This is a genomic window from Syntrophobacterales bacterium, from assembly GCA_019429105.1.
In the GTDB taxonomy this organism is placed as follows: domain Bacteria; phylum Desulfobacterota; class Syntrophia; order Syntrophales; family UBA5619; genus DYTH01.
The window spans coordinates 1-54,963 of sequence record JAHYJE010000005.1 but is presented as its reverse complement, the minus strand read 5'-3'; the positions used below and the strand labels follow the sequence as shown (position 1 = coordinate 54,963).

Below are 54,963 nucleotides of genomic sequence, written 5' to 3'. Positions count from 1 at the left end.
GTCGATGGCGACGATACGCGTTCGCGGCACCATGACCTCTCTTACGGTGGTGTGGGAAAATTCGAAGACGTTTTCTATGTAGGTATGTTCCGTTTCGGTAAGGGCGCCGGTTTCACTCCCCTCGGACAGCACCTGCTGCACCTCTTCGCGGGTTACAAAGGCCTGTCCGTCTTTAGGCTTGATTCTCAAAAGCCGGAGGGCGGCCCGGTTGGAAAAGGTCAGGAAACGGACAATTATGGTTGCCGCAAGCGAGATGAAATGAATCGGTCGCACGACGTTCAGGGCAATCTTTTCGGGGTACTGCAAACCGATTGTTTTGGGCGCCAATTCCCCGAACACCAGAAAAAGATAGGAAATCAAAACCACAACTATTGCGATCGAGAGGGGTTCCGCGGCATTGCTGATAAAAGGGGCCGGCACGGATTGAAGCAGAGGCCGCAGATACTGGATTGCCGCCGAACCGCCCAGCGCGGAGGCGAGTGAACCGACGACGGTAACGCCGATCTGGATGGTGGCAAGAAAGCTGTGCGGCTCCTTCTGCACCTGCTCTACGAGTTTGGCTTTCTTGTCCCCGGTGGCGGCGATGCTGGAGATTTTACTCCTTCTGCTGGAAAGTACCGCCAGCTCCGCGGCGGCAAAAAAGCCGTTGATTATGATCAGGATAAAAATGACTGCAAGCTCGCTTAAAACCGGTTCCAAGGCTATATCTCTCCCCACAAGATCAAGACCGTATAAAGGTCAGGTTTTTTCCATACTGCAATTAAGGTGTTAACGATATTTTTCCACGATTAATATGCTTTCCTTTAACATTATTAGTATTTCCATCATCTTTGTGATGGCTTGCCGTCATGACTTTTTCTTTCCGCGCAACAGAGACAGAATTTGTTCATGTTTCCAGGAGCCAAGAATGGTAATAACTGCCCCCACTGCGATTACTGTTGCCAGCCGGCCGGTATGGTTGCTTCTCGCGTAGCTGCCGCTTAATGAAAGGAGAATTGTGCCGGTAAGGCGGCCGGTTGCGCAGATAAGTAAAAATGTCGATGCCTTAAGCCTGCTGAGGCCGATTATGTACGACAGGATGTCTTTCGGGAAACCGGGGATAAAAAAGAGGACGAAAATAACCGGTATTCCCTTATGTTCAACAAAATAGTCATATTTCTGGATTGTGGCGGGACTGGTTATTTTCTCGATGAAGGGCTGACCCAACCAGCGGGCCAAAAAAAAGGCGAGCAGGGAGCCAATGGACAGGCCGATGGTCGAGTAAAGCGTTCCCCAAAGAGGTCCGTACAGATATCCCCCGACGAAGCCGCTGAGCTCGCCGGGGATCGGGGCAATCAGAACCTGGAGAATCTGCAACCCGATGAAAATCGCTACCGAAAGCGGACCGAACGAATTTATGAATACCGTTACTCGCTCGCGGTCTTTGAAGAAATTATAAAGATCGAAGTGAATAAAAGAGAAAATACAAAGTAAAATAAATAAGATCAGTAGAAATATTTTTATTAGGATGCCCCTGCTCATGGCGCTTGGCTCAATCTATCCGGCAATTGCGGTTCCTGTCAAATGGAGGTTCTTAAAATTATTCACCTTAACGAAATCAAGAGGCTGCATCTATTGGTGGAAAATAACAAAAGCAGCGCCGATTGTAAAGCCCGATGTTTATAATCAAGATAACATCATTGTAATTAGTGCTTTATGCCTACATTGCGGTTGGCTGTCGCTTAAATTCGAGTTGACGCAGCATCTTTTATATAGTAGCGCACGGCGAGTCCCAAAAGGCGAACCCTCTTGGCAAGCAGGTTGTGCTGTAGTTCTGATGGTTCGCTGCGGGGTTGATAAAGTTTACGGAGGAGTTTTTATGGCGGGTCTATTGGTCGGGCTGGTGGCTGGGTTCATGGGCGGCTTAGTCGGTGTCGGCGGGGGGGTGGTTATGACTCCCCTGATGACGGAGATTCTAAAATTCAGGCAACGTGAGGCACATGGCACCAGTCTTGTAGCCGTTGTTTTTACGGCCCTTGCGGCTTCAATCATTTATTACCTGCATGGCTCGGGGAACATTCCTTTTGCGATCCTGCTTGCCGGGTTGGCTCTTTTGACGGTTCGCCTCGGGGCGAGGTACTGCAATTTGCTCCCGGAATACAAATTGAAGATGTATTACGGTGTGTTGCTGCTGTTTGTCGCGGTGCTGCTCTTTGCCAAGCCATATCTGCCCCTCCTTGTCGATGACTCTTCCCCGGTCTGGATTCGTTGGGGCTTGCTTGTGGCAATTGGTCTGTTGACGGGATTCATCTCGGGGATGATGGGAGTGGGGGGGGAACCTTCATGGTGCCGATGATGGTTCTTTTCGTGGGCATCAGCCAGGTTACGGCCCAGGGGATATCGCTTCTTTCGATGATCCCGGCCTCCACCCTCGGCGCCTGGACCCACTGGAAGATGGGAAATACGAGAACGGAAATCATTCCGGGACTCATTGCCGGGGTGCTTGTCGGCGCATACGTGGGCGGCAACTTTGCGCACCGTCTTCCGGAGGGGGTGCTCCGAGTGGTCTTTGCGCTTTTGCTCATCTATACGGCTCTTCGGTATCTCCGGGCAAAAAAACCGGCGCCGGCGCCAGGCGACAGCCAACTCCCTTGCGTTTAATCAGTGGGCCTCTTCCATCGCCCCGGCTATGTACATCATGGTCAGGATCATAAAGACCACTGTCTGGATGAAAGAGGTGAAGATCATCAACACAAAAACCGGCAGCGGCACCAGAAGTGGAGTAAGCATGAGAATGACGGCAAGCACGATGTCCTCCCCCTTGATATTGCCGAAAAGACGAATGGAAAGGGAGAGTGGACGGGCGATGTGACTGATGATCTCGATCGGCATGATCAGCGGCGTCAGCCACCAGATGGGGCCCATGAACTGTTTTATGTATTTTACGCCATGCACCCTGACCCCGACGATGTGGGTTATGGCGAATACCGAAAGCGCCATGGAGGCGTTCGTGTTGACGCTTGAGGTCGGAGACTCAAAACCGGGGATCAGGCCGATGAGATTGGAAACGAGGATGTAGATGCCGAGCGTTGCCACCAGAGGAAAGAACCTGCGTCCCTGAGGCCCCATCGTGTCAACCAGGAAGGAGTCAATCGTTTCGATGATCACCTCCATGAAATTCTGCAGTTTTCCGGGGATAATGGTCACACGGCGTGTGGCCAGCCAGGACAGGACGGCAAGCATAGCCATGATAAACCAGGTGTAGCAGACAATGACAAGGTGGTGTTCCTCAAGCCAGTGGTTCTCGAAAAACAGAAATGTTTCCATCTTCAAAGCTCCTCAAAAGTGTTTTTTCGAAAAATGGTCAGTACGGCAGTCAGGGTTATATCCAGAACAATTACCGAAAGGCCGATGACAAGGCCGATTACATCGGCGATATTGCCGGAGATAATCAAAAACAACAAAATGGCGGTTATGACCATCCGGATGTAGTAGCGACGGACGACCGCCCCTTTGATACGATTGACGTCCGCAACCAGAAAGTTTTTTAAGCTTCCGTAAAGCATACGAAAATTCATGACGCTGATAATGCCGCCGAGGGCGATGCCCAGGGTAAGGCGATACGACCGGAACGGCAGGCTCCCCGCAATCAGCAGGAGCAGCAGCAGCCAGCCGGCGCGTTCAATCTTTATTGGAAAAGGTGTTGTTCCTTGTGCGTCCACTCTTGCCTTTACCTGCCGAATCATCCGCCTTTTCGTCGTTTAAGGAACGTCTGATCATAACGTATATGTTCCGGAAGCCGGCGGCTACGCCCATCAAGAGAAAAACCATGGTCAGCCAGGGCGCCGTTCCGAATTTTTTGTCGAGCCAGATCCCGAAATAAAGGGCGCCGAAGATCGAAATGACCATCGATATGCCGATGCTGCTGGCATAGGCCAAGCGAAAAGCGGCTCTTTTTGTTTCTTTGTCCACCGTCGCCCCGCTAACATAACCTGTTTTTAAAGTCAACAGGAAAGGCGCAGCCGCTTATCCCGGAAACGGTTTCTTCTCAAGACCTTTCCAATGCTTGACTACTTTCCCGATACCAGGCGATGGTCCTGGTCAGGCCTTCCCGGAAGCCGGTTTTAGCCTGGAAGCCGAATTCCCGGGAGGCTCTGCCCGTATCGAGCATGCGGCGGGGCTGGCCGTCCGGTTTGGATTCGTCCCAGATGATGCGTCCCGTAAAGCCGGTGAGCTCTACTATCAATTCGACCAGATCCTTGATCGAAATCTCAAATCCGGCGCCGATGTTGACCGGGTCTGATTTGTTGTAGCGCTCCGTGGCAAGCAGGATCGCCTCCGCGGCATCCTCCACGTAAAAGAATTCCCGGGTCGCCTTGCCTGAACCCCAGACGACGATCTCGTCGGCGCCGTCGGCAATGGCGTCCACACATTTTTTGATCAGGGCGGGGATGACGTGCGAGGAGCGCGGATCGAAGTTGTCTCCGGGGCCGTACAGATTTACCGGGAGCAGGAAAATGGCGTTGAAGCCGTACTGCCGGCGGTAGGCCTCAGCCTGGACGAGAAGCATCTTCTTGGCGAGCCCGTAGGGGGCATTGGTCTCTTCCGGATAGCCATTCCAGATATCGTCTTCCCGGAAGGGAACCGGGGTGAACTTCGGGTAGGCGCAGATCGTGCCGAGCGCGACGAATTTTTCTATCTTGTGGAGGAAGCCCTGATGGAGCAGCGGCACCCCCATCATGATGTTTTCATAAAACAGCGAACCGGGGTTTTCGAGGTTGTAGCCGATGCCGCCGACCTTTGCGGCCAGATGGACGACGATGTCCGGTTTTTGTTCCTCATAAAGCCTGATTATGTCTTCGCTTCTAATCAGGTCGTACTGGGGGCGATTGGCCTGCTGAATGTGCAGATAGCCCCGCTCGGTCAAGAGGCGGACCAGGTGCTTTCCAAGGAAGCCGTTGGCGCCGGTTACCGTTATTCTCTTTTCGTGCATGTTCTTTTGTCTCCTGTTTGCAATTCTTCGGTTTTCGGCTTCAGCCTTTCCCTACAGCCTATCTGCCTGAACATTCAGACAGCTCCATGATTGCTGCAGGAGTAGCCGGCGCTAACAAGCGTCTTTTCCCGTTGGGCGGCCTCCATGTCGGCAGCAACCATGAGGTCTATCAGCGCCTCAAAGCCGACCTTCGGCTTCCACCCCAGCGCCTTGACCGCCTTGCCCGGCTCCCCCAGCAGGACATCCACCTCTGTGGGACGGAAATAACGGGGGTCGATGGAGACATACTTTTGATAGTCGAGCCCCAGCCTGGCGAAGACCTTTTCTGCAAATTCCCGCACGGAATGGGTTTCTCCGGTCGCGATAACGTAGTCGTCGGGGTTATCCTGCTGCATCATCAGCCACATCGCCTCGACATAATCGCCGGCGAATCCCCAGTCGCGCTTTGCCTCAAGATTGCCGAGAAAGAGTTTTTCCTGGAGCCCCAGCTTGATCCTTGCCGCCGCGATGGTGATCTTCCTGGTGACGAAGGTTTCGCCGCGGCGCGGGGATTCGTGATTGAAGAGGATGCCGTTGCTGGCAAAAATTTTGTAGGCGTCCCGGTAATTGCGAACAATGTAATAGGAGTAAACCTTGGCCGCAGCGTAGGGGCTCTGCGGCTGAAAGGGGGTCAACTCGCTCTGGGGAGGGGGCGCAGCGCCGAACATTTCGCTGGACGATGCCTGATAAAATCTTGTTTTTATACAAGTTTTTCTGATGGCCTCCAGAAGTCGCAGTGTCCCCAAGCCGGTTATGTCGCCGGTGTATTCGGGCATGTCGAAGCTGACGCGGACGTGGCTTTGTGCGCCGAGGTTGTAAATCTCGTCAGGCTGGATATCGTGCAGAAGGTCAGTAAGCTGGCCGGAGACGGACAGATCGCCGTAGTGGAGAAACAATCTTGCCTGAGGGTCGTGGGCATCGCGGTAGAGGTGGTCGATCCGCCCCGTGTTAAAGGTGCTCGCCCGGCGGATCAGTCCATGAACCTCGTAGCCCTTGCAAAGCAGCAACTCGGCCAAGTAGGAGCCGTCTTGTCCGGTTATCCCGGTGATAAGTGCCTTTTTCATCGTTTATTCCTTCCTTTTGTAATATTTCCTCCTGCAAATAGAGGAAAGCAGCTATCCGTAATATTCCCGATACCAGGCTACGAAACGTCTGATTCCTTCAGCAATCGGAGTTGCCGGCCGGAAGCCGACGTCGGCCATCAAATCGTCCACATCGGCGCGGGTCTCCGGCACATCGCCCGGCTGCATCGGCAGATAATTACGGACGGCGGTTTTCCCGAGCTGTTTTTCCAGCGTTTCAATGAAATCAAGCAGTCTTACCGGGTTGTTGTTCCCGATGTTGTAGAGCCGGTAAGGGGCGAAGCTGGACGAGGGGTCGGGCTTGTCCCCGCTCCAGGCCGGATTCGGTTCCGGGGTTTTGTCAATGACCCGGACCAGCCCCTCGACGATGTCGTCTATATAGGTGAAATCGCGCTTCATATTGCCATTGTTGAACACATCGATCGGTCGGTTTTCGAGGATCGCCCGGGTAAAAAGGAAAAGGGCCATGTCCGGTCTGCCCCAGGGGCCGTAAACGGTGAAGAAACGCAGCCCCGTGCAGGGGAGCTTGTAGAGCGCCGCGTAGGTGTGGGCCATCAGCTCGTTGGCCTTCTTCGTTGCCGCGTACAGGCTCAGCGGGTGATCGACGTTGTCGTGAACAGAAAACGGCATTCTTGTATTGGCCCCGTAAACGGAGCTCGAAGAGGCGAAAAGGAGATGCTTTACATGGCTGTGGCGGCACCCCTCGAGGATGTTCATAAAGCCGACGAGGTTGCTCTCCACATAGGCGTGCGGATTGGTCAGCGAGTAGCGAACCCCCGCCTGAGCGGCCAGATTGACGACAATGTCGAAGCTGTTTTCGGCAAACAGTTTTTCGATGGTCGCCCGGTTGGAGAGCTCGCCCCTGACAAAGTTAAAGGCAGCATGCTGTTCAACTATTTTGAGGCGGGCCTCTTTCAGCGTGACGTCGTAATAGGGATTAAGATTGTCAAGGCCGCATACGGCATTTCCCTCTGCCAGGAGGCGCCGGGAAAGGTGAAAACCGATAAAGCCGGCCGCCCCTGTCACCAATATTTTTCTCATATACCTCCAGAATGCTCAACCAATCGGGCGAACGCAACGTCCGCTTCTACTGCTGTTTCAATCAATAAATCGTGGGAGCGGTTTTTAAGCCCGCCCCTGCTCGAATGAAGGCTCCTTCGAAATTACAGGGTATCATTGACCGGAGACTACAGTGTTTTAATTGTCTTTGCGCAAGCGGCGATTGTTCGGTCGATATCGTCGTCTGTATGGGCGAAGGAGACAAAACCCGCCTCAAACTGGGCGGGGGCGAGGTTGATACCCGCCGCCAACATGCCATGAAAAAATTTGCCGAAGAGGGCGGTGTCGCTTTTCAGGGCGCTTTCGTAATCAACCACCGTTTCTTTGGTGAAAAAGATCGTGAAGAGAGAGCCTGTCTGATTGATTTGTACCGGTATTTTGTTTGTTTGAAAGAGCTCGCTAAAGGCGTTGCCCAGCTTCGCGGTTTTTTTCTCGAGCGCGGCATAGTCTTTTCCCCGGAGGATATCGAGCGTCTTGATGCCGGCGCTCATTGCGAGCGGATTTCCCGAAAGGGTTCCCGCCTGATAAACCGGCCCGACCGGGGCAAGATGCTCCATAATCTCCCTTTTTCCCCCCATCGCCCCGACGGGCAGACCACCGCCGATTATTTTGCCGAGGCAGGTCAAATCCGGACGAATCCCGGTCAAGGTCTGCCAGCCGCCAAAGGCGACGCGGAATCCGGTTATGACCTCGTCAAAAATAAGCAGGCTGCCGTTGGCACTTGTTATTTCCCGCAGTCCCTCCAGGAAGCCGGGTTTGGGCATCACAACGCCCATGTTGGCGGCAACCGGTTCGACAATGATGCAGGCAATCTCCCCGCCGAATTTCGCGAAGGTTTTGCGGACGGCCTCAAGATCGTTATAGGGCAGGCTGAGCGTGAGCCCTGCGAGGGCTTTCGGGATCCCGGGACTGCCCGGAATGCCGAGCGTCGCCACCCCGGAGCCGGCCTTTACCAGCAGGGAGTCGGCATGTCCGTGATAGCAGCCGGTAAATTTGACGATTTTGTCTCTTCCTGTCCAGCCGCGCGCCAGGCGGATCGCGGTCATTGTTGCCTCGGTTCCGGAGCTTACCATCCGGACGGCCTCGATAGAGGGAAAAGCGGCGACGATCCTTTCCGCCATTTCTATCTCCAGTTCGGTCGGGGCGCCGAAACTTGTGCCTCTGCCGGCAGCAGCCTGAATGGCGGCGACAACCCCGGCTTCGGCATGGCCCAGGATCATTGGCCCCCAGGAACAGACGTAATCGAGATAGCTGTTGCCTTCCGTGTCCCGGATCGTTGCTCCGGAGGCTTCCCGGATGAAAAGCGGCGTTCCGCCTACGGCCCGGAAGGCGCGCACCGGGCTGTTGACACCCCCGGGGATGACCTTCCCGGCTCTCGAAAAAAGATCGCTATTTCCCATGTTTAAAATGCTCCAAGTTGTATTTTTGCAACGTATCGACCGTCTGCATACCATAAAACGAGGGGTTTATGTCAAATATTTCTTGACAACAAATCGTCATGCCTATAGGAAACGACCGAGATATTACATTTGGGAAAAAATTCATTACCGGAGAGGCAATTGCAAAACTCTCACATTCTGTCATTCCCGCAATGATTTTAAGCGGGAATCTGGTTCTAACTGTTTGAAAAACCGTATTCCCGATAGAAGCATTGTGTACATTAAGCTCCGCTTTCGGGAATGACAAATGGTTTTGCAATTACCTCCGGAGTTTGCCGGTAATTTGCCGCAGAACTGCGGAGGCAATCAAGAAGGGGAGGGAGGGACGCACGGCTGATTGAAGATTTGCAGTTTTTAAAAAATAACATAAAAAGGAGAATGAGATGAAAAAAGTTTTTAAAATTAGTTCGTTGACAACATTTATGGTTATGGGTTACGCCGCCTTTGCGGCGGCTGCCGAGACAGCCGCTCCCGCCGTGGCGGCCGCCGCAGGTGGCGCTGCCGACAGCTCAAAGGCTCTTGTAGTTGTGGCGAGCATAGTGGTTGCCGGCATGACAATGGCTATCGGAACGATAACCACCGCCCTTGGCATGGGAAATGGTTTGGCCGCTGCCGCCAATGCCGTTGGCCGCAACCCCGAGGCGCAGGGCAAGGTTTTGATCACGATGATGGTTGGTTTGGCCATGATCGAGTCCCTCGCGATTTATACGCTTGTTATCGCTTTGGTATTGATTTACGCAAACCCGCTGGTTAAGCTGCTTGGCTTGTAACAGCATGTTTTCATAGGAAATAAGGGGTCGGGAAACAAGCTCGCAAGGCTCCCGCCCCTTTTTTTATTCAGTATCCGGCCTGATTCCCGCCCGCAGTTCCTTCTTTTTCGATATGATATGTTTTTCCGTGAGCATCTTTTCCTGAGCCCGGCGCGAGCGGCGGCGTTTCTGACGGCGGATTTTTTCAGTTTTCATCTTCCGGGCGGCGACAAGGCCGGTGCGGAGCCGTTCGATTCGATCAAGAAGAAGGCGGCGGGCGAAAAGACGATTCAGGGTCTGGGAGCGCTCCTGCTGGCATTTTACGGAAAGCCCGGTCGGCAGATGAACCAGATAGACGCAGGACGATGTCTTATTGACCTTTTGTCCTCCGGGCCCGGAGGAGCGGACGAAGGTTTCGCGAAATTCCTCCTCCGTGACTGCGAGGCTTTCCATCCTTTCGCGCAACTCCTCGAACTTATCCATAAAAGCGTCCCTTATTTCTTCTATGGGTTCCAAACGGCAAGTTCAGAGGTTGTATATCTCGTCCTCGACTATGTGAACCCAGTTGCGCTGCAAGACATCCCGCGCCTCTTCGGGCTTGTCAACCCCGAGGATGACGATCGTTTCCGTGCCGATCCGGTTGATGGTGGTATAAAGGTAGTGAATGTTGATGTCGGCGCCGGAGAGCGGTTTCAAGATGGCGTTCATTCCCCCGTGATGGAGGGGCACCTCGGCGGCCAGAACAGGGGTCAGCTCGCAGTTGAGATTGAAGCTTTCCAGGATGGCAACGGCGCGTTCGGGGTTGTTCACCACCAGGCGCACCGTGCTGCTTTCCGTGGTGCTTGCGGCGAGCATGGCCTTGGGGGTTATGTCGGATTTGTCCAGGATATTGGTAAGCCGGGAGAGGGAACCGGGGATATTGTCTAAAAGAACGGAGATCTGTTTCACTGCCATCGTTGCTGCTCCTTGACCATTATTGCTTGTAAAGCCGCTTTGCCTCTATTGCAAAAAATCGTACCCGACCTCAAAGGCCCGGCGATTCATCGCGACGACCTCTTTTCTTTTGCTTCCCATAACCTTTTCGAGGCTTTTCAGAAAGATGTCGGGAGGAACGAGGCCGGTTGCCTTCATCAGGGCCCCCATCATTACCGTGTTTGCCATGCGCTTGTCTCCCAGCTTGTCGGCAAGCTCGGCGGTCGGAATCTTATAGACCCGGACATCCCGGCGGGACGGCTCGACGGCGATGATCGACGAATTCAAAAAGATAGAGCCTCCGGAGGCGGCGCGATTCTGAAAGGCGTAAAGGGAAGGGGTATTCAGGACGACAATGTTTTCGGGGTTGGAGGCGATCGGGGAGGCGATCTCTTCATCCGAGACGACGACCGTGCAATTGGCCGTGCCGCCGCGAACCTCGGCGCCGTAGGAGGGGAGGTATGTAACGTTGAAGCCGGCGTCCATTCCTCCATAGGTCAGTGAATATCCCATCATGAGCACTCCCTGACCGCCGAAACCGCAAAAAATGGTTTTGACCAACATGACTCTACTTTCCCTTCTGCTGTTTTTTCATCTCTTCCGCCGGCAGGTCCTTGATCGCGCCCAGCGGGAACTCCTTGCTCATGGTCTGCTCAATCCAGCGGCACGCCTCTGGCGGGCTCATCTTCCAGTTGGTAGGGCAGGGAGAGAGGATTTCGACAAGCGAAAACCCCTGGCCGTCTATTTGATATTGAAAGGCCTTGCGGATCGCCTTTTTGGTTTTTACGATGCTGGCCGGTGACGTTACCGTACAGCGTTCAATGTAGGTTGTGCCGGGAAGAATAGCAAATATTTCGCTTATTTTTATCGGGTATCCGTCCAGGATGTTGTTTCTGCCGACCGGCGAGGTGGTTGTTTTCTGGCCAAGAATGGAGGTCGGCGCCATTTGCCCGCCGGTCATGCCGTAAACGGCGTTATTGATAAAGATAACGGTAATGTTTTCACCCCGATTGGCTGCATGAAAGCTTTCCGCCGTGCCAATTGCCGCCAGATCGCCATCCCCCTGATAAGAGAAAACGATCCGGTCAGGCAGCACCCGCTTCAGGCCGGTGGCCGTCGCGGGACCTCGGCCATGCTGGGCCTCGATCATATCAACATCGAAATAATTGTAGGCGAGAACGGCGCAGCCGGCGGGAGGAACACCGATTGTCCGGTCGCGAATGCCCAACTCGTCGATGACCTCGGCAATCAGCCGATGGGCGATACTGTGTCCGCAACCCGCGCAGTAATGAAAGGGGTTGCTCTTCATGCTTTTTGGTCTTCCAAAAACTTTTTTCATTGTTTACCGACCTGCAATTTTTGTATTTATCCGGCGACCTACAGCTCTGTGTCGATCAGCCCCTCTTTGCCATTATATTTGCGCAAAATCACATTTGCCAGTTCAATCGGGGTCGGAACAACGCCGCCCGGGCGGCCATGGAAGCCGACGCGGGCCTTTCCCTGCAAGGCAAGCAGAACATCCTCGAGCATTTGCCCGGCGCTCATCTCAAAAACCATGAAGTTACCAACTTTTTTTGCAAGATCCCGAAGCTGCTGGGAGGGGAACGGCCAAAGGGTGATGGGGCGGAAAAGCCCTACCCGCAGTCCCTGTTTGCGCAGACGTTTAATGGCGCCTTTGGCAATCCGGGAGGCGGTGCCGTAGGCGACAATGACCAACTCTGCGTCATCGGTCTGGTAGAGCTCCGAACGCGCCTCCCTCTCGGTGATCATCCTGTATTTGCGTTGCAGTTTCCAGATGTGTTCTTCCAAATCGAGCGGGTCGAGGATCAGGCCTCTGATGATCTTGCTTTTGCCGCCGCCCGCGCCCTTCATTACAAGGCTCTCCGGATAGTTACGGGGTTTCGGTTTTTTAAAGACAACCGGCTCCATCATCTGCCCCAGCATGCCGTCGGCGAGGATCATGACGGGGATTCGGTACTCGTCGGCAATGTCGAAGGCGTCCATTGTCAGGTCGGCAATCTCCTGCAGGGACGCGGGGCCGAGGACAACCATCCGGTAGTCGCCATGACCGCCGCCTTTGGTGGCCTGGAAGTAATCCCCCTGGGAGGGGCTGATATTTCCCAGCCCCGGGCCGCCTCTCATCATGTTGACGATGACCGCGGGCAGTTCGCAGGCTGCAAGCGACGAGATGCCCTCCTGTTTCAGGGATATTCCGGGGCTCGAGGAAGAGGTCAGGGAGCGAGCGCCGCCGGCGCTGGCGCCGATTACCATATGGATCGCGGCGATCTCGCTTTCCGACTGGATGAAAACGCCGCCTTCAACCTTGCGGAGGTTCTCCGCCATGTACTCAGGCAATTCATTCTGAGGGGTTATCGGATAGCCGGCGTAAAATCTGCAACCGGCGCGAATGGCGGCTTCGCCGATGATTTTGTTTCCCTGCATCAGTACTTTATTCACGGTAAACCTCGATGGCAATATCCGGGCAAGTGATTGCGCACAAGGCGCAACCGCTACACTTTTTCTCCTCATCCTGGAAGCGGACGGGGCGATATCCCTTGGAATTGAATTCATGGGAAGAGACGATCAGCCCATTGTTGCAAGCCTGAATGCAGAGATGGCATTCCTTGCAAAGTTCCTTGTCTATTACGATGTACCCCTTCAAAGCTTTGTCTCCCGATGATCATGTTGTTTCGTTGCAATGTTTATTGCGAACGCCTTCGGGTGTTATGCGAAGGCGCTCACCCTGTTTCTGCCCATCCCCGGCTCTTTTTGTGAAAGATATTCTGAACAGCGCCGCACGAAAGTGGACTTTTTGCCTATTTGAAAAAAGATGTCAAGATAAAATATTTTGCCTTCCTCAAATGCACCGGGGGCTTGTTGTTTTCAAGCCGCCTGTTTCGACAACTTGCCGTTAATGGGTTTCCCCGTAAGGCCTCTGAATTCATGGTTCAGTACAAATTTGGTCCTTGCCGTTTTTCTTTCCCCGATACATGAGCTGGTCAACCCGCTGCACGAAGCCTTTTATGTCTTCCTGCGGCCGGTACTGCCCAAGCCCGACGCTTACCGTCAAATGCACTTCTTGACCTGGCGCCGGTGAAAAAATCGCTTTTTTGAATTCCTGCCGGATCCTTTCCGCCGACAAAATGCCATCTTTGCTTTCAGTCATCGGCATGATGATTGTAAATTCCTCGCCGCCGTAGCGATAGGCGGAATCGGTCTTTCTCAGGCATTGTTTCATCACCTGACCGAGCCGCTTCAGGGCCTGATCTCCCTCGATATGTCCATAGGCGTCGTTGAATCCCTTGAAGTCGTCAATGTCCAGGAGCAAAAGAGTCAGCGGCTGCCGATAGCGCTTGGCTCGCTCGATTTCGATTTTAAGCTGGCGATAAAAATACCGGGAATTGTAAAGCTGTGTGAGGTCGTCGATGATGCTGAGTTCCCGGTACTTTTGTTCGCTTTCCCTCAAAGCCTTCTCGGCCTGTCTACGTTCGGTTATGTCAATGGAAAAGCCGATGACGCCGGTAATGCTGCCGCCTGGTTCCCTGTAAGGTATCTTGTCGGTTTGCAGCCATCGCTGGCCGCTGATGGTTTCAATCGTTTCGCTGATGCCGTTTTTGGGTTCGCCTGAGGCGATTACCTCCTTGTCGTCTTCCCAGTACCTGGCAGACTGGGAGGGATAAACTTCCGAGGCATTCCTTCCTTCAATTTTTCCCTTGGGCAGACCGGTTGCGTCGGCGAGCGCCTTGTTGACGCGGATCAATCTGTTTTCGCAGTCCTTGTAAAAAATCAGGATGGGCGCAGAGTCGATGATGGTTTGCAGCTCTTCTCGGTTTTTCTGCAGGTCGTAGAAAAGCAGGCGGTGAGGATTTTCCAGACCGGTCACGATAATCGCCCGATAAACGAGGAAGAACGCAAATATCTTGAAGTAGTGGCCGACAAGGTTGGAAAGGCCGTAAACGCTGATGTAAAAGGTAAAGGCCAGCTCCGAGACGATCGTGAAGAGGAGCGACCAGATCATCAATTTGAGGATCAACGGATCGAGCTGTTTGCTGCGGCGCAGCAGCAAAATCAGCGCAAAAAACAGAATTGTGCAGATTGCGTATTCGCTGACTATTTTAAAGGGTGTCAGACCCAGACCTTCGACAAAGCAGACGGGAAAGAACCTGCCGGAGAAGGCCATTGCCAGAAGCAGGATGGTTATGAAAAGATAAAAGCCGAAAACGGCGTTTATCTTGAGTTTTTTGTCGATAAACCAGGGCGCCGCCAGCAGGGATATGCTCTGCATATAACGGGCGATGAGCCAGAGCTGCGTGGGCAGATTGGCATCAAAACCCGGGAAAATTCCCATGCCCCTGTAGGTCAGGGTATGAATCAGATCGATCGAACCCGCAAACAGAAAGGCGATGCTGAGAAAGAGCACATAGTGGTTATTCGCCAAACGACGGGTGTTCCAGGCCATCAAGAAAAGGGAGAAGGCAATGACGAAGGAAAACCCTTCCGCGACGACATGAAAGAGCAGATAGCTGTACAGACTCGTCAGGTAAAGCCCGCTGCCCAGCAAGAGCCAAATGATGAAACTTTTTGAATGTTTGGTGATGATCTCTCGCAACGACATCGCCCAGGTCTCCGGCTTTTCAGTTATCAATCAGGTTAAGTTGAGCAATCATGGACAATTTACCCCTCCGCCTATAAACGGGCGACTGCAAATCCCTCCAGCTTGACGGCTATCGATCTTTGGAGAAGATCGATGGTGACAACAAACAGTTCCTTATTGTAGTCCGTTTCCACGACCAGACCTTCGATTCCCTTGAATGGACCGGCGACGATGCGGGCGCGCTCCCCGACGTGAGGATACTGCAATTGCTGCACCTCGATCTTCGAATCGACAATTCGGTGAATCGCGTCGATTGTTGCGTCCGGCACCGGAATGGCCACCGACCCGTACGGTTTTCCCAGGATGCGGACAACTCCGAAGGTTTTCAGAATATCAACCTTTATTTCATTATTGAGTATTGGTGTTTCCACGAAGATGTATCCCGGAAACATCGGGAGCATGATCCTTTTGCGCCGGTCTTTTCGCTTGCTCCACGTCTCCATTTTGGGTAGAAAGGCATTAAATGATTTCAGGAGCAGCAGGGCGTTAACACGGTCTTCATGTCGGCTTCTTGTATGAACGGCGTACCAGGGCATCTGTTTTCCTTTTTCCATTTTTGTGCGCAAGCGCCCAAGTCGTTTATAGCAAAGGATAATATTTTTCAATGGTCTTTTTTGTTTATCCGGAAATTCATGGTTTTCGGGTGATGTTTTTTTAAGGATATTTCGAGAAGGCAAATAATTAATGTTATTACAGATTAGTGGTTTATCTATTGATGTGGGGGAGTGGGAAGGAAGTCTCGCGAGTCGCGTTGCCTTGCTGCTGAACATTCCGGAAGGGGCGATTTCTTCAGTAGAGGTGCTGCGGCGGTCGCTCGACGCGAGGCGCTCCCGACCGCCCCGTTTTGTTTATCTTCTGAAGGTCCGGCTGGCTGAGGGTGTGGCTTGGCGTTTGGATAAAGAACGGGAAACTTTCGGGGCAACTGTTTCCGAAGAGTTTGAAGACGTTGCCTCGCAGGAATCACCTCCCGAGACCCTCCCGGTTTTCAAGCAGAGACCGGTTGTTGTCGGCAGCGGGCCGGCAGGGCTTTTTGCCGCTCTTGCCCTTGCCGAAAGGGGGGTGCCCGTTATTTTGCTGGAGCGGGGCAGGCCAGTGCCGAAGCGCCTCCTGGATGTCGAAGAGTTCTGGGAAAAGGGGAGGCTCAATCCCGAAAGCAACGTCTGTTTCGGAGAGGGAGGAGCGGGGACGTTTTCCGACGGCAAACTGACCAGCCGCGTCAAAAATCCCCTGGCGGCAAGGGTAAAAAAAATCTTAGTCGAGTGCGGCGCGCCTGCGGAAATTCTCGTTGACGCCCATCCCCATATCGGGACTGATCGTCTGCGAGCTGTTGTTGTAAATATGCGTAAACGTTTGATAGAACTGGGGTGCGAGGTTCGCTTTGATTCGCGCCTGACCGATCTGCTGCTGCAGAAAGGTCAGGTAGCCGGAGTTGTCGTTAATGATTCCGAAGAGATAATGACAAGTCATCTGATACTTGCCATCGGCCAATCGGCGGACGAAACCTATTGCCAGTTGGCAACCAGGGGCGCGGCGATGGCGTCGAAGGCTTTTGCCGTGGGGCTGCGCGTCGAACATCCGCAGGCACTGATCAACTCCATCCAGTATGGACGCTGGGCGGGGCAAGCCGGCTTGCCGCCGGCGGAGTATTTTCTGACGGCAAAGCTTGCCGAGCAAAACCGCTCAGTCTATTCCTTTTGCATGTGCCCCGGCGGGTCGGTGATCGGGAGCAGCGTTGCAGCTGGGGGGGTTGTGACAAACGGGATGAGTTTACTGAAGCGCAACGGTCCTCTTGCCAACGGCGCGGCTGTCGTCAATATCCGAACGGAAGACTTGGGAAGCAACGGGCCGCTTGCCGGGCTGGCCTTTCGCCGTCATTGGGAGGAGGAGGCTTTTGTTGCCGGCGGGTCGGATTATCACGCCCCCGCCCAGCGTCTGACCGATTTTCTGACAGCGGCAACAACGTCGCCGGTCGGGAGCTGTTCTTATCGGCCGGGGGTGAGGGATGCGGATCTCGCCCAAGTTTTACCTCTGTTTGTCGTTGCTGCTCTCAAACAAGGGTTCGCTGATTTCGAACGAAAAATGCCGGGCTTTGTAACCGCGGAGGCCGTGCTGGTGGGAGTCGAGACGAGAACGTCGTCTCCCGTCCGCATTCTCCGCGGAGATGATGGGCAAAGTATCAGCATTAAGGGGCTTTTCCCGTGCGGGGAGGGCGCCGGATACGCCGGCGGCATCGTCAGCTCCGCCCTCGACGGCATGAAGGCGGCGGCGCATCTGCTGGAGTCGGACAAGCACAAGGCGCGCCCCTGCTTATTTTTGTGAGGGCGGTTCGGCTGTTCCAGGTGGTTTCCGCAACTTGTGCGCCTGTTTAAGGGTTTTTCTGCCGGGGATTGAGGCGGATGTCGATAAGCAGGTCGTCGCCCCGGCGGGAGATTTTCCGAAACGAAAAACTCAGCGCGTCCGCCATTCTCTCTATGCCAAGCCCGCCGATCGCGTCCGTTCCCGTTCCGACAAGCTTGGGCGCGACGATAATCAGGAGCTGGTCAACGAGATTTTCCCGCAGAAACGCAGTGGCCATGCCGGCGCCGCCTTCGACCAGAACGGAGGATATTCCCCGCTTTCCCAGATTCTTCAGCAGCTCAAAGAGGGATATATGCCCGTTGCGCTCGCCGTCGCTTTCCAGAATTTCAACGCCCCCCTGCTGCAGGAGGCTTTTCTTTTCCCGGGAGGCCAAATCCGTGCAGACCGCAAGCGTCTTTTTTCCGTCGCTGAAGATCTCCCGGTCGAGAGGAAGCGACAAGCGGGAATCGAGGACGATTCTCAGCGGATCGCGTCCTTTGGCGAGGCGGCAGGTAAGTTTCGGGTTGTCCGTCCTGACTGTGCCGGCGCCGACCAGGATCGCGTCGTGAATTCCCCGGAGCTGATGGGCGAAGCGCAAGGAAGCAGGGGAGCTGATCCAGCGGGAATCTCCGGAGGATGTCGCGATGCGGCCATCGAGGGTCTGGGCGAACTTGAGGGTTACATAGGGAAGGCCGGTGCGGATGTATTTGAAGAAAAACCGGTTGAGTTCCAGGCACTCCTTCTCGAGAACGCCGTTTGCGGTCTTGATGCCGCCTTTTTGCAGAATTTCCACACCCCGGCCCGAAATCAGCGGATTGGGGTCGGTAGTCCCGATGACGACGCGGGCGGGATGACAGGCGACGAGCGCCTCGGCACAGGGAGGAGTCCTGCCGTGATGACTGCACGGCTCCAGCGTCACATAGAAGGTTGAACCCGCGAGCGGTTCTTTTGCCCTCTGAATGGCATTTATCTCCGCATGGTTTTCACCGCAGCGCTGATGCCAGCCCTCGGCGATTATCCGTCCATTCCTGACGATTACCGCGCCGACCAGCGGATTGGGGCTGACGCAGCCAGCCCCTTTTTGTGCCAGCCGCAAGGCCCGGCGCATGAAATTTTCATCAATAATGAGTTGTTTTTGGGCATCCATAAATTGCAGTCCTGGCGGTTTAGTTACCTTAATATTACAATTGCCCCTCCATCAGAAATCTTGAACGAATTGCGGAAAGCGGTATTTTTTTAACTTTTTTCACAGCGGATACGAGAATTGCCCGTTCCTCGCCGGATAGGGTGTCCAGGTCTCTCCCCTCGAAATAGACCAGGGCCTTGAGGCTTTCGCTCGGCTGAAACGTTTTTCAAAGAGCGCGCCCGCGCCGGCCAGGGCTTCGTCAAGCAGCATTCCATGTTTGAGCATGACGGCAATGTCTCGATAATCCTTTGCATAATGACTTTCAACTTGTGCGCCATCATGTCGGCAAGCGGGGCAACGACCATTACCCCATCCGCCGTAACCTCCGGTTTGCCGATTCTGCCAATAGCTATGTTCCCGAAAAAAGAAAGCTTTACATATTGTAAGATAGCCGAAACATTGACCGGAACAAGAACGCTGAATGAATCAGGCGTATCCTGGATGACCGTGGAATCCGCCAGGATGGGAAGGCTTTTGTAAAGCCTGGACCTATCAAGCGGCTGGTCGGAAAAAAAATCAAAATCAATGGATTGACGGTGACCAAGGCGCAGCGCAATGGCAGTGCCTCCATAAAGCACGAATCCGGACTTGGATGCGAATGCCAGAGAGGTCCAGATTGTTTGCCGGGAAGGGGGAAGTATCCGCATTTGTGGTACAAATGAATCCATCAGCATACCTTGCGTTTCGGCAGCGGCGGTACGTCGCCTGTTTCGGCAAGCCCCAGGCGGTAATGCCAGTAGTGCCACGAGCGAGGAGAGAACTGACCCGCCTCAGCGTGGATGAGCAATTTACGGGCTTTATCTTCTCCGATAGCATCCAGAACCTCGTTTGCGTCCGCAAAATCTCCAAGGTTCATGACTTGAACAACAATTCGTTCCGGATGCCTGAGCGCCTCGTCTTGATCCAGCCACCAGAGATATTTGGCGGCGAAAGTTTTGAAAAGAACGATTTCAGAATTCATAATGCCGGGATCCCTTCCAACTTGATAGTTCGGTAATGACAAATGTTTTGCAATTGCCTCCCTTGATTTAGGATATATTTTGCTAAGCATCTATTTTTACATGATGTGTATAAGAAAAACGGCCTTGAGTGTCAAGAAAATAATTCCAGCAGGGGATGAATGAGTCCGTTGATTTGACCTTTTTAATACGCTTGATAATGTGCTATTGACGGACAAAAATAAATATACACAAAAAGAGGCGGCAGGCGAGTTCTGGACGCTCCCCGGGAGGTGGTAGATTATGAATTTTTTCTGGACGTTGTGGGTTGCTGTTTTTGTTGCACTTGCCGGCGCGGCGATCGGCAGCTTTCTCAATGTCTGCATCAGCCGCATCCCGGAGGGCGTCTCGATCGTTCATCCCCGTTCCCGCTGTCCCCAATGCGGCCACCCGATCCGCCTTTACGACAACATCCCCGTGCTCAGCTTTCTTTTGCTTGGGGGGAAGTGCCGGGACTGCGGCAAGCGGATATCGTTTATTTATCCTGTCGTTGAGATATTGACTGCGTTTTTGGCGTTGATAACCTTGCAGAAGTTCGGGCTTACCCCTCTTTGGGGCGTGGCCTTCCTGTTCGTCTGCGTTCTTGTCGTGATCAGCTTTATTGACCTCGAACATCAGATAATCCCCCATGTTTTGACCCTGACCGGCATCCCTGTTTTTGCGATTCTGGCGGTTTTTTTCAGGGGGATGGAGATAAGCGAGGTCTTTTTCGGGATTATGGTCGGTGCCGGCAGCCTCTACTTTGTCGCCGTTTATTACGAAGCGCTGACCGGCCGCGAGGGGATGGGCGGCGGGGATGTCAACCTGCTGGCAATGCTGGGGGCGTTTTTCGGATGGAAGGCGCTTTTACCGCTGCTTTTGGTTGCTTCCTTCTCTGGCGCGGTTGTGGGGATTGCGGTAATGCTGATAAAGGGGCAGGATATGAAGTATGCCGTCCCCTTCGGACCTTTTCTTTCATTTTCCGCGGTAGTTTATCTGTTCTGGGGAGAAGAATTGAGCCGACTGTTGTTTAACATTGGCAAGTGAAGTGAAGATTATCACCGAAAATGTGTGATAATCTTCACACTTTAAGCGAGTTTCTTATTGACAAAAATATATTTTCATTACTATTCTATAGCCAGAATCCGGTTTTTCACAAAAGGCAAAATGAGGTTATCGGAGAAAGGAAAATAGTATTCTGATGATCAACCGATCCGATAGAAAGGGTTTCACCCTTTTGGAACTGATGATTGTTGTGGCGGTCATGGGAATCATGGCGGCCGTTGCCGCTCCGAATTATATGGAGTATATGGCTATAAGGCGCCTCAATGGCGCGGCGCGGATGGTGATGGCGGACATGATGTTTGCCAGGGAGAGTTCTGTAAATCAAAACAACAACTTCCGTGTGATTTTTAGCGGGGCTCATCAATACGTCGTTCTTGATGATGATAATGGCAATGGTTCACCCGACGCCGGTGAGGTGGCCCAAAGCAGGGACATTCAGGCAGACTATCACGATGTGACCTTCGTTGCCTCTGCGAATCCCCTTTTTTATCCGAGGGGCACGGCCTTCGGTACAACCGTGACGCTTACCAGCTCAAAGACGGCGGGAAAAAGATGCGTCAAGGTGGCCTCCACCGGCCGCGTGAAGATTGATGATTGTCCGTAGCGTAAAAGGGGAGATCAGGAGGCGCGTGTATGAGCGCAAATTGGAATGCAAACATGAATATTAGAAAAGATGAGATGAATTCGGCATACAAACCCGTCGGACAGCGGGGGTTTACCATGATTGAAAACATAATTGCCATATTCATTCTTGTTGTGGCCCTCCTGGGGCTTCTTTCCACATCCGTCATTGTCGTGAAGGCGGATTCTCTTGGAAGAACGATGACAACTGCGACCACGCTTGCCCAGGATAAAATGGAAGCGCTCAAAAACACCGGCTATGCGGATCTGGTTTCCGGGGCGGATACGATTCAATCCATGTATGCCAGGACGTGGACCGTGACAGACGATTCGCCTGCCGCCGGTATGAAGACGCTTGTGGTCAGCGTCGGATGGTCCTTGCAGGGAAGTCCCCACGATGTCACGGTGAATTGCATTGTAAGCGGCGGGGCATGAGTGGACGGAGGGGCAGTTAATGGACAGGCTGCGTTCTGAAAAAAACAGGGTCGGGAAAGACGTCTTTTGCGATGACCGGCGGTCCGGGTTTACGCTGATCGAACTGATTATCGCTATGGCCATTGGACTGCTCATTTTGAGCGCTTCTTATCGAGTTTTTGAGGTTCAGAACAAAATTCTGAAAAACCAGGAGCAAATTGTCGAGCTGCAGCAGAATGTAAGAGCTGCAATGGAGATGGTGACCCGCGAGGTCAGAATGGCCGGTTACAACCCCGCGAATGTCGCTTTCACCGGGGTTGCCGTTAGCAGTTCGCAACTGGAGATCAGGGCTGATCTGGACGGAAACGCGGGCATTGCCGGGCAGGAATATATAACCTACGCCTTTGATTCCACAAACATGCGGATTACAAGGAACATCGGCGCCAGCCCCCAGCCGTTTGCAGAAAACATCGAGATATTTACCTATCAGGCCCTGCTGGATGCTGACGGAAATGTGGCGGCGCTCAGGATAACAATCAGAGGGAGGACCGCCCTGCCCGATCCGTCCTATAGTGCCAATGGCGGTTACCGCACCTATGAGCTGACGTCTGATGTAAGGCTGAGAAACATCGCCCTCTGATAGGGAGGATACAGGAAATGATGAAGCAGAATTCGCAGATGATGATCGGAAACGAAAGGGGTATGGTTCTGGTCGTTACCCTGATGATGGTGGTAATCCTCGTGCTGCTGGGCAGTGTCGCCGTCCAGAACTCGACTACGGATTTGAAGATCGCCGGCAATCAAAAGACGGGGGTGCAGGCCTTTTATGCGGCGGAAGCCGGGATCGCCGAGGCTATAGAGCGATTGCGGGGGATATCCACGGCTGACAGTTATGCAGGGGACCCGGCCACGACGCCTGCTTCGCTTTGGTCCTCCTACATCTTTACATCAAGTTCCTGGCAGTTCTCCGATGATGCAGACTACAGCGCCAGCTATCAGAACTACATACCCACCTCCGCTTCGCACACCAATACCGCCATTACGGCGAACAGTCTCCAGTCAGCCATTTCCTACCTTGTGAAAATCAGGCACAAGACGGAATATGATGCCGAGCTGGCAGGCCACAAGCCGGTGTATTCGTCTCATTATTACGATAACGACGGCAATACGGGCATGCACTCCACCGCGGCAGCGCCGGGCAATATAATTTATTGGGGATATGGCAATGCGGCCACGCCGACCGCGGCGCTCCAGTTTACGTCGGCAGCCGCGACGGGGCACAGGCCGGTGGAAATTATCACCGGATACGGGAAAAATGGGACTTCCCTGAAAAGAATCAGGGCGGAAGTCGTCCATAACCCCGGTCCCGTGGTGGCGGCCGCCATCTATGCCAAGGGCGATATTACCGGGAACGGATCGTCTATGGTTGTCAGCGGAACCGATAACTGCGGGGCTGCCGCCGCCAAGCCGCCCACCTACACGAGGGTGCCCTCCGTGACAAACCCCAACGGCAGCCCCCCCCTGATTCCCGATCCGCCCGGGCCTCAGCAGGGGACGCTCGACATTGATATCGCAGGCTATGTGAGCGAACTGAAAGGTTCAGCCAGCACTTTTATCACCTCCGATACCAACGGAGCGACTTATGGGAGCTCTGCTAATTATGTAACCGTTTATTCGAATACTGCCAATCCTTACAATGTTCAGGGTTTGAAACTGCAGAACGTGGTTGGCTACGGGGTTCTTCTTGTGGATGGGGACCTGGAACTGGGTGGGGGGTTTGTCTGGTATGGGCTCGTTTTATCTACGGGCGTCATGACCTTCAATGGCGGCGGTTCGGGCGTCAATATCCGGGGGGCGGTGCTGGCCAACCAGACGGTGGCGATCAACGGCGGGCTGGACATTCAATACGACAGTTGCATGGTGGACAATGCCTTGAAGAACCAGTCACTCCGGATTATCAGCTGGAAAGAATACTATTGAGCTTTGGCCTTCAAAAGTTCTTCCACCTTGCCTCCCATATTCGCCGTTTCGAGAAGCTGGTCCGAGTAGAGATGCCCCAGGCGCGCGGCAAGAATCTTGTTTCGGAAGGCGGTCAACTCCTTTTCAAAGGCGTAAAGTTCTTCAGTCGTCATCGTCGCCGCAGCCGCCATACGCTCCTTGAGCAGGTTGAATTCCCTCATGACTGCGCTTTCTTCCGGATTCCTTTGTCGAGCGAGGGGAGGCGTCGGCGCTTTTGATCCCATTGCGGGTGTTTTTTGCGACGTTTCAGGGAGGGAAACGGGGGGGGCGGCGACTATAGCCGAGCCTGTCTCTCGCCGGGGCGCTAACGTATCTATTTTCATGACTGTTCTTTTTTCTATCCCCATCAATCCTCCGGGGACGTAGAAGAAGATGATATTGCCGCCCTCCTCCCAGTAATGCGGAGTTGTAAATTGCCCCCCGTTTTCGAGGTGGAGCAAATAGGTCGAATGAACGGCGGATGGAAACAGTGAAGAAAGCAGAAGGACAGCAAATAGTGCGATCAGTTTTTTCATTGTAAATACCCCTTTTTTCTTGTCTAATCCAAACCTGAGCCGGTTGTCAAGACTTAAAGAACGCTGCTCCGGAACCCTTTTATGGAACTGGGATAGGGATGAAATAATCCGGATGAGGCAGGGTATAATCATTGTGAAAAGCTGTTTGCGAATAACCTTGGAAATTCCCCCCGCATCTCCTTCGGCAAGTTGGTCCGGGACGTCAATTTTCTTGACTTCGAAGGCGTGCCAAGATAAACAAGCGCAAACTGTTACAGCAGAAGCGGTTTGCGGGGGAGGGGCAATATGTCAACAGCCAAGAAGTACTGCTCAATATGTGCATGGAGAAGAGACTGTCAGAAGAAATTCAGCATTTTTACCGATTCCACCGGCAACGTCCGCTGTCCCGATTTCACACGGGACGTTTCAATAAGGGATAAGGATGTTGAGTCTGCGGAAAAGAACTGGCAGGAGGGATAGAAAGACAAAACCGCTATACCTCGCTTTCGGGATTCTTCAGGTTGGCCTTGCGGACGACCTTTTTCTAATTGTAGAATATTAATCGGCATTTTTAAGGAGCTGTTTTGCATGAAAAATAAAATAGTCGTCCTGCTGGAAAGAGCGGTTCATAAGGCCGCGGCGGCGGGGCTTATGCCTGATTTGGAAGCGGGCGGTATCGAACTGGAACATGCCAAAGATCCAAAGCATGGGGATTACGCCTCCAACGTAGCGATGATAATGGCAGCGCAGGCACGAAAAAATCCCCGCGAGATCGCCCGGATAATTGTTGACGGAATTGCCGATGACGAAAACATCCTGAAGAAGGTGGAAATCGCCGGCCCGGGATTTCTCAATTTCACCATCCGGGAAGGCGTCTGGGCATCCCTGCTTGCCGATGTGGAGCGCTCGGGCGATGCCTATGGGCAATCAACCGTCGGAGGCGGGAAGAAGGTGCAGGTGGAGTTTGTCAGCGCCAATCCGACCGGGCCCCTGCATATCGGCCATGCCCGGGGCGCCGTCGTCGGCGATGTCGTTGCCAATATTCTGGCCGCCGCCGGATTTGACGTCTTTCGTGAGTATTACGTCAATGACGCGGGCAACCAGATGAACAACCTGGGAAAATCGGTTTTTCGGCGTTATCAGGAGCTGCAGGGGCGGCAGGTGGAGCTGGTTGAAGGGCTCTATCAGGGTGACTACATTAAGGATATTGCCGCGGAAATAATGAAGAAAGACAAAGATGTCCACCTTGACAGGGATGAGGCGGATGTTGTTCCCGAGTTCACCGCTTATGCGGCCGGGGCGATCCTGGAGGGGATTAAGGAGGACCTGAGCTTGTTCGGCGTCTCCTTCGACGGCTACTTCAGCGAAAGGGAGCTCTACAAAAATGAGTGCGTGGAAAAACTTCTCCAATCCCTTGAAGATAAAGGTATTATCTACCGGGAAGAGGGGACTGTCTGGTTCAAAACAACACTCTTCGGGGATGAAAAGGATCGGGTGGTGATCCGTCAAAACGGCCTTCCGACCTACTTCGCCGCCGATATTGCCTATCACCAGAATAAATTCCTCAGGGGTTTTGAAAGGATAATCGATATCTGGGGCGCGGATCATCACGGCTACATCCCCCGGATGTCCGCCGCCGTCCAGGCGCTGGGATATGACAAGGAGTCGCTGCAGGTAATCCTCGTGCAACTTGTCAATCTGCTTAGGGACGGAAAGCCGGTGGCGATGTCAACGCGTTCCGGGGAGTTTGTCACCCTCCGCGAGGTTGTGGACGAAGTCGGCCGGGATGCGGCTCGTTACAACTTTCTGATGCGACGCTCCGATAGCCACCTCGATTTCGATCTGGAGGTGGCAAAAAAGCAGTCCATTGAAAACCCTGTCTATTATGTCCAGTACGCCCACGCGCGGATCTGCAGCATCCTGAAAATGGCGGAGGAAAAGGGATTCAACGTGCCCATGCTGGCGGAAGTCGAACCGGCGCTGCTGCAGCTTCCGGATGAAATAGAGCTCATCAAGGCGATTATCCGCTTCCCGGGGTTAATCGTGGGGGCGGCTGAGTCGCTGGAGCCGCATCGTCTGACTTTCTACCTGAACGACCTGGCAGCGTCCTTTCACAGTTACTACAATAAGAACAAGGTATTGTCGGAGGACCTTGCCCTTTCGGGCGCAAGGTTGTTTCTGGTGCATTCGCTGCTTGTTGTTTTAAGGAATGCACTCAAAATACTGGGCGTTTCCGCCCCGGAAAAGATGTGACGGGACCTCGCCAATGGTTGCGAAAAACAGGCGCACGTTAGAATTGAAACTGGGCAAACCGGGGTTGATTCTGTTTGTCAGCGGCATGTCTGTGCTGCTGTTCTCCATCTTTCTTTTGGGGATGCTTGTCGGGAAGCACTTGGACGCCTATCCGGATCGGTATCCCGGCGGCCTCGTTGATTTAGTGAGGGGTCGCTTTTCCGGTCTGGCCATGGCCCCGCAAAAGCAGGAGATGCCGTTGCCCGATGGACAGAGGGTACAGGGCGGGACTGCAACTGGGGAAGAGGATTTCGATCTGACCTTTTACAGGACATTGGGCGAAAAAAAGAGCAGCAAGGGGATTACCGAAAGCGATAGCCTCCGCGATGAAAAGACCACCCCTTCAGCCGCCCAAAACCATTCATTATCCACAGATACGGCTGCCGGAGATGTTGTGAGGAAAGTCGCTCCGCCAAATCCCGGCCCAGCGAATCCTGTTACTGGCAGGGAAGCTGATAAGACCGTTTTGCCTGGGCAAAAAACGTTTTCAGAGGCGCCTGCTGTACCACCTTTGCCCGGCGCCGCCGCTGCCGATGAAACGCAAAAGAAGGGCAGCTTTCAGGTGCAGGTGGCGGCGTACAGGGATGTAACCCAGGCAAAAAAAATGGAGAAAAGGCTGATATCAGTTGGCTTTTCCACAACGATCACGCCGAAGGATCTCCCGGGTAAAGGGAGATGGTTTCGGGTTATTGCCGTTGGCTTTGAAGACAGGCAAAAGGCAGAGAGCGCCGCGGCGCGAATTACCCAGAAAATAAAGGGCGTGCAATGCATTATCCGTCGCAACAAGGGCGGCGGGGCTTAGAAGGGATTAAAATGTTTGAGAATCTGTCCGATAAACTTGACGTCATTTTTCGTAAACTGAAGGGCAAGGGACGTCTGGATGAAGAAAATATCCAGGCGGCTCTGAAGGAAATAAGGATCGCGCTTTTAGAGGCAGACGTAAATTTCCGGGTTGTCCGTGATTTTATTGAGGAAGTAAAAAAGCGGGCAGTAGGGCAGGAGGTGATTGAGAGCATCACCCCTGGCCAGCAGGTGGTAAAGATCGTTCATGAGCGGCTCATCGAGCTGATGGGCACAACCAGCAGCCAGATCAGGTTCGGAGGCCGCATTCCCGCGCCGATCATGCTGGTGGGGCTCCAGGGATGCGGGAAAACAACAACGGCGGTCAAGCTGGCCAGGCTTGTTGCCGCCGGCGGCAAGCGGGTCTATCTGGTCTCCGCCGATGTTTACCGGCCTGCCGCCATGGAGCAGTTGAAGGTGCTCGGCGAGCAAATCGGCGCGGGCATTTTCGATGCGGCCGGGCTCGCCGATCCGGTGGAGATTTGCAGGCTGGCCGTCGAGGAGGCAAGGAGCGGCGGCTATGAGGTAATCATCGTTGATACAGCCGGGAGGTTGGCGATAGATGTCCCGATGATGGAGGAGTTAAAGAAGATCAAATCTTTAATCAATCCGACCGAGATCCTTTTTGTAGCGGATGCGATGACCGGTCAGGATGCCGTCAATGTTGCGGGGCGTTTCGATGAACTGCTCGGGATTGACGGCGTTATAATGACAAAGATGGATGGGGATGCTCGCGGCGGCGCGGCCCTTTCCCTCAAGGCAGTTATCGGCAAGCCGATCAAGTTTGTCGGCGCGGGGGAGAAGATAGACGCCCTGGAGGTGTTTCATCCCGAAAGAATGGCTTCCCGGATTCTGGGAATGGGCGATGTCTTGACCCTGGTGGAGAAGGCCCGGGAGGCGGTTGACGTAAAACAGCAGCGGGAGCTGGAAAAAAAGCTCCGGAAAAACGAGTTTACCCTCGATGATCTGCGGACGCAGATGAAGCAGATAAGCAAGATGGGGCCTCTGCAGGATGTCATCGGGATGCTGCCGGGAATGAATAAGGTAAAGGCGCTGAAGGATCTCAAGCCCGACGAGCGCGAGCTCGTTAGGACAGGGGCGATCATTGATTCAATGACGCCGCGGGAGCGGAGAAATTACCTGATTATCGACGGCAGCCGGCGCAAGCGGATTGCCCGCGGCAGCGGTACAACGGTTCAGGATGTCAACACGCTGCTGAAAAATTATGTGGAAATGAGAAAATTAATGAAGCGGTTTACCAAGGGAGGAATAAAATCACTGCGCAGGGGAAATTTTCCCTTTTAATCTAAAAAAAAATATGATATTCGTCCCAGCTCGTTTAAGAATAATTTTAGGAGGTGGCAGTTAAGGTATATGGCGGTAAAAATCAGATTGACAAGAAAAGGCAGCAAGGGGAAGCCGATCTACAGGGTGGTGGCTGCGGACTCGCAATGCCCGAGGGACGGAGAATTTCTTGAAATATTGGGCAATTATGACCCGAACAAAAATCCTGCCGAGGTGGTTTTAAAAGAGGAGCGCATCAAACAGTGGATTGCGGTTGGCGCCAGACCAACGCTTACGGTGTCTCAACTGCTCCGCAAAAAGGGGATCGGTGTTTAGTTTTTTGTGACGAGGGAGGCTAAAGGCGATGAAAGAGTTGATTGCTTATATTGCTCGCGCTCTTGTGGATAACCCTGAGATGGTTAATGTTACAGAGGTTGTCGGGGAACAGACTTCCGTTCTGGAATTGAGAGTCTCCAAAGAAGATCTTGGTAAAGTCATTGGCAAACAGGGGAAGACCGCCAAGGCGATGAGGACCATCTTAAGCGCCGCCTCAACGAAGATACACAAACGTTCGGTTCTGGAAATTGTTGAATAGTGACAATTAATTGAATAGCAGCCATGAAGCTCATTGAAATAGGCAAGGTTGTCCGTTCCCATGGTTTGGGGGGACGGATCAAGGTCTTGTCATATCTGCAAGCGCCGGATGTGCTGGAATCTGTTTCCGATTTGTTTTTGGGAAAGAGCCCGGCCGCGGTCGTCGCTTATCCTCTGGGCGGCATTCAGAACGGGGAGGGTTTCTTCATCATGAAACTCGCCGGGATAGATGACCGCAATGAGGCCGAAAAGCTCCGGGGGCTCATAGTCTGGATGTCTGCCGAAAAGATGAAACCGCTGCAAGAGGATGAGTATTACTGGCAGGATATTATAGGCATGCAGGCATTTACAGAGGAAAACGAGCTGTTGGGACGTATTGAAACGGTGTTTCCGACGGGTAGCAATGATGTCTATGTGTGCAGGGATGAGCAGCGGGAGCTGCTGATTCCCGCCATGGCCGAGGTTATAATAACGATCGATGTTGAGCGCCGGGTCATGGTTGTCAGATTGCCGGAAGGGTTCTTTGAGCAATGATCCGTTTTGATATTCTGACAATCTTTCCGGAGATGTTTGCATCCCCCCTCGAGAGCAGCATCCTGAAGAAGGCCATTGACAGGGGCATTATTGAGGTTAATCTGTACGACATCCGGGCTTATGCCGAAGACAGACATCGCATGACGGATGACTCCCCTTACGGCGGCGGGGGGGGAATGGTGATGAAGGTTGAGCCTATCGACCGCGCCCTCAGCGCTGTTCCGTTATTGAATGAGGATGCGCCGGTTATTCTGCTGACGCCCCAGGGAGAGCCGCTTAGTCAAAAGATGGCGCAAGAGCTCGCCCGCCAGCCGCAGCTCGTCATGGTCTGCGGTCATTATGAGGGGGTTGACGAGAGGGTAAGAAGGCACCTCGTTAATCGGGAAATTTCCATCGGGGATTACGTGCTTACTGGCGGTGAGCTTTCGGCGCTGGTTCTGCTGGACGCCGTTTCGCGGTTTGTGCCGGGCGTTCTGGGAAACAGTGAATCCGCCGTGACCGATTCTTTTGCGGAGGGTTTGCTTGAATACCCTCATTACACGAGGCCGCCGGAGTATCGCGGCTGGAGAGTTCCTGATGTGCTTCTCTCCGGAAACCACCGTGAGATTGAGGAGTGGCGGCGCAGTCAGTCATTGATCAGAACAAGAAACAAACGGCCTGATTTGCTGGGAAAGGCCGAGTTGACGGACAAAGAGAGGTTGCACTTAGCAAAATAGAGATTATTTAAATGATGATGTCAAGCCATGATATACGAGGCAGACGCTATAACCAAAAATACCACAGAGGAAGATTGAAGGAGCGAAAAGAAGATGAATCCTATTGAATTCATAGAAAAAGAGCAGATGAGGGGGGATATCCCCGATTTCAGTACCGGTGATACGGTAAAGGTTTTTATCCGCATCGTCGAGGGGCAGAAGCAGCGTATTCAGGCTTTTGAAGGCGCCGTTATCCGTCGCCGCCGCGGGGACATTCGCGCGAGTTTCACTGTCAGGAAGGTTTCTTATGGCATCGGCGTGGAAAAGACCTTCCCGATGCATTCTCCCTCCATAGATCATGTTGAGGTGATCTCCCGGGGCAAGGTTCGGCGTTCCCGACTTTATTATCTGAGGAGCCTGAGGGGCAAGCGCGCCAAGATCAAGGAAGCCGAAAAATAGGGAGTTTTTTGCAAGAGGTTTCTGTTGGGGGGCTTGTTAAATGGCCAGGAACCCGGAGATGGGCAGCTTTGAGCGCCGCGCCGGCGGGCGGGGCTTTTGCGCTATTGCCGGTATCGACGAAGCGGGCCGCGGGCCTCTGGCGGGTCCGGTTGTCGCCGCCGCGGTAGTACTGCCGCAGGGGTATGAACATCCCGAGATAAACGACTCCAAGAAGCTTTCCGCCAAAAGGCGCGAAAGACTTTATGAGGTAATACAAAGAGACGCGGTTGCCATTGGCGTCGGCGTTTCGGACGTGCAGGTCATAGATTCCCTCAACATACTGCGGGCGACTCTGCTCGCTATGAAAGAGGCCGTTTGCGGCCTTTGCCCCCGCCCTGATTATCTGCTGATAGACGGTTTGAACGGCATTGTTCTGGATATCCCTCAGGAAGCCATCGTGCGCGGTGATTCTCTCAGTATTTCAATAGCAGCGGCCTCGATTATTGCCAAGGTCTCTCGAGACCGGCTGATGGAGATGTACCACCGTCAGTTCCCCGCCTATAATTTTCTTAAAAACAAGGGATACGGAACAAAAGAGCACCGGGAGGCAATCGTTAAATACGGGCGATGCAAGATTCATCGGCGCTCTTTTCATGTCGCAGGGGTTGACGATCTTGTTGCAAGCGGCAGCCTGCTGTGATGGTTGCTCCTTTTTCAGACGGGGATTTGCCATGACTTTTGCTCGGTTGGGTGTGGGGAAAAGGGGCGAAGAACTGGCGGCCGTTTACCTTGCGAAGGTCGGATACCGGATCATTGAGAGAAATTACCGGTGTATTTTCGGCGAAATCGATATTGTCGCCGAAGAAGGCGGCAGCATCGTTTTTATTGAGGTAAAGAGCAGACGTTCCATTGCCTACGGCGATCCTCAACTGGCGGTTGGCGCCAGGAAGCAGAAAAAAATTTCGATGGTCGCGCTCAATTATATCGAAGAAAAACACCAGCACAGCCGCAACGCCAGATTTGACGTCGTCGCGGTAAAAATCCTCCCCACCGGGACGACGTTCGAGCTTATCAAAAATGCCTTCGATCTGGCCTTCTAAAAATGGGTCAGGGGCGGCTTGCCGAGCGGATAGACATTGAACCCGATCTCGAAACAGGAACGGTGTTCGAGGATGTTTCTGCCATCGAAGATAAAAGCCGGCTTTTCCATGCTTTCGTAAATTCGCTGAAAATCGAGGTCTTTGTACATCCCCCATTCCGTCATGACAGCAATTGCGTGGCATCCTGCCGCGGCGCTGTACGGGTCTTCTATGTAGCTGACCTTGCCTTCTTCGCCGGAAAGGTCCTTGCGGGCGTTTTTCAGCGCCTGGGGGTCGGTGACGATGACTATGGCCCGCTCCTCGATAAGTCTGCGGGCGATGTAAATGGCCGGGCTTTCCCGGGTGTCGCCCGTATCGGCCTTGAAGGCGAAGCCGAAGAGGGCGATTTTTTTGCCGGAGAGGGTGTTGAACATCGCCCCAAGCATGCCCTGAATGAAGCGCTCCTGCTGATAATCGTTTATCCGGATGACCATCTCCCAGTAATCGGCTACCTCATTTAGCCCATAATTTCTGCAGAGATAGACAAGATTCAGGATGTCTTTTTTGAAGCATGAACCGCCAAAGCCGATGCTCGCATTCAGGAATTTTGAGCCTATCCGGCTGTCCATGCCGACGGCGCGGGCAACCTCGGCGACATTGGCCTCCGCCTTTTCACAAAGGGCGGAAATGGTGTTGATCGAAGATATTCTCTGGGCGAGAAAGGCGTTGGCGACAAGTTTGGAGAGCTCGCTGCTCCAGATATTGGAGGTCAATATCCGTTCCCGGGGAACCCAGTGGGCGAAAATGTCGGCAAGAATTCCCCTTGCCTTGAGCCCCTCCCCGGTTTCCCGCGACCCGATCAGGACGCGGTCCGGGTTTTCCAGGTCACGCACGGCGCTCCCTTCGGCGAGAAACTCCGGATTGGAAAGGACATCAAAATGGATCTCCTGCTTCCCGCTGTTGAGGATTCTTTCCATCGCCAGGGCGGTTTTTACAGGCAAAGTGCTTTTTTCGATCACGATCTTCGCCGATTGCGAGAACTCCAGAATCTGCCGGGCGGTTTTTTCCCAGTACTGAAGATCGGCGGCAAGCCCCGCGCCGAGGCCAAAGGACTTGGTCGGGGTGTTGACGCTAACGAAGATGATCTCATTTTCCCGGATGCCTTGTTCGATGTCGGTGCTGAAAAAGAGGTTTCTCCCCCGGGAACTCCGGACAAGTTCATCCAGCCCCGGTTCGTAGATCGGCAGACTGGCCGAATTCCAGGCGGCAATCCTTTCAGAATCAATGTCCACGACCGTAACCCGGCAGTGGGGACACTTGTCGGCGATCATCGCCATCGTGGGGCCGCCGACATAACCGGCGCCGATACAGAGAATCCTTCTTTCAGTCATTGACATCCTCTTGAAATTGAATAGAAATCGGTTACGCGCATTTTAGTTTTTTATCAAGCCGGAAAAATAGGCGATCGTTTTTCTCAAACCCTCGTCAAGCTGGATATGCGGTTCCCACCCCAATTTTTCTCTGGCCAGCGCTATATCCGGCCGCCGCTGGGTCGGATCGTCCTGGGGAAGGGGAAGAAAAACAATTTTCGAGGAGGAATTTGTTATATCAATAATTTTTTGGGCGAGCTGCAGAATGGTAAATTCCTGAGGATTTCCGATGTTGACCGGGCCAGTAAATCCTTCCGGGGAATTCATCATCCGGATCAGCCCGTAGATCAGGTCATCAACGTAACAGAAGGAACGGGTCTGGGCGCCTTTGCCGAAAACCGTTATGTCCTCCCCCCGCAGCGCCTGAACGATGAAATTGCTGACGACGCGTCCGTCGTTCACCGCCATGCGAGGGCCGAATGTATTGAATATTCTGACTATTTTTATATCAAGATGATTCTGGCGATGATAATCCATCATCAGGCATTCGGCCGCCCGTTTCCCCTCATCGTAGCAGCTTCTGATTCCGATCGGATTGACTCGGCCCCAGTATCCCTCCTCTTGGGGATGCATCTCCGGGTCTCCGTACACCTCTGAGGTTGAGGCCTGCAGGATTCTCGCCTTCACCCGCTTGGCCAGCCCCAGGGTGTTGATGGCCCCCATCACGCTGGTTTTGATCGTTTTGATCGGATTATACTGGTAATGGACGGGGGAGGCCGGGCAGGCGAGGTTATAGATCTGATCGACTTCGAGGTAGATGGGATTGATGATGTCGTGGCGGATCAGTTCGAAATTTTTATTGTTTAAAAAGGGAATGATATTATCCTTGCTGCCGGTGAAAAAATTGTCGAGGCAAAGAACCTCCTGACCTTCGGCGAGCAGGCGTTCGCAGAGATGAGATCCTATGAAGCCTGCGCCGCCGGTAATGAGTATTCTGTTCATCGTTTCTGTACCTCTGGTTAGTCTTTTAATGCAAATTTTCAAAAAAACAGGTTGATGGTTCGTGCCGATATCATATAAAAGCAGCAAGCACAAGTGCCGGGGTTCGTGAAAATTCGCAGACAGTGCCTCCGGCGCTCCCAATGGCGGTATCCCGGGAAAAAGGCAAATCATGAAAAAAAATATCAATAAACAAAGCAAGCAGTTTGCGGATAAAAAGGCGGCAGCGGAAAAACCTGCGATTTCCGCGGAAATGTTCGCCCCGGCGCAGAATGCCGACCGCGATTACTTTGGGACTCTTTACCTGGTGGCAACCCCCATCGGCAACCTCGAGGATATTACCTTCCGGGCGGTGAGGGTTCTGCGGGAGGTGTCCCTTATCGCGGCGGAGGATACGAGACACACCCGGATACTTCTGGAAAGGTACAACATTTCGACCCCGCTTACGAGTCTGTACGACCAGATTGAAAGAGAAAAAAGCGGGTTGATTATAGCAAGGATGCTGGGGGGCAAAGACGTAGCCTATGTATCGGATGCGGGCACGCCGGGCATCTCCGATCCCGGGTACATTCTGGTACGAGAAGCCGTCTTGCGGGGCATTAAAGTGTCGCCGATTCCGGGGGCTTCGGCTCTGATTGCCTCGCTTTGCGTTTCCGGCTTGCCAATGGAAAGTTTTGTATTCATGGGTTTTTTGCCGTCAAAGGCGTCAAGGCGCCGACAGTTGCTGACAAAACTGCGCGAAGAGGAAAAAACTGTAATATTTTACGAATCGCCCAACAGGCTGAGGGAGTCCCTGAACGACATAAGGGAGATCTGGGGAGACCGCAATATGGTGGTTTCCCGGGAGGTGACGAAAATCCATGAAGAGTTTGTGCGTGGTTCGGCGACGGAGGCGCTTGCCGCTTTCCAGGGAAGGGCAGTCAAAGGCGAGCTCACATTAGTTGTTGCCGGTTTTTTAAGAAAAAAGGGTGAAGTTTCGGATGAGGAAATAAAAATGCGGGGCGAAGAGTTGATTGGAAGTGGAGAGGAATCGCTGTCGAGAAGGGATGCGGTAAGCCGAATTGCCCGGGAGACAGGCGAATCCCGCAGGCGCATCTACAAGTTATTGTCAGTTTAGCATGCCCTTCCGGATACTATTTTCTTGAACTGGCAAGTCGGGTGTGATAACTGCTACAATGATTCAGCCTTGACAGGATTGGGGGATTTTTTCGTGACAGGCGATAATATTGCCGCTTTGCGGAGGGGATGGCGTGATGGAAGGTTTGACCGGTGTTGATGAAGGGGCAGTTATTAGCCAGGGGCGCTTGCTTAAACCGGATGATAAAATTTATGATCTTGTCGATGCAATTGCGGCGGCGGAATCTCTTTCCGGGGGTGCCGACAGAAGAAAGGCCAATCCGGAAATAATTTACGATCTTGTGGATGTAGTTGAAAAAAGGCCGAAAATGGCGTTTGTAGATGCGGGGCTCCACGACGAGATTATGAAGCGGGCCGTTGACATTGCCGAAAGAATTGCCAGGGAGGTGATACCTGATATCGCCGAGCGCGTTATCCGCGCGGAGATAGAGAAACTGAAAAAAGAATCCTGACTGGTTGGAACATGAATATCCCTAATTTTATTACTCTGCTGCGAATAATTCTCGTGCCGGTTGTTGTTATCCTGTTGATCCAGGGGTCATTCATGAAGGCCCTGGCGGTATTCGTCATCGCGAGCATTTCCGATGCGGTTGATGGCTTTCTGGCGCGGGTCATGCATCAGCAGACCGTTGTCGGCGCATATCTGGATCCGATCGCGGACAAGGCGCTTCTGACCAGCACATTCGTAACCCTTTCCATTTTGCATGTTATTCCCGCCTGGCTTGCGGTCATCGTAATAAGTCGCGATTTTATGATTCTGCTGGGGATTTGCGTATTATTCATCATGTCTGTTTCCGTGGAAATTCACCCTGCCCTGGTAAGCAAGATAACGACAGTCTTGCAGGTGAGCACTATTTTTCTGGCGCTTTTTATTCGCTGCCTGCCGGAAGGGATCGATCAGGGGTGGCTCATTATCCTGTATTGGGGGACGGCAATTTTTACAATAGTTTCAGGATTGCATTATATGTTTCGGGGCTTCAATCTTCTTAACAATGATGCAAAAAAGTGACATTTGCCTTGACAACAGGCTCTTTTCTTGTTAGACGACGAACCCTTCCGCAAGGAACGTATGCTACAGGCACGTAGCTCAGGGGGAGAGCGCCATCCTGACGCGGTGGATGTCCAGGGTTCAAATCCCTGCGTGCCTACCATATAAAAAAGCCATGCCTTCGCAGGGGGGCTGTTTTTTGTTATAGCGACAGAGCAGCAGGGTCTTTTTAAGTAAGTGGGGCTGCTTTTTCGGGGCATCATTGCCAAGGCGCTGGTGCCCTTTCTTAATAGGAAAAGAAGATGGCGGCAGACATAATGGTTACGCTCCCGGATGGAAGAGTTGTTTCGCATCCGGCGGGAACGGCAGTCAGGGACGTCCTGTCATTGATGGCAGGCATTGGCGACTCCGCTTTTGTGGCGGCAAAGGTAAACGGCGTTTCGGTCGATTTGACTTGTCAGCTTCAGACGGATGCCAGAGTCGAGCCGCTGGAGGCCTCGTCCCCGGAGGGGCTTATGATTCTGCGTCACAGCATGGCGCATGTCATGGCGCAGGCCGTTCAGGAGTCTTTCCCTGATGCCCAGGTTACGATTGGCCCGGCTATAGAAGATGGATTCTATTATGATTTTGACTATGAGCCCGGGTTCGCTCCTGAGTATCTGGCGCAAATCGAAACCAGAATGAGGAAGATCGCCGCCGCCAATTTGCCCTTTGAACGGCGCGAGGTGAGCCGTTCGGAGGCAATCGAAATTTTCCGGGGAAAAGGCGAGAAGTATAAGGTGGAGATTATAGAAGATCTTCCCCGGGAGATAGAAACCGTAAGCATTTATTCCCAGGGTGGTTATACGGATTTGTGCAGGGGGCCGCATATCCCTTCGACCGGGATGATCAAGGCCTTCAAGCTGCTCAACATTGCCGGCGCCTACTGGCGGGGCGACGAACACAACAAGATGCTGCAGCGCATCTACGGGACGGGATTCGCTTCTCAGAAGAGTCTCGATGAGCACCTGCAGTTGATAGAAGAGGCAAAAAAGAGGGATCACCGCCGCCTGGGCCGTGAGCTTGACCTGTTTCAGATAAACGACGAGGCTGGCCCCGGACTGGTCATTTTTCACCCGAAGGGGACGATGCTCCGCACGATCATCGAGGATTGGGAGAAAAAGGAGCACCTGAAACGCGGCTATGGCCTGGTCATGGGACCCCAGATTCTCAAGGCCGATCTCTGGAAGCGTTCCGGTCATTTTGACCACTACCGGGAAAATATGTACTTCACCGAGGTGGACGAGCAGACCTACGGCATCAAGCCGATGAACTGCCTTGCCCACATGCTGATCTACAAGTCAAAGATCCGTTCCTACCGGGATTTGCCCTTGCGCTATTTTGAGCTGGGGACGGTGCACCGGCACGAAAAGACCGGGGTATTGCACGGGCTGATGCGGGTTCGCCAGTTCACCCAGGATGATGCCCATATCCTCTGTGCGCCGGAGCAGCTCAATTGCGAGATCAAGGCAATTGCCGAGTTCGTGCATTACGCGATGGAAATTTTCGGCTTTGAATATGAGGTGGAGCTAAGCACGCGCCCGGATAATTCGATTGGCTCGGACGGGGACTGGGAGCTTGCCACGGGGGCATTGGAAAACGCCCTCAAGGACAGCGGAATTCCCTATGAGGTGAACGAGGGAGACGGCGCCTTCTATGGCCCCAAGATCGATTTCAAGATCAAGGATGCCCTGAAGAGAAAGTGGCAGTGTGCGACAATTCAGTGTGATTTTACGCTGCCGGAGCGTTTTGATTTAAGTTATATAGGCGAGGATGGGGAAAAGCACCGTCCCGTCATGCTGCACAGGGTTATTCTGGGTGCAATCGAAAGGTTTATGGGGGTTTTGATCGAACACTACGCCGGCGCCTTTCCCCTTTGGCTGTCCCCTGTCCAGGCAGTGATCGCGACTGTAACGGATAAACATATTCCCTGGGGTGAAGAGGTAAAAAGAATTCTTGCTGATGCAGGCATTCGGGTGGAAGGTGATTTTCGCAATGAGAAGCTGGGCTTCAAGATCCGGGAAGCCCAGATGCAGAAAACGCCTTTCATGCTGGTGATTGGCGACCGGGAGATGGCAGCCGGCAAGGTTGCCCCGCGGCAGAGGGACGGGAAGAGCCTCGAGGCAATGACGCCTGAGGAGTTTATTGCCCTTGTAGAGGGGCAATGTTCGCAGTTTAAATAGAAAGCGGAGCTTAATTTTCCGAATGAGCTTCCGGAGGTGAACCATAGCAAAAGATTTAAGCATAAACAGGGAGATCAAGGCCGCTTCGGTCAGGGTTATTGATGATGGGGGAAAGCAGCTCGGGGTGCTCTTGCTGAACGAGGCGCTGGCAGAGGCTGCAAAATCGGGACTGGATCTGGTGGAAGTTTCTCCCACCGCCGATCCGCCGGTATGCCGGATTATGGATTATGGGAAGTTCCGGTATCAGCAGAGCAAAAAGGTGCAGGTCGCCAAAAAAAGCCAGACGGTGATCCAGGTAAAAGAGATTCGCCTGCGGCCTAAAACTGAAGAGCATGACCGCGATGTAAAAATAAAGCATATAAAGCGATTTCTGGAAGAGCACGACAAGGTGAAGGTGACGGTGATGTTCCGGGGGCGCGAGATAGCCTATACCGACATTGGCCGGGGATTGATGGAGTCAATAAAGGAAGCGCTTGCCGATGACTGTGTCATCGATCAGCAGCCAAAATTAGAGGGGAGAAACATGGTGATGATTCTTTCTCCCAGGAAATAAAGTGATCATCTAAATAAAAACAAAAGCGACGGGCCGTAAAATTCGGCCCGTTGCCCAATAAAAAAGCGGGGTGAGGGAATGCCAAAAATCAAGACACATCGTGGCGCGGCGAAAAGGTTTTCTGTGACCGGAACCGGTAAAATTAAAAGAAACAAGGCCTTTACCAGCCATATCATGACGACAAAGACAACCAAGAATAAGAGAAATTTACGGCAATCGGCGATTCTTGACCATGCAAATGCCAAGGCAATCAAGAAGCTGATTCTCTACAAGTAGGATGTAAATTTAATGGTCAAAGGCGCAGGGGTTTGATTTGCCGTCTGCCTCTGACTGGGGAGATAAGGAGAGATGCGATGTCCAGGGTAAAGAGAAGTTTAACGGCCAAAAAAAAGAGAAGAAGCATTCTGAAGGCGGCGAAGGGTTTTTTACTTTCCCGTGGTAAGTTGTTGAGGACGGCCACGGAGGCGGTAAACAAAGCCATGGCTTATGCCTACCGCGACCGCAGGGTTAGAAAGCGGGAATTTAGAAGCCTTTGGATTGCAAGGATCAATGCGGCGGCCCGGATGAACAAGATATCGTACAGCCGCCTTATTGATGGCATGCACAAGGCGAGTATCGAGATTGACCGCAAGATGCTGTCCGACCTGGCGATTTACGACCCGCGCGGTTTTGAGCAGATAGTAGTAATTGCCAAAGGTGAGCTTCAAGCATGACGGGAGAGCTGGGAACTCTCCGCGAACAGGCGGAAGCAGAGCTGCTGAAGGCGGAAACGGAATCCGAGTTTCAGGAGATTCGAACCCGTTATCTTGGGCGGAAGGGCTTGCTCACCGGGTTGCTGCGCAATATCGCCAATGTGCTGCCGCAAGACAGAGCCTTGTTCGGCAAGGAGTGTAACGAAGTCAAGGATTTGATTTCGGCGAGGATCGACCAGAGGCTTGCAGATATAATTGTTGCCGGCAAAGAAAAGGCCCTGCGCTCCGAACGGATTGATGTGACCCTGCCGGGTCGGGGAGTGCGGTATGGCAGTCTCCATCCGGTCACGCAGGTTCAGGAAGAGATATGCGGGATTTTTGCCGGACTGGGTTTTTCCATTGTGGAAGGACCAGAGGTCGAGCTCGATTATTACAATTTTGAGGCGCTCAACATTCCCAAGGACCATCCGGCCCGCGACATGCAGGACACTTTTTATGTTGACGACAACATAGTCTTGCGAACGCACACCTCGCCGGTTCAGGTTCGCACAATGGAAAAATGCCGCCCGCCGGTCCGAATTATTTCTCCGGGCCGGGTGTATAGGCGCGATTCCGATGTTTCCCATACTCCGATGTTCCACCAGATAGAGGGGTTGCTTGTCGATGAAGGCATTACCTTTGGCGATCTGAAGGGCGTCTTGACGGTTTTTCTGAAGCAGGTGTTTGGCGAGGAAACAGCCCTGAGGTTTCGTCCCAGTTTCTTTCCCTTTACCGAGCCCAGCGCCGAGGTTGACATCCGGTGCGTCATCTGCGGGGGAAGCGGTTGCCGGGTCTGCAAACAGAGCGGCTGGCTGGAGATTCTGGGGTCCGGCATGGTTGACCCGGCAGTGTTTAAAAATGTCGGATACGATTCTGAAAAATTCACCGGCTTTGCCTTTGGCCTCGGGCTCGAACGGATTGCGATGCTGAAATTCGGCATCTCTGATATCCGTCTTTTTTTCGAAAATGACTGGAGATTTCTAACCCAGTTTTGAGCTTTATGTTCAGGCGTCAAGCTTAAGGTGCGTCAACGGCGACACTGGACTACTTTATTTTCATCATCGATTCCGTCGGCGCCGGGCCTTGACATTCAATGGTTTTGCGCTGGATAAGCAAGATTCGGGATTCGGCAGTCAGGGGTTTTTTATATGTTAGTCAGTCTCAAATGGCTTCGCGATTATCTGTATGTGGATCTTTCTCCGCAAGAGCTGGCGGATAAGCTTACCATGTCCGGTCTGGAAGTGGACTCCCTTAATATCAAAGAGCCCGCTTTCAGCGGGGTTAAGGTGGCAAGAATCGTGCGGATGACGCCCCATCCGCATGCCGATAATTTGTCCCTGTGCGAGGTTTCTACCGGGACTGTAAGTTATCCGGTTGTCTGCGGGGCGAAGAACATAAAGGTTGGCGATACAGTTCCGCTGGCAATTGTCGGGGCGGTTCTGCCCGGGGGGCAGGTGATCCGCAGCGCCAAAATCCGCGGCGAGGTTTCCGAGGGGATGCTCTGTTCCGAGGAGGAATTGCAAATCGGTGCGGATGCGTCGGGAATCATGCTGCTTTCTTCGGAACTTGCCTGTGGTGGAGACTTGGCGGAGTCCCTGGACCTTAATGACGCGGTGCTTGATATCGGCGTCACCCCCAATAGATCAGACTGTCTTTCGATTATCGGGGTTGCCCGCGAAGTAGCGGCAATCACAGGGAAAAGTGTTCATTATCCGGATTGCAGTGTTGCTGAAAATAATGACGATATTGCGAACATGACCTCCGTAACGATTGAGGATGGCGATCTTTGCCCCCGTTATACGGCGCGCGTTATCAAGGATGTCCGCATAGGCCCCTCGCCGTTCTGGCTGAAAAAGAGATTGGAGGCGGTGGGACTGCGTTCCATCAATAATATTGTAGATATAACCAATTTCGTGATGATGGAAACCGGGCAGCCCCTCCACGCTTTTGATTTTACGCTTCTTGCTGGTGGGAAAATAGTCGTAAGGCGTTCCCGGGCTGGGGAAAAATTTGTTTCCCTCGACGGCAAGGAGCGACTTCTGCCGGCGGAGGCCCTACTCATCTGTGACGCAGAAAAACCGGTTGCCATCGCCGGGGTGATGGGTGGAATCAATTCAGAGGTTATGGATGACACAACGACCATCCTGCTGGAAAGCGCCTATTTCAACCCCTCCTCCATCCGGCGCACTGCCCGCTCAATGGCAATGGGTACCGATGCGGCCTTTCGCTTTGAACGCGGGATCGATCCGGAGGGCTCTGTCCGGGCTCTGGACAGGGCTGCGGGGCTGATGGCCGAATTGGCGGGAGGAAATATCTGTCGGGGGATCATCGATCAGCATCCCGTAAATGTCGCTGTTGCCCGGGATATCGTTCTTGATTTGAAAAAAGTCAACAAGGTCATCGGTACGGCTGTATCTTTCAATGAAGTTAAAGCAATCCTTGAGGGTTTGGAGATGACCGTCAGGGAAGCTGAAGAAGATGTTTTCCTTGTTACCCCTCCGTCCTGCCGCGTTGATATTACGCGGGATATAGATTTAATAGAGGAAATCGCCCGCCTTTTTGGCTATGACCGAATTCCCGCTACCTTGCCGCTTGTTTCGGTAGTTGCCGAGGAGCCGGGTAGCAAGAAAAGAAGGGCGGAGGCGGCAATCCGCCAGATTATGAACGGGGCCGGCTATACGGAGGTGATAAACTACAGTTTCATCCCGCCCTCCTCAGCGGACGATCTCCTGCTGACTTCGACCGATGAGCGGAGGCGCCAGGTGCGCATTAAAAATCCGCTTACCGAAGAGCAGTCCGCCATGCGGACCACGATGCTTTACAGCCTGCTTAAAAATGTATCGAAAAACAGTGATTCGGGCCGCTCCGACCTGAAGATTTTTGAAATCGGCAGGACATACATAGGCTCTCAGGAAGGGAAACAGCCCCGGGAGTTTAACAAGGCGGCTTTTTTGGTAACCGGACAAAGATACGAGCAGCGATGGCATTTCCCGGATTTGAAGGCGGATTTTTATGATTTAAAGGGGTGCTTGGAGAACATATTGGAGGTATTGAAGGTTGCGAGCCCTTCTTATCGCGCCGCTTGCGGCGAGCCGTTTCTTCACCCCGGCAAATCCTGCGAGGTCTTCAGCGAGGAGGCGAGAATCGGATATTTGGGGGAGATTCATCCGGATGTGCTTTCTTGTTTCGGCGTTGCCGGTCCGATCGTGGCTTGCGAGTTTGATCTGGAAATGATGATTGCGCACGCTGCCGCAAAAAGGGCCTTTGCCGACATACCCAGATTCCCGGCAAGTTCGCGCGATGTAGCCTTTCTTACGCGCCGCGAAATAGAGTCCGGCGAGCTGCTTGCGGCCGCGCAAAAAACAAACGAAGAATTGCTTGAAAAAATTGAGATATTTGATGTATATGAGGGCAAAAATGTTCCAGAGCGCACCAAGAGTCTGGGATTGAGGTTTTTATATCGAAGCGCGGATAGAACATTGACGGATGACGAAGTAAATGCCGTTCATTCAAGGGTTGTGGAAAGAGTAATTAATGCGTCAGGGGCGTTGATAAGATAGTCAAGGAGCAATCATTCAGGAGGGGAAAATGACGAAGATAGACATTATTCAAAACGTGTACGAAAAGTTGGGGTTTTCCAAAAAGGATTCAGCGAAGATCGTCGAGTCTGTTTTTGATATAATCAAAGACAAACTGGCGGAAGGGGATAAAATAAAGATTTCCGGATTTGGAAATTTCGCGGTCAAGGACAAGAAATCACGCCGGGGCAGAAATCCCCAGACTGGCGAAGAGATTGCCATTTCCGCACGGAAGGTGTTGACCTTCAAGTCCAGCCAGGTTCTGCGCAAGGCCCTGAACGACTAATACCGGATGCGGTGTTGGGGTGCCTTGAATAATTAATTTATCTTCACGCCCGGCCTGGGCTCGACGAATGATGGAAAAACTCCACCCCCCTCGCGTTCGAGGGAAGAGAAACGGTTCGGGGTGTTTCTCGTAAAATGTCGATAATCTGGCTCGTCGCATTGGAAGTGGCTGATGGACACCGTTCCCGACAAGACCTTTTTTCGTATCGGCGAGGTAAGCAAAATTCTGGGGGTGCCTCCTTACGTGGTACGCTATTGGGAATCGGAGTTTAAAGAGGTAAAGCCTTCTCGCACCCGCTCCGATCAGCGTCTTTACAAGCGTCAGGATGTTCTGAATTTGCTTGTTATAAAAAGGCTCCTGTATGAGGAGAAATTCACCATCGATGGGGCCAGAAAACATCTGCGGGGCAGCAAGCGCAATGATGGGGCCTCCGGCGGTTTGTCGCAGGGCGAGCTAATCGAAGAAATCAAGGATGGTCTGCTTTGGATCAGAAATAAAGTAGGTTGAGTGGAAGAAAAACCACTGTCCGCATCTGTAATGCCAAAAGAGCCGTTGAGAACGAAATGTTTTCAGCGGCTCTTTTGTTCTTTTGGTCTGAAACCCAGGATCTATTTTTTGTTTGCCCTTTTTGATGCCTTCAAGGGGTTTATTTTCTGTTGAGCTTCCTTGGTGTCTGCCTTGAGGTGGGTTGCCGTTGGGCATTTGCCAGTTCGCCATTTGGAGGCAGGATCGGGATAAACCCCGCAGTAAGTCACTGCCTCATATTGAACCGCCTTTGTGCAGCCTTCGCATTTGTCAATTACCGGCTTGCATTGTCCACCCGGGTAACCACACCCCTTCTTTGCCATGAAAGCACACTCAATCCCTTTTTTAACCGTGTCGCAAATCATTCTTTTATACCTCGTCCTTTCTCTATTTATTCCATTTGAAGAAAAATCACCTTAAAAAACCGGCCTGCTTCCCATAACATTCTGGAAACCCAGGCCGGTTTATTGCCTTCCCAAACGTGCGGTTGGCTATCAGAACAAAAGCTTTATGTCAAGAAAAATTATAGCAGAAAACTTCGTTGCTTGAACTGATATCCCTGCATTCATTCTGGCGAATAGATTGACTTGCAAAACCGTTTGTGTTAGGCAAATCCAAATCACGGTCGGGGGAGTAGAGGGATTCGCTATTATAGGCGCCTAAACAGGCTGCTTTTAGTGGTGGAACCATCCGCTCTTGTCCGAAAACCTGAATCAGTGCGTGGTGGTTCTTCTGATGAAAAAAGCAGCGATGCTCGGTATTTTTTTTCGTTCACTGACCATTCAGATTTCCTTTAATTTTCATACTATGCAAGGCATGGGCTTCGCCTTTTCCATGCTGCCCTTGATGTGCTCAAGAAAAAAAAGTGAACTTAAGGATAAGGAAGTTTTTCTTTTGAGACATTTGCAGATGTTCAGTACGAACCCGTATCTCGTTCCCGCAGTTGTCGGCTCCGTTGTCAGGATTGAGGAAGATGGCGAAGGGGGGCGTGAAGCAGAGGATCTCAAAAAGGCGCTGATGGGTCCGTATGCCGCAATCGGCGATTCATTTTTCTGGGGAGCGTTGCGTCTTTTTTCTTCAGCATGGGCGGTGTTGTTGGCAGTATCCGGAAGTTTTTATGCCCCGCTTATTTTTCTTATGCTCTTTTCGCCCGCCCAGTTAATGGTTCGGGTGGGCGGGTTTTTTCATGGTTTTTGTTCGGGATGGGGTGGCTTCAATTATATTCGCGCTCTTGACCTTCCCCGGGAGTCGGAGATGCTGCGTTATGGGGCGCTGTTTATATTGAGCATTGTGGGCGCTGTTTTATCCGTTTCTGTTGAATATTCGGGACAGTTGCTGCCGCAAAATGTCGGTTATCTTATTGGTGTCGTAATTTTTTTAATCTCTTTAGCGGGGGGGCGACGGGCAATCTCTGCGGAGCAGCTCCTCTATGGGATTGCCCTGTTTTGCATGGTGCTTTCTATCTGATATGGATATAGCTAAGACATTCGAAATAAAGAACAAGTTGGGGATTCATGCCCGGGCAGCCGCAAAGATCGTGGAAACAGCCAATCGCTTCAAAGCGGACGTAGTTCTGGAAAAGGACGGCTACGAGGTAAACGGGCGCAGCATTCTTGATATTCTTACCCTTTACTGTCCCAAGGGGAGCCGCTTGACAGTTCGTATTACGGGAATGGACGCGGCAGAGGCGATGGAAATGCTCTCCATTCTTATCGATGGGAAGTTTGGTGAGATTTGATGGCAGGAAACTGAGGGATTGCATGGACGACGATAAAACCAAAACTTTTGTGATGAAGGGAATAGGCGTCTCCCCCGGGGTTGTTATAGGAAAGGCGTATCTCTTCAACAGGATGGACATACAAGCGCCGTTCTGCAAACTCGGCGATGCGGATTTGATCCCATCTGAGATTGATCGTTTTCTGGAGGCTCTGCACGAATCGGAAACACAGCTTCTGGAACTGAAAAAAAAGCTCGTTGATTCCGGCGGCGGCATGGAACCGCTTTATATCATCGATGTTCACATCATGATCATGCGCGATCGGAAGTTCATAGACCTGACGATGCAAAACATCCGGGAGATGTCCGTCAGCGCCGAATGGGCGGTGCGAATGACGCTGGAAAAGTATCAGGAGATGTTTGACCGGATGGAGGATGATTACCTCCGGGGCCGGATAACCGACATTCAGCATGTGGGCCAGAAAATTATCAATAACCTTGCCTGCAAACATCATGCCCCGCTCGAGATGCCCGAAGGGGTAGTTATAATCGCCGCTGATTTGTCTCCTTCCGACACAGCTCAGCTCAAGATCGATAAGGTGCTGGGATTTGCCACGGATGTGGGGGGGAAGACCTCGCATACGGCCATCGTTGCCCGCTCGATGGAGATACCGGCAGTTGTCGCCTTGAAAAGCATTACCAGTGCAGTCAGCACCAACGATGACATTATCATCGATGGTTCATCCGGAGTGGTCATTGTCAATCCCGATCCTGAGATCAGGAGGCGGTATGAATGGAAGAAAAAACTCTACGAAAAGGCTCAGGACGATCTGCTGGATTACGCAGGTCTGCCTGCGGTAACAAAGGATAATCACAGGGTGGAAATCGGCGGTAATATTGAATTTATTGAAGAAATTCCCTCGGCTATTCATCACGGCGCAGAAGGTATCGGCCTTTATCGCACGGAATTTATCTATATAAACCGCCAGGAACTGCCGGACGAGGAGGAACATCTGGCCAATTACCGTTCTGTCGTCGGGGTGGAAGGACTTTCCTGGGCGACGATCCGCACCTTTGATCTGGGGGGCGACAAATTTTTTCCCGATAAAAAAAGTTTTCATGAGATGAATCCACAGCTCGGGATGAGGGCAATCAGGTTTTGCCTGAAGGAGAAAGAGCTTTTTAAGGTTCAGTTGCGTGCAATCCTGCGGGCCAGCGTTTATGGGAAACTGCGGATCATGTTTCCGATGATTTCCGGGATGGAGGAGATCCGGGAGGTGAAAAGCATCTTGGCCGAGGTGAAAAACGACCTGTTGTCGGAAGGGATCCAATTAGGGAAGAAAATTGAAACAGGAATCATGATCGAGATACCCTCGGCGGTCATTATCGCCGACCAGTTGGCCCGGGAGGTTGATTTTTTCAGTATCGGCACCAATGACCTTATCCAGTACACCCTGGCCATTGACCGCATCAACGAGCAGGTAAGTTATCTTTATGAACCCCTGCATCCGGCGGTGCTGCGACTGATCAAGAGTGTTGTCGATGCCGGTCACAAGGCCGGAATAAGGGTGGCGATGTGCGGCGAGATGGCGGGAGAGCCGGCCTATACGATGATTCTTGTCGGAATGGGACTCGACGAACTGAGCATGAACCCGCTGGCAATTCCCCGGGTGAAGAAGATCATCCGGGGGATTACCTTAAAGGCGGCGGAATCCCTTCTTGAAAAGGTGTTGACCCTTTCTTCGTTAGAGGAAATAAAGACCTTTGTCGGAGAAGAGATGCGCAAGCGTTTTCCTGAAGATTTTTCCGAAATCAGCCTGTGAAGTGCCCGGAAGAAAGGGAATAATGTCCGTTCTGTCAAGAATAAAAGGGGGCGCTGCCGGTATCGGTGTTCGCCATGCTGGGAGCATTTATCGGGAGCAAAACTTTCCTTTTTCATTGCTTGTCCACAAGGTGCTTTCACGAGTAGCGGTTTCTGACGAGATAGTTGAAAAGCTGCAATCAATCGCACAAAAGGGTGTTGTCGTCTATGTTCTAAAAAACAAAAGTCAGCTCAACAGCCTGATTATAAGAGAACTGGCGCTCCGCAAAGGAATTCCCGAACCTGTTTACAGCCATGATGTCAACATGATAATCTGGCAGCCTTTTTGCGAGGCGCTGAGGGTAATAAGCTCCCATCTTACCCACTGGGTAATGAGAAAAAAAACGGTTAATTCAGAAAGGATGAATCATCTCGATAGGCTTGTCTACGCCGGGAAAACCGTTATTATCCACCTTGGGGAATCGGAGATATTCGAAAATCACTTTGTTGAAGAGACGCTCAAACGGTTGCTCGAGATTCAGGAGAGTTCAGCCGTGCCGATATATCTGTGCCCGGAACTGATCACATACGGAAGAAGGCGGGAGAGAGAGAACGAAAATATATTCAACATTCTCTTCGGCCAGAGCGACTCGACCGGATCGCTGCGCCGGTTTGTGACATTTTTGAGGTACGCAAGCAGGGTCTCTGTTATTTCAACCGAACCGGTCAATCTCTCTGAATATATAAGCGCGGACAAGGATATAAGTCGCGAGTCTCTGGCGCGCCAGCTTCGGGAGGAGCTGATCGGCAGGATCGATGAAGAAAAGGAGGCGATAGTCGGGCCGCTCCTGAAGTCCCGGGACGAGATAACGGAAATGATCATGCAGGATAAAAAGATGATCTCGTTCATGGAAGAAATGGCGGCGCAAGGAAAGAAGGGCGGAGGCAATTTACCGGCCATCAAAAAAACGGCCAGAAGATACCTCCGTGAAATTTCCTCCGATTACAGCGAAACAGCGGTAGAAATTTGGGAAAAAATTCTCACCTGGCTCTGGAACAACATTTATGACGGGGTTGTAGTGGATGCAGATGGTCTCGCAAAGATTAGGCAGGTTTCCAAAAAAATGCCTTTTGTTATTATTCCCTGCCACCGCAGCCATTTCGATTATCTTCTGCTTTCCTACATATTCTACAAAAACAACATCCAGATGCCGTTTGTAGCCGCGGGCAACAATCTCGCTTTTTTCCCCATGGGTTACATTTTCCGAAAATCGGGCGCCTTCTTTCTCCGGAGAAGTTTCAAGGGCAATGTTCTCTACGCCGAGGCATTAAACCGCTATGTACAAGCCCTCCTCAAAGAGGGACTTCCCCTCGAATTTTTCATCGAGGGCGGGCGCAGCCGGACCGGAAAGATGGTGATGCCCAAGTATGGGCTTCTTTCCATGATCATCGATGCCTATCAGGAGAAGGCATGTGAAGATCTGGCGGTGGTTCCTGTTTATATTGGTTACGACCGGGTGATCGAGGAGAAGGCCTATCTTGAGGAGCTCGGAGGCGCTCCCAAGGCGAAGGAGAAGGCTACCGCCATGATCAGGAGCGGCGGCCTCTTGCGAAAAAGATATGGCCGTGTCTATATGAATGTCGGTGAACCTATTCTGCTGAAGTCCTACTTGGCTGCTCAAGAGAAACCTATGCAGGAGATGACGGTTGGGGAACGCCAGCGACTCTACCGGCAAATCGGCTATAAGGTTGTCCGTGAGATCAACGAGGTTTCCGTGGTGACTCCCTTTTCGCTGACCGCAGCCGCCCTTTTGTGTTACGACCGGCGGGGCATCTCTCTTGGGGAACTAACGGAAGTGATTGATCTTTTTTGCAAATGCCTCTCTTATTGCCAGGCGCCGTTCGCAATGACCTTTGCCGACCGGGAAAAGGCTTCTGCGGAAGCATTGAACCTCTTTGCTCAGTCCGGGCTCATATCCCGCATGGGGGCAGAGGATGAAGAGGAGGAAGACGTCGAGGAAGTTGTTTATTCGCTGGAGGATGACAAGCGCTTGAATCTTGAGTACTACAAAAACAATATCCTGCATTACTTTATTCCTTTCAGCTTTGTCGCGACAGCCATTCTGGCGACTGCGGAAGATATGATTCCAGTGAATAGAATTCATAATGATTTCATCTTCTTCAAGCGTCTTTTCCGCCATGAATTTATCTTTGATGACCAGAAAGACAGTCTTGAAGAACTCAAGGAGTTACTTTGCTATTTTTACGATCAGGGCATGATCGATATGTTTGACCGGGATGAAAAGTCCTGGATAGAGGTCAAGGGGTTGGGAAGAACGAAACTTTTGCCCTTCTCCGGCCTTGTGCAAAATTATACCGAATCTTACTGGGTGGCAATCAGGGGATGTTATCATCTGAAGAAAGGGCCGAAAGCGGAAAAGGAGTGGCTCAAGAATCTGCGCGGCTTGGGGGAGAGGATGTACCGCAAGGGTGAGATAAGAAGGTCGGAGGCTCTTTCGCAGTCGAACTACCAGAGTGCAATACGATACCTGCAGGATGTTGGCATCATTGCCATTCAGGAAGTGCCGGAAAAGGGAGAAAAGAGATTGACCAAGCGCTATGTGCTGGCGGAAAACAAGGTGCAAATGGAGTCGCTGCGCCGCCGTCTGTTTAAATTTCTCTAAAAAAACACAACCGGGCGGCGCTTTCCTTTGGCAACAATGTTAGCGCCGACAGGTTGTTTGTTGCACCAAAGCTGTTATTTTTTACCCCGGATCGAATACAGAACCGCTTTACCCCGGTAAATCGCCGCATCGCCCAGCTCTTCTTCGATTCTCATAAGTTGGTTGTACTTCGCCAGTCTTTCCGTCCTTGACGTGGAACCGCTTTTGATCTGCCCGCAGTTGGCGGCGACGGCGATGTCGGCCATCGAGGTGTCTTCCGTCTCCCCCGACCGGTGCGAGACGACCGTTGTGAAGCCCGACTCGTGGGCAAGCTTGATTGTCGCAAGCGTTTCCGTCAGTGTGCCGATCTGGTTAAGTTTTATGAGAATGGAGTTTGCCGCTGCGAGTTCGATTCCCCGCTGGAGACGCTTGGGGTTGGTGACAAAGAGGTCGTCGCCGACAATCTGAATTTTTGAGCCAAGGGTCTCCGTCATCATTTTCCAACCGTCCCAGTCGTCTTCGGCGAGTCCGTCCTCGATGGAGACAATCGGATATTTTTTTATAAGACCGGCGTAATACTTTACCATCTCCTCGGATGTTTTTTCCGGTTTCTTCTCCGCGGCCATTATGTATTTGCCTTTGCTGTAGAACGAGCTGGCTGCGGTGTCGATGGCGATTGCGCAATCCCGGCCCGGTTCGTACCCGGCCCTTTCGATCGCCGCAACAATGAGCGCAAAGGCCTCCTCATTGGATTTAAGATTGGGGGCAAATCCACCCTCGTCACCGACTGAGGTGTTGTAGCCCTTCGCTTTCAGGACTGCCTTCAGGTTATGAAAGACCTCGGCAACCATGCGAATGCCTTCGCGGAAGCTGGTCGCGCCGACCGGCATGGCCATGAACTCCTGGATGTCAACGTTGTTGTCGGCATGCTGGCCGCCATTGATGATGTTGGCCATCGGCACCGGAATTTCATGGGCGATGACGCCGCCGATGTAGCGGTAAAGCGGCAGCTCCAGAACCTCCGCTCCGGCTCTTGCGCAGGCCAGAGAGACGCTGAGAATGGCATTGGCGCCCAGTTTCCCCTTGTTTTCCGTCCCATCGAGCGAGAGCATCTGCCTGTCGATTTCCCGCTGATTCAGGCAGTCCATCCCGACGATTTCCGGCGCTATCTTGTCCATGACGTTGTTTACGGCCTTCAAGACGCCCTTGCCCAGATAGCGTTTTTTGTCACCGTCCCGCAACTCCACGGCTTCATGTTCACCGGTCGAAGCGCCCGACGGCACTGATGCCCGGGCTGTAATTCCGGAGGCAATGGTTACCTCGGTTTCGATTGTCGGGTTCCCGCGTGAATCGAGAATCTCTCTGGCGTTGATGCTGATGATTTCTGTCATTGCTGCCTCCTTTTTTGTTATAGGTTGAAAAAATATTGCATGGTCTCCGAAACTGCAATCATGGGCGGCAGGGGGTTGATAATTATTTCTTCCCTGCCATTCTTGCGGCGAAGATATAAAGACTTTCGTTTTCCTATACCAACAGGCGATGCTTTTCAAGCCGATTTTTCCCGCCATCAACGAAAGTTTCTTGCTATGAAGGGCGACGTCAAGTAGAATCGTGCAAACTGGAGGGGGTGCGTTGGAAAACGGGATAAAAAGGACGAAATTGTTTCTTCATTTGAAGAAATGGCTGGAAAGGGCAGCGCTGGATTACGGGATGATCGCCGCCGGAGACAAGGTGCTGGTTGGCGTTTCCGGCGGGGTGGACAGCATGGCTCTGCTGAGTCTGCTGAATACCCCGATGCTCTATCTTCCCCCTTTTGCCGTCATGGCTGTACATATCGATCTGGGTTTCGACCCGCAGGATATTGGCGCCGGGGTTCTTGCCCGCTGGCTGCAGGAGGGGGGCCATGATTTTGTCATTGACAGGACGGATATCGGGCCGCTTTCTCATAGCGACTACAACCGCAAGAACCCCTGTTTCCTTTGTTCCCGGCTTCGCCGCAAGCGGATCTTCGAGATCGCCGAACAGCATGGCTGCAACAAGATCGCCTTTGCCCATCATCGCGATGACATCATCGAAACCCTTCTGATCAATATTTTTTATGGGAGGGAGATAAGCACGATGGTTCCCGATCAGTCGATTTTCGGGGGAAAACTGCATATAATCCGGCCGCTCGCATATATGGAGGAAGCGCTGGTGAAAAAGTTTGCCGCGGAACAGGGATTTCCTGTTATTGAAGAGCTCTGTCCTACCAGCTCTGTTTCCCGCCGTCGCTACATAAAGGATCTGCTCAAAAAACTTGCCGAGGAGAATCCCGATATAAAGGAGAATATCTGGAAGTCAATGGGCCATGTCAAAACCGATTATATTCCGGCAAAGCTGGGCGGAAAATGATATATTAGACCTTGGTTGAATTGGCAGGGGAGACGGGAAAAATGAAGGAAAAAAAGGAGACGGGGGAAAAGTCCATCTGTCAGAACAAGCTGGCGAGGCTGAACTACTTTATCGACGAAACCTATGAAGCCGGGGTTGTCCTGCAGGGGACCGAGGTAAAGGCCCTCCGCGATGGCCGGGCCAACATCAAGGACAGTTATGCCAATATCAGGGACGGGGAGCTTTTTCTCTACGATTTGCACATAAGCCCCTATTCGCACGGCAACCGGGAGAATCACAACCCGCTCCGGGTGCGGAAGCTCCTGCTGCACAAGCGCGAGATTCGCCGCCTCTACGGAAAATCCCAGGAGAGGGGACTTTCGCTGATACCCCTGCGGATGTACTTCCGCAATGGGAAGATAAAGGTGGAGATCGGCGTGGGCCGGGGAAAGAAGCTCTATGACAAACGTGAGGATATGAAACTCAAGGAGGACCGCCGGGCGATTGAGCGGGGGCTGCGGGAGAGGAACCGATAGGGCGTATCCTATAAGTCAGCCGCAGGGGTTTATGTATTATGCGATGACGGTTTCATGAAGAGATATTGCATGGTTGACATCGCATTTATTATATCGGCTTGACATAAAAGGAAAAGATGCATAGGCTAAAGCCAGGAAGTTTTCAAGGTTTATTAAAGATATTGGGGGCGTCCCGGTTTCGACGGGGATATTTGAAGTTGCATAAGCGTACCGAGGTTCCTGCAGGCCTCGTAAAACAGGCAGGAAAACATAATCGCAGATAATTACGATTACGCTTTAGCCGCTTAGTCGGCTAACGTTCCCCCGTTCCCGCCTGTCGGAGCGGTTTGGGGGCGTCATGAAGGCAGGATAACCGCTCTTGCAAGCCTGGGGCAAGAGGGGCGAAAAATTAACAGGATAGCGATCGCGGGATCCTGCTTCCGGGAGCCCGCAAAAGCGAAATCCAAATCAGAAGATACGTACGTAGAAAGTGCAATGGAAGGTTTCCGGACGCGGGTTCGACTCCCGCCGCCTCCACCAATTTAGTTATGTAATTTAATTATGTTAGGCTTTTTGGTGCTACCACTTTTGGGTGTCAGGTTGGTGTCAGCTTTGTCGGGCGCTTTCGTTCCCGCATAGATGTTGCGCACGTCATCCAGTTCCATGGAAAAGTACCGTTCAAAGGCTTTATTCGTGCTGTGCATGGTCGCCCGTTTAATCTGATCCGGTGAAAAGGCGTGGCGCAGCGCCTTGGCCGATGAATGACGGGTGCCACCGTATAAGTCAACGTCGCCTATGTCCAGGTTCGTGCCGGCAATCTTCCACCATTTATAAAGCAGGCGCGGGCCGAATGCTTCCCCTTCAGTGGCGCCGCATACGCCCTTTGGATGCCTGAAAAAGGGAATCGACGGTATCGCCGGCGGAAATGTTTTGATAATCTCTATATCCTCATCAAGCAGGGGGACATATTCGGGTCGTTTCTCTTTCGGATCGGGGATCAAGACCATCTTGTTTTTCAAATCGAAATCGCCTTCCAGGATGCGAATAAGTTTGCCCGGTCTGATACTGATGTAGGTAGCCAGCCACTTTACGCCAATCCATATTTTGGGATTGATGCTGTAGGAGCACCGGTTGACCTCGTCAATGATGGTTTGCTGCGTTTCTTTGTCAATTGTTTTGCGGAAACCGAGCTGAAAGGTGATGGAAGGCATCTCGGGAACACTGTCAACGATCTTTCTTTTTCTCGACCAGGTCCAGAAATCGTGTAGGACCGATTTCATTTTGGCGCGGGTCTTATCGGATATGTCTTCCCGGTGATAAAGGAAATCCTCGATCTCTGCGTAATTTATTTCCTTGATTGACGTTCCCTTAAAATAGTCGATAGCCTGGTGAATATAGTGCCTCGTGTTGCTATAGGATCGGGGTTTTATCTCACGGTAATTTTGTTCTAACTGACAAGCTGGAAGGAAATGCGCGATATTGAGTTATGAGAGACGGCATCGCCGACAATACACCTGACCAGAAACTCAAGCACTTCCTCGTGCCGAAGATTCTGCTGATTGACGAAGTCGGCTTCGACCGACTCGAACAGAATGATGCGCGAAACGCCAATCTCTTTCACAAAGTCATCGACGGCAGATACTGCAAGGGTTCGACAATCATTACAACCAACAT

General features: G+C 52.4%; 61 protein-coding genes, 1 tRNA gene, 1 other RNA gene and 2 pseudogenes (1 of these 65 only partly in view). 39 read left to right on the top strand and 26 right to left on the bottom strand.

Annotated features, from left to right (window positions below; genetic code table 11):
* Positions 1-699 carry the 5' portion of a hemolysin family protein gene (locus K0B01_02860; GenBank protein ID MBW6485078.1) on the bottom strand. Its footprint begins 663 nt before the window's first position, so 699 of the gene's 1,362 nt are visible here — the first part of the coding sequence; it begins with the start codon at positions 697-699; its stop codon lies beyond the left edge, outside the window.
* A 147-nt stretch (positions 700-846) separates the two neighbouring features.
* Entirely contained in the window at positions 847-1,521 is a 675-nt protein-coding gene (locus K0B01_02855; protein ID MBW6485077.1) for a TVP38/TMEM64 family protein, read from the bottom strand.
* 337 nt (positions 1,522-1,858) lie between these two features.
* Here K0B01_02855 and K0B01_02850 point away from each other — a divergent pair.
* Positions 1,859-2,640: pseudogene (locus K0B01_02850) on the top strand (sulfite exporter TauE/SafE family protein).
* Here the strand turns inward: K0B01_02850 and atpB are convergent.
* The 7 genes from atpB to hemL all read right to left on the bottom strand — a co-directional run bounded on the left by atpB (position 2,641) and on the right by hemL (position 8,552).
* The gene (gene atpB / locus K0B01_02845) at positions 2,641-3,306 is read right to left on the bottom strand and encodes a F0F1 ATP synthase subunit A (protein ID MBW6485076.1); all 666 of its coding nucleotides are present in this window, start codon (positions 3,304-3,306) and stop codon (positions 2,641-2,643) included.
* 2 nt (positions 3,307-3,308) lie between these two features.
* Positions 3,309-3,701 (bottom strand): ATP synthase subunit I, encoded by a 393-nt coding sequence (locus K0B01_02840; GenBank protein ID MBW6485075.1) that lies wholly within the window; start codon positions 3,699-3,701, stop codon positions 3,309-3,311.
* Positions 3,661-3,951 (bottom strand): AtpZ/AtpI family protein, encoded by a 291-nt coding sequence (locus tag K0B01_02835; GenBank protein MBW6485074.1) that lies wholly within the window; start codon positions 3,949-3,951, stop codon positions 3,661-3,663. The genes K0B01_02840 and K0B01_02835 overlap by 41 nt, the downstream gene beginning before the upstream one ends.
* Positions 3,952-4,027: 76 nt before the next feature.
* Positions 4,028-4,972, bottom strand: coding sequence for a GDP-L-fucose synthase (locus tag K0B01_02830; protein MBW6485073.1), 945 nt, complete (start codon positions 4,970-4,972; stop codon positions 4,028-4,030).
* 74 nt (positions 4,973-5,046) lie between these two features.
* On the bottom strand, positions 5,047-6,075 hold the full coding sequence (gene gmd / locus K0B01_02825; GenBank protein MBW6485072.1) for a GDP-mannose 4,6-dehydratase: 1,029 nt from the start codon (positions 6,073-6,075) through the stop codon (positions 5,047-5,049).
* 51 nt (positions 6,076-6,126) lie between these two features.
* Positions 6,127-7,134 (bottom strand): NAD-dependent epimerase, encoded by a 1,008-nt coding sequence (locus tag K0B01_02820; protein MBW6485071.1) that lies wholly within the window; start codon positions 7,132-7,134, stop codon positions 6,127-6,129.
* 146 nt (positions 7,135-7,280) lie between these two features.
* On the bottom strand, positions 7,281-8,552 hold the full coding sequence (hemL, locus tag K0B01_02815) for a glutamate-1-semialdehyde 2,1-aminomutase (GenBank protein ID MBW6485070.1): 1,272 nt from the start codon (positions 8,550-8,552) through the stop codon (positions 7,281-7,283).
* A 422-nt stretch (positions 8,553-8,974) separates the two neighbouring features.
* Here hemL and K0B01_02810 point away from each other — a divergent pair, with 422 nt between their 5' ends.
* Positions 8,975-9,361 carry an ATP synthase F0 subunit C gene (locus K0B01_02810; GenBank protein MBW6485069.1) on the top strand — a complete coding sequence of 129 codons (387 nt, stop codon included), beginning with the start codon at positions 8,975-8,977 and terminating at the stop codon, positions 9,359-9,361.
* A gap of 63 nt (positions 9,362-9,424) precedes the next feature.
* Here the strand turns inward: K0B01_02810 and K0B01_02805 are convergent, their stop codons facing one another.
* The 8 genes from K0B01_02805 to K0B01_02770 all read right to left on the bottom strand — a co-directional run bounded on the left by K0B01_02805 (position 9,425) and on the right by K0B01_02770 (position 15,520).
* Entirely contained in the window at positions 9,425-9,823 is a 399-nt protein-coding gene (locus tag K0B01_02805) for a peptide chain release factor-like protein (GenBank protein ID MBW6485068.1), read from the bottom strand.
* Positions 9,824-9,865: 42 nt separating this feature from the next.
* Positions 9,866-10,294, bottom strand: coding sequence for a hypothetical protein (locus K0B01_02800; protein MBW6485067.1), 429 nt, complete (start codon positions 10,292-10,294; stop codon positions 9,866-9,868).
* A gap of 45 nt (positions 10,295-10,339) precedes the next feature.
* Positions 10,340-10,876, bottom strand: a complete 537-nt coding sequence (locus K0B01_02795; protein ID MBW6485066.1) for a 2-oxoacid:acceptor oxidoreductase family protein — start codon at positions 10,874-10,876, stop codon at positions 10,340-10,342.
* A 4-nt stretch (positions 10,877-10,880) separates the two neighbouring features.
* Complete coding sequence (locus K0B01_02790; GenBank protein ID MBW6485065.1) at positions 10,881-11,651, bottom strand: 2-oxoglutarate oxidoreductase; 771 nt, start codon at positions 11,649-11,651, stop codon at positions 10,881-10,883.
* Between the two features lie 38 nt (positions 11,652-11,689).
* A complete protein-coding gene (vorB, locus tag K0B01_02785) occupies positions 11,690-12,754 on the bottom strand; it encodes a 3-methyl-2-oxobutanoate dehydrogenase subunit VorB (protein ID MBW6485064.1) in 1,065 nt (354 codons plus the stop codon).
* Between the two features lie 7 nt (positions 12,755-12,761).
* Positions 12,762-12,974, bottom strand: a complete 213-nt coding sequence (locus K0B01_02780; protein MBW6485063.1) for a 4Fe-4S dicluster domain-containing protein — start codon at positions 12,972-12,974, stop codon at positions 12,762-12,764.
* A gap of 279 nt (positions 12,975-13,253) precedes the next feature.
* Entirely contained in the window at positions 13,254-14,927 is a 1,674-nt protein-coding gene (locus tag K0B01_02775) for a diguanylate cyclase (protein ID MBW6485062.1), read from the bottom strand.
* Positions 14,928-14,998: 71 nt separating this feature from the next.
* Positions 14,999-15,520 (bottom strand): UpxY family transcription antiterminator, encoded by a 522-nt coding sequence (locus K0B01_02770; GenBank protein ID MBW6485061.1) that lies wholly within the window; start codon positions 15,518-15,520, stop codon positions 14,999-15,001.
* A gap of 130 nt (positions 15,521-15,650) precedes the next feature.
* On the opposite strand from K0B01_02770, the gene K0B01_02765 reads away from it, so the two are divergent.
* Positions 15,651-17,285 carry an FAD-binding protein gene (locus K0B01_02765; protein MBW6485060.1) on the top strand — a complete coding sequence of 545 codons (1,635 nt, stop codon included), beginning with the start codon at positions 15,651-15,653 and terminating at the stop codon, positions 17,283-17,285.
* A 46-nt stretch (positions 17,286-17,331) separates the two neighbouring features.
* On the opposite strand, the gene ribD is transcribed toward K0B01_02765, so the two are convergent.
* The 3 genes from ribD to K0B01_02750 form a co-directional block, all read right to left on the bottom strand.
* Positions 17,332-18,429 (bottom strand): bifunctional diaminohydroxyphosphoribosylaminopyrimidine deaminase/5-amino-6-(5-phosphoribosylamino)uracil reductase RibD, encoded by a 1,098-nt coding sequence (gene ribD / locus K0B01_02760; GenBank protein MBW6485059.1) that lies wholly within the window; start codon positions 18,427-18,429, stop codon positions 17,332-17,334.
* A gap of 110 nt (positions 18,430-18,539) precedes the next feature.
* A complete protein-coding gene (locus tag K0B01_02755) occupies positions 18,540-19,157 on the bottom strand; it encodes a nucleotidyl transferase AbiEii/AbiGii toxin family protein (GenBank protein MBW6485058.1) in 618 nt (205 codons plus the stop codon).
* Positions 19,157-19,450 (bottom strand): hypothetical protein, encoded by a 294-nt coding sequence (locus K0B01_02750; GenBank protein MBW6485057.1) that lies wholly within the window; start codon positions 19,448-19,450, stop codon positions 19,157-19,159. The genes K0B01_02755 and K0B01_02750 overlap by 1 nt, the downstream gene beginning before the upstream one ends.
* A 280-nt stretch (positions 19,451-19,730) precedes the next feature.
* Here K0B01_02750 and K0B01_02745 point away from each other — a divergent pair, with 280 nt between their 5' ends.
* From K0B01_02745 to K0B01_02725, 5 genes and pseudogenes are all read left to right on the top strand, one after another.
* Positions 19,731-20,513, top strand: a complete 783-nt coding sequence (locus K0B01_02745; GenBank protein ID MBW6485056.1) for a prepilin peptidase — start codon at positions 19,731-19,733, stop codon at positions 20,511-20,513.
* A 154-nt stretch (positions 20,514-20,667) separates the two neighbouring features.
* Positions 20,668-20,781 (top strand): annotated as a pseudogene (locus tag K0B01_02740) (prepilin-type N-terminal cleavage/methylation domain-containing protein).
* Between the two features lie 383 nt (positions 20,782-21,164).
* The gene (locus K0B01_02735; GenBank protein ID MBW6485055.1) at positions 21,165-21,587 is read left to right on the top strand and encodes a prepilin-type N-terminal cleavage/methylation domain-containing protein; all 423 of its coding nucleotides are present in this window, start codon (positions 21,165-21,167) and stop codon (positions 21,585-21,587) included.
* 19 nt (positions 21,588-21,606) lie between these two features.
* Positions 21,607-22,206 (top strand): prepilin-type N-terminal cleavage/methylation domain-containing protein, encoded by a 600-nt coding sequence (locus tag K0B01_02730; GenBank protein MBW6485054.1) that lies wholly within the window; start codon positions 21,607-21,609, stop codon positions 22,204-22,206.
* A gap of 17 nt (positions 22,207-22,223) precedes the next feature.
* Positions 22,224-23,546, top strand: coding sequence for a hypothetical protein (locus tag K0B01_02725; GenBank protein MBW6485053.1), 1,323 nt, complete (start codon positions 22,224-22,226; stop codon positions 23,544-23,546).
* Here the strand turns inward: K0B01_02725 and K0B01_02720 are convergent.
* Positions 23,540-24,100, bottom strand: a complete 561-nt coding sequence (locus K0B01_02720) for a hypothetical protein (protein MBW6485052.1) — start codon at positions 24,098-24,100, stop codon at positions 23,540-23,542. The two genes, K0B01_02725 and K0B01_02720, sit on opposite strands and share 7 nt — an antisense overlap.
* Before the next feature lie 285 nt (positions 24,101-24,385).
* Between K0B01_02720 and K0B01_02715 the strand changes: the two genes are divergently transcribed.
* The 11 genes from K0B01_02715 (at position 24,386) to K0B01_02665 (ending at position 31,856) form a co-directional block, all read left to right on the top strand.
* Entirely contained in the window at positions 24,386-24,559 is a 174-nt protein-coding gene (locus tag K0B01_02715; GenBank protein MBW6485051.1) for a hypothetical protein, read from the top strand.
* A 108-nt stretch (positions 24,560-24,667) separates the two neighbouring features.
* Positions 24,668-26,332, top strand: a complete 1,665-nt coding sequence (gene argS / locus K0B01_02710; protein ID MBW6485050.1) for an arginine--tRNA ligase — start codon at positions 24,668-24,670, stop codon at positions 26,330-26,332.
* 13 nt (positions 26,333-26,345) lie between these two features.
* A complete protein-coding gene (locus K0B01_02705) occupies positions 26,346-27,173 on the top strand; it encodes an SPOR domain-containing protein (protein MBW6485049.1) in 828 nt (275 codons plus the stop codon).
* A gap of 11 nt (positions 27,174-27,184) precedes the next feature.
* A complete protein-coding gene (ffh, locus tag K0B01_02700; protein MBW6485048.1) occupies positions 27,185-28,516 on the top strand; it encodes a signal recognition particle protein in 1,332 nt (443 codons plus the stop codon).
* A gap of 69 nt (positions 28,517-28,585) precedes the next feature.
* Entirely contained in the window at positions 28,586-28,831 is a 246-nt protein-coding gene (gene rpsP / locus K0B01_02695; GenBank protein ID MBW6485047.1) for a 30S ribosomal protein S16, read from the top strand.
* A 28-nt stretch (positions 28,832-28,859) separates the two neighbouring features.
* Positions 28,860-29,090 carry a KH domain-containing protein gene (locus tag K0B01_02690; protein ID MBW6485046.1) on the top strand — a complete coding sequence of 77 codons (231 nt, stop codon included), beginning with the start codon at positions 28,860-28,862 and terminating at the stop codon, positions 29,088-29,090.
* A gap of 23 nt (positions 29,091-29,113) precedes the next feature.
* Positions 29,114-29,623 carry a ribosome maturation factor RimM gene (gene rimM, locus K0B01_02685; protein ID MBW6485045.1) on the top strand — a complete coding sequence of 170 codons (510 nt, stop codon included), beginning with the start codon at positions 29,114-29,116 and terminating at the stop codon, positions 29,621-29,623.
* Entirely contained in the window at positions 29,620-30,339 is a 720-nt protein-coding gene (gene trmD / locus K0B01_02680) for a tRNA (guanosine(37)-N1)-methyltransferase TrmD (protein ID MBW6485044.1), read from the top strand. The genes rimM and trmD overlap by 4 nt, the downstream gene beginning before the upstream one ends.
* Positions 30,340-30,432: 93 nt before the next feature.
* Positions 30,433-30,777 (top strand): 50S ribosomal protein L19, encoded by a 345-nt coding sequence (rplS, locus tag K0B01_02675; GenBank protein ID MBW6485043.1) that lies wholly within the window; start codon positions 30,433-30,435, stop codon positions 30,775-30,777.
* Positions 30,778-30,835: 58 nt separating this feature from the next.
* Complete coding sequence (locus tag K0B01_02670) at positions 30,836-31,456, top strand: ribonuclease HII (GenBank protein ID MBW6485042.1); 621 nt, start codon at positions 30,836-30,838, stop codon at positions 31,454-31,456.
* A 31-nt stretch (positions 31,457-31,487) separates the two neighbouring features.
* Positions 31,488-31,856 carry a YraN family protein gene (locus K0B01_02665; protein ID MBW6485041.1) on the top strand — a complete coding sequence of 123 codons (369 nt, stop codon included), beginning with the start codon at positions 31,488-31,490 and terminating at the stop codon, positions 31,854-31,856.
* Here the strand turns inward: K0B01_02665 and K0B01_02660 are convergent.
* Together K0B01_02660 and K0B01_02655 are read right to left on the bottom strand one after the other, a co-directional pair.
* A complete protein-coding gene (locus tag K0B01_02660) occupies positions 31,853-33,226 on the bottom strand; it encodes a nucleotide sugar dehydrogenase (protein MBW6485040.1) in 1,374 nt (457 codons plus the stop codon). The two genes, K0B01_02665 and K0B01_02660, sit on opposite strands and share 4 nt — an antisense overlap.
* Positions 33,227-33,268: 42 nt before the next feature.
* Positions 33,269-34,207 carry an SDR family oxidoreductase gene (locus K0B01_02655; protein ID MBW6485039.1) on the bottom strand — a complete coding sequence of 313 codons (939 nt, stop codon included), beginning with the start codon at positions 34,205-34,207 and terminating at the stop codon, positions 33,269-33,271.
* A 250-nt stretch (positions 34,208-34,457) separates the two neighbouring features.
* Here K0B01_02655 and rsmI point away from each other — a divergent pair, with 250 nt between their 5' ends.
* From rsmI to K0B01_02595, 12 genes are all read left to right on the top strand, one after another.
* Positions 34,458-35,321 (top strand): 16S rRNA (cytidine(1402)-2'-O)-methyltransferase, encoded by an 864-nt coding sequence (gene rsmI, locus K0B01_02650; protein MBW6485038.1) that lies wholly within the window; start codon positions 34,458-34,460, stop codon positions 35,319-35,321.
* Between the two features lie 133 nt (positions 35,322-35,454).
* Complete coding sequence (locus tag K0B01_02645) at positions 35,455-35,793, top strand: hypothetical protein (protein ID MBW6485037.1); 339 nt, start codon at positions 35,455-35,457, stop codon at positions 35,791-35,793.
* 11 nt (positions 35,794-35,804) lie between these two features.
* Positions 35,805-36,350: a CDP-alcohol phosphatidyltransferase family protein gene (locus K0B01_02640; GenBank protein MBW6485036.1), complete on the top strand. Its 546-nt coding sequence runs from the start codon at positions 35,805-35,807 to the stop codon at positions 36,348-36,350.
* 67 nt (positions 36,351-36,417) lie between these two features.
* Positions 36,418-36,492: transfer RNA gene (locus K0B01_02635), tRNA-Val, on the top strand.
* A gap of 139 nt (positions 36,493-36,631) precedes the next feature.
* Complete coding sequence (gene thrS, locus K0B01_02630; protein MBW6485035.1) at positions 36,632-38,551, top strand: threonine--tRNA ligase; 1,920 nt, start codon at positions 36,632-36,634, stop codon at positions 38,549-38,551.
* Between the two features lie 43 nt (positions 38,552-38,594).
* Positions 38,595-39,104 (top strand): translation initiation factor IF-3, encoded by a 510-nt coding sequence (infC, locus tag K0B01_02625; GenBank protein MBW6485034.1) that lies wholly within the window; start codon positions 38,595-38,597, stop codon positions 39,102-39,104.
* Positions 39,105-39,182: 78 nt separating this feature from the next.
* The gene (gene rpmI, locus K0B01_02620) at positions 39,183-39,380 is read left to right on the top strand and encodes a 50S ribosomal protein L35 (protein MBW6485033.1); all 198 of its coding nucleotides are present in this window, start codon (positions 39,183-39,185) and stop codon (positions 39,378-39,380) included.
* Positions 39,381-39,457: 77 nt separating this feature from the next.
* The gene (rplT, locus tag K0B01_02615) at positions 39,458-39,817 is read left to right on the top strand and encodes a 50S ribosomal protein L20 (protein MBW6485032.1); all 360 of its coding nucleotides are present in this window, start codon (positions 39,458-39,460) and stop codon (positions 39,815-39,817) included.
* A complete protein-coding gene (pheS, locus tag K0B01_02610; protein MBW6485031.1) occupies positions 39,814-40,830 on the top strand; it encodes a phenylalanine--tRNA ligase subunit alpha in 1,017 nt (338 codons plus the stop codon). Before rplT ends, pheS begins: the two co-directional genes overlap by 4 nt.
* A 153-nt stretch (positions 40,831-40,983) precedes the next feature.
* Entirely contained in the window at positions 40,984-43,395 is a 2,412-nt protein-coding gene (gene pheT, locus K0B01_02605; protein MBW6485030.1) for a phenylalanine--tRNA ligase subunit beta, read from the top strand.
* 28 nt (positions 43,396-43,423) lie between these two features.
* A complete protein-coding gene (locus K0B01_02600; GenBank protein ID MBW6485029.1) occupies positions 43,424-43,699 on the top strand; it encodes an integration host factor subunit alpha in 276 nt (91 codons plus the stop codon).
* Between the two features lie 171 nt (positions 43,700-43,870).
* Positions 43,871-44,206, top strand: coding sequence for a MerR family transcriptional regulator (locus K0B01_02595; GenBank protein ID MBW6485028.1), 336 nt, complete (start codon positions 43,871-43,873; stop codon positions 44,204-44,206).
* Between the two features lie 101 nt (positions 44,207-44,307).
* Here the strand turns inward: K0B01_02595 and K0B01_02590 are convergent, their stop codons facing one another.
* Positions 44,308-44,589 carry a PxxKW family cysteine-rich protein gene (locus K0B01_02590; GenBank protein ID MBW6485027.1) on the bottom strand — a complete coding sequence of 94 codons (282 nt, stop codon included), beginning with the start codon at positions 44,587-44,589 and terminating at the stop codon, positions 44,308-44,310.
* Between the two features lie 370 nt (positions 44,590-44,959).
* Between K0B01_02590 and K0B01_02585 the strand changes: the two genes are divergently transcribed.
* The 4 genes from K0B01_02585 to K0B01_02570 are packed head-to-tail and all read left to right on the top strand — an operon-like array spanning position 44,960 to position 50,425.
* Entirely contained in the window at positions 44,960-45,691 is a 732-nt protein-coding gene (locus K0B01_02585) for a PTS system mannose/fructose/sorbose family transporter subunit IID (protein MBW6485026.1), read from the top strand.
* A 1-nt stretch (position 45,692) separates the two neighbouring features.
* A complete protein-coding gene (locus K0B01_02580) occupies positions 45,693-45,962 on the top strand; it encodes an HPr family phosphocarrier protein (GenBank protein ID MBW6485025.1) in 270 nt (89 codons plus the stop codon).
* Positions 45,963-45,984: 22 nt separating this feature from the next.
* The gene (ptsP, locus tag K0B01_02575) at positions 45,985-47,763 is read left to right on the top strand and encodes a phosphoenolpyruvate--protein phosphotransferase (protein MBW6485024.1); all 1,779 of its coding nucleotides are present in this window, start codon (positions 45,985-45,987) and stop codon (positions 47,761-47,763) included.
* A gap of 22 nt (positions 47,764-47,785) precedes the next feature.
* Complete coding sequence (locus K0B01_02570) at positions 47,786-50,425, top strand: 1-acyl-sn-glycerol-3-phosphate acyltransferase (protein MBW6485023.1); 2,640 nt, start codon at positions 47,786-47,788, stop codon at positions 50,423-50,425.
* Positions 50,426-50,499: 74 nt separating this feature from the next.
* Here the strand turns inward: K0B01_02570 and eno are convergent, their stop codons facing one another.
* Positions 50,500-51,795, bottom strand: coding sequence for a phosphopyruvate hydratase (eno, locus tag K0B01_02565; protein MBW6485022.1), 1,296 nt, complete (start codon positions 51,793-51,795; stop codon positions 50,500-50,502).
* A gap of 241 nt (positions 51,796-52,036) precedes the next feature.
* On the opposite strand from eno, the gene K0B01_02560 reads away from it, so the two are divergent.
* The 3 genes from K0B01_02560 to ssrA all read left to right on the top strand — a co-directional run bounded on the left by K0B01_02560 (position 52,037) and on the right by ssrA (position 53,829).
* Positions 52,037-52,795, top strand: a complete 759-nt coding sequence (locus K0B01_02560) for a tRNA 2-thiocytidine(32) synthetase TtcA (protein MBW6485021.1) — start codon at positions 52,037-52,039, stop codon at positions 52,793-52,795.
* A gap of 41 nt (positions 52,796-52,836) precedes the next feature.
* Positions 52,837-53,310: an SsrA-binding protein SmpB gene (gene smpB / locus K0B01_02555; protein MBW6485020.1), complete on the top strand. Its 474-nt coding sequence runs from the start codon at positions 52,837-52,839 to the stop codon at positions 53,308-53,310.
* A gap of 163 nt (positions 53,311-53,473) precedes the next feature.
* Positions 53,474-53,829, top strand: a transfer-messenger RNA (tmRNA) gene (gene ssrA / locus K0B01_02550).
* 2 nt (positions 53,830-53,831) lie between these two features.
* On the opposite strand, the gene K0B01_02545 is transcribed toward ssrA, so the two are convergent.
* Entirely contained in the window at positions 53,832-54,569 is a 738-nt protein-coding gene (locus K0B01_02545; protein ID MBW6485019.1) for a hypothetical protein, read from the bottom strand.
* A gap of 206 nt (positions 54,570-54,775) precedes the next feature.
* Here K0B01_02545 and K0B01_02540 point away from each other — a divergent pair.
* The coding region (locus tag K0B01_02540) for an ATP-binding protein (protein MBW6485018.1) at positions 54,776-54,963 on the top strand (188 nt) is incomplete at its 3' end.

What these genes read in the sequence shown, in the direction of transcription:
- K0B01_02660 (MBW6485040.1), bottom strand. Translation starts at nt 33,226, where the DNA reads ATGACTGAAAGAAGGATTCTCTGTATCGGCGCCGGTTATGTCGGCGGC.
- ffh (MBW6485048.1), top strand. Translation starts at nt 27,185, where the DNA reads ATGTTTGAGAATCTGTCCGATAAACTTGACGTCATTTTTCGTAAACTG.
- K0B01_02570 (MBW6485023.1), top strand. Translation starts at nt 47,786, where the DNA reads ATGTCCGTTCTGTCAAGAATAAAAGGGGGCGCTGCCGGTATCGGTGTT.
- argS (MBW6485050.1), top strand. Translation starts at nt 24,668, where the DNA reads ATGAAAAATAAAATAGTCGTCCTGCTGGAAAGAGCGGTTCATAAGGCC.
- smpB (MBW6485020.1), top strand. Translation starts at nt 52,837, where the DNA reads ATGAAGGAAAAAAAGGAGACGGGGGAAAAGTCCATCTGTCAGAACAAG.
- atpB (MBW6485076.1), bottom strand. Translation starts at nt 3,306, where the DNA reads ATGGAAACATTTCTGTTTTTCGAGAACCACTGGCTTGAGGAACACCAC.
- pheS (MBW6485031.1), top strand. Translation starts at nt 39,814, where the DNA reads ATGACGGGAGAGCTGGGAACTCTCCGCGAACAGGCGGAAGCAGAGCTG.
- K0B01_02595 (MBW6485028.1), top strand. Translation starts at nt 43,871, where the DNA reads ATGGACACCGTTCCCGACAAGACCTTTTTTCGTATCGGCGAGGTAAGC.
- K0B01_02770 (MBW6485061.1), bottom strand. Translation starts at nt 15,520, where the DNA reads ATGGAAAAAGGAAAACAGATGCCCTGGTACGCCGTTCATACAAGAAGC.
- rimM (MBW6485045.1), top strand. Translation starts at nt 29,114, where the DNA reads ATGAAGCTCATTGAAATAGGCAAGGTTGTCCGTTCCCATGGTTTGGGG.
- K0B01_02795 (MBW6485066.1), bottom strand. Translation starts at nt 10,876, where the DNA reads ATGTTGGTCAAAACCATTTTTTGCGGTTTCGGCGGTCAGGGAGTGCTC.
- K0B01_02800 (MBW6485067.1), bottom strand. Translation starts at nt 10,294, where the DNA reads ATGGCAGTGAAACAGATCTCCGTTCTTTTAGACAATATCCCCGGTTCC.
- K0B01_02855 (MBW6485077.1), bottom strand. Translation starts at nt 1,521, where the DNA reads ATGAGCAGGGGCATCCTAATAAAAATATTTCTACTGATCTTATTTATT.
- rplT (MBW6485032.1), top strand. Translation starts at nt 39,458, where the DNA reads ATGTCCAGGGTAAAGAGAAGTTTAACGGCCAAAAAAAAGAGAAGAAGC.
- K0B01_02810 (MBW6485069.1), top strand. Translation starts at nt 8,975, where the DNA reads ATGAAAAAAGTTTTTAAAATTAGTTCGTTGACAACATTTATGGTTATG.
- K0B01_02750 (MBW6485057.1), bottom strand. Translation starts at nt 19,450, where the DNA reads ATGAATTCTGAAATCGTTCTTTTCAAAACTTTCGCCGCCAAATATCTC.
- K0B01_02590 (MBW6485027.1), bottom strand. Translation starts at nt 44,589, where the DNA reads ATGATTTGCGACACGGTTAAAAAAGGGATTGAGTGTGCTTTCATGGCA.
- K0B01_02545 (MBW6485019.1), bottom strand. Translation starts at nt 54,569, where the DNA reads ATGAAATCGGTCCTACACGATTTCTGGACCTGGTCGAGAAAAAGAAAG.
- K0B01_02690 (MBW6485046.1), top strand. Translation starts at nt 28,860, where the DNA reads ATGAAAGAGTTGATTGCTTATATTGCTCGCGCTCTTGTGGATAACCCT.
- K0B01_02725 (MBW6485053.1), top strand. Translation starts at nt 22,224, where the DNA reads ATGATGAAGCAGAATTCGCAGATGATGATCGGAAACGAAAGGGGTATG.
- K0B01_02580 (MBW6485025.1), top strand. Translation starts at nt 45,693, where the DNA reads ATGGATATAGCTAAGACATTCGAAATAAAGAACAAGTTGGGGATTCAT.
- K0B01_02745 (MBW6485056.1), top strand. Translation starts at nt 19,731, where the DNA reads ATGAATTTTTTCTGGACGTTGTGGGTTGCTGTTTTTGTTGCACTTGCC.
- K0B01_02765 (MBW6485060.1), top strand. Translation starts at nt 15,651, where the DNA reads ATGTTATTACAGATTAGTGGTTTATCTATTGATGTGGGGGAGTGGGAA.
- K0B01_02665 (MBW6485041.1), top strand. Translation starts at nt 31,488, where the DNA reads ATGACTTTTGCTCGGTTGGGTGTGGGGAAAAGGGGCGAAGAACTGGCG.
- rpsP (MBW6485047.1), top strand. Translation starts at nt 28,586, where the DNA reads ATGGCGGTAAAAATCAGATTGACAAGAAAAGGCAGCAAGGGGAAGCCG.
- K0B01_02670 (MBW6485042.1), top strand. Translation starts at nt 30,836, where the DNA reads ATGGGCAGCTTTGAGCGCCGCGCCGGCGGGCGGGGCTTTTGCGCTATT.
- ptsP (MBW6485024.1), top strand. Translation starts at nt 45,985, where the DNA reads ATGGACGACGATAAAACCAAAACTTTTGTGATGAAGGGAATAGGCGTC.
- eno (MBW6485022.1), bottom strand. Translation starts at nt 51,795, where the DNA reads ATGACAGAAATCATCAGCATCAACGCCAGAGAGATTCTCGATTCACGC.
- K0B01_02735 (MBW6485055.1), top strand. Translation starts at nt 21,165, where the DNA reads ATGAGCGCAAATTGGAATGCAAACATGAATATTAGAAAAGATGAGATG.
- K0B01_02600 (MBW6485029.1), top strand. Translation starts at nt 43,424, where the DNA reads ATGACGAAGATAGACATTATTCAAAACGTGTACGAAAAGTTGGGGTTT.
- K0B01_02775 (MBW6485062.1), bottom strand. Translation starts at nt 14,927, where the DNA reads ATGTCGTTGCGAGAGATCATCACCAAACATTCAAAAAGTTTCATCATT.
- K0B01_02655 (MBW6485039.1), bottom strand. Translation starts at nt 34,207, where the DNA reads ATGAACAGAATACTCATTACCGGCGGCGCAGGCTTCATAGGATCTCAT.
- rsmI (MBW6485038.1), top strand. Translation starts at nt 34,458, where the DNA reads ATGTTCGCCCCGGCGCAGAATGCCGACCGCGATTACTTTGGGACTCTT.
- hemL (MBW6485070.1), bottom strand. Translation starts at nt 8,552, where the DNA reads ATGGGAAATAGCGATCTTTTTTCGAGAGCCGGGAAGGTCATCCCCGGG.
- K0B01_02705 (MBW6485049.1), top strand. Translation starts at nt 26,346, where the DNA reads ATGGTTGCGAAAAACAGGCGCACGTTAGAATTGAAACTGGGCAAACCG.
- K0B01_02755 (MBW6485058.1), bottom strand. Translation starts at nt 19,157, where the DNA reads ATGGATTCATTTGTACCACAAATGCGGATACTTCCCCCTTCCCGGCAA.
- vorB (MBW6485064.1), bottom strand. Translation starts at nt 12,754, where the DNA reads ATGCAGGGAAACAAAATCATCGGCGAAGCCGCCATTCGCGCCGGTTGC.
- K0B01_02715 (MBW6485051.1), top strand. Translation starts at nt 24,386, where the DNA reads ATGTCAACAGCCAAGAAGTACTGCTCAATATGTGCATGGAGAAGAGAC.
- K0B01_02805 (MBW6485068.1), bottom strand. Translation starts at nt 9,823, where the DNA reads ATGGATAAGTTCGAGGAGTTGCGCGAAAGGATGGAAAGCCTCGCAGTC.
- K0B01_02820 (MBW6485071.1), bottom strand. Translation starts at nt 7,134, where the DNA reads ATGAGAAAAATATTGGTGACAGGGGCGGCCGGCTTTATCGGTTTTCAC.
- rpmI (MBW6485033.1), top strand. Translation starts at nt 39,183, where the DNA reads ATGCCAAAAATCAAGACACATCGTGGCGCGGCGAAAAGGTTTTCTGTG.
- K0B01_02640 (MBW6485036.1), top strand. Translation starts at nt 35,805, where the DNA reads ATGAATATCCCTAATTTTATTACTCTGCTGCGAATAATTCTCGTGCCG.
- K0B01_02830 (MBW6485073.1), bottom strand. Translation starts at nt 4,972, where the DNA reads ATGCACGAAAAGAGAATAACGGTAACCGGCGCCAACGGCTTCCTTGGA.
- pheT (MBW6485030.1), top strand. Translation starts at nt 40,984, where the DNA reads ATGTTAGTCAGTCTCAAATGGCTTCGCGATTATCTGTATGTGGATCTT.
- rplS (MBW6485043.1), top strand. Translation starts at nt 30,433, where the DNA reads ATGAATCCTATTGAATTCATAGAAAAAGAGCAGATGAGGGGGGATATC.
- K0B01_02730 (MBW6485054.1), top strand. Translation starts at nt 21,607, where the DNA reads ATGGACAGGCTGCGTTCTGAAAAAAACAGGGTCGGGAAAGACGTCTTT.
- K0B01_02790 (MBW6485065.1), bottom strand. Translation starts at nt 11,651, where the DNA reads ATGAAAAAAGTTTTTGGAAGACCAAAAAGCATGAAGAGCAACCCCTTT.
- K0B01_02585 (MBW6485026.1), top strand. Translation starts at nt 44,960, where the DNA reads ATGAAAAAAGCAGCGATGCTCGGTATTTTTTTTCGTTCACTGACCATT.
- K0B01_02720 (MBW6485052.1), bottom strand. Translation starts at nt 24,100, where the DNA reads ATGAAAAAACTGATCGCACTATTTGCTGTCCTTCTGCTTTCTTCACTG.
- thrS (MBW6485035.1), top strand. Translation starts at nt 36,632, where the DNA reads ATGGCGGCAGACATAATGGTTACGCTCCCGGATGGAAGAGTTGTTTCG.
- trmD (MBW6485044.1), top strand. Translation starts at nt 29,620, where the DNA reads ATGATCCGTTTTGATATTCTGACAATCTTTCCGGAGATGTTTGCATCC.
- gmd (MBW6485072.1), bottom strand. Translation starts at nt 6,075, where the DNA reads ATGAAAAAGGCACTTATCACCGGGATAACCGGACAAGACGGCTCCTAC.